The 57,671-nt window shown below is 73.6% G+C and carries 47 protein-coding genes and 1 pseudogene (1 of these 48 cut by a window edge); 30 read left to right on the top strand and 18 right to left on the bottom strand.

The annotated features are described in order from the left end of the window. Positions 1–230 precede the first annotated feature (230 nt). From OG505_RS10385 to OG505_RS10375, 3 genes are all read right to left on the bottom strand, one after another. Positions 231–1,505, bottom strand: a complete 1,275-nt coding sequence (locus OG505_RS10385) for a rod shape-determining protein MreC (protein ID WP_405432837.1) — start codon at positions 1,503–1,505, stop codon at positions 231–233. Then, positions 1,498–2,019 (bottom strand): SigE family RNA polymerase sigma factor, encoded by a 522-nt coding sequence (locus OG505_RS10380; protein WP_405432835.1) that lies wholly within the window; start codon positions 2,017–2,019, stop codon positions 1,498–1,500. Before OG505_RS10380 ends, OG505_RS10385 begins: the two co-directional genes overlap by 8 nt. Positions 2,020–2,164: 145 nt before the next feature. Next, the gene (locus OG505_RS10375; RefSeq protein WP_405432833.1) at positions 2,165–3,094 is read right to left on the bottom strand and encodes a tyrosine-type recombinase/integrase; all 930 of its coding nucleotides are present in this window, start codon (positions 3,092–3,094) and stop codon (positions 2,165–2,167) included. A gap of 150 nt (positions 3,095–3,244) precedes the next feature. Here OG505_RS10375 and OG505_RS10370 point away from each other — a divergent pair, with 150 nt between their 5' ends. Further along, on the top strand, positions 3,245–3,712 hold the full coding sequence (locus tag OG505_RS10370) for an HIT family protein (RefSeq protein ID WP_405432831.1): 468 nt from the start codon (positions 3,245–3,247) through the stop codon (positions 3,710–3,712). 18 nt (positions 3,713–3,730) lie between these two features. Here OG505_RS10370 and OG505_RS10365 read toward each other — a convergent pair whose 3' ends face one another. After that, complete coding sequence (locus OG505_RS10365) at positions 3,731–4,192, bottom strand: HNH endonuclease (RefSeq protein ID WP_405432829.1); 462 nt, start codon at positions 4,190–4,192, stop codon at positions 3,731–3,733. Between the two features lie 9 nt (positions 4,193–4,201). Beyond that, entirely contained in the window at positions 4,202–4,780 is a 579-nt protein-coding gene (locus OG505_RS10360; protein ID WP_405432828.1) for an NTP transferase domain-containing protein, read from the bottom strand. Between the two features lie 129 nt (positions 4,781–4,909). Between OG505_RS10360 and OG505_RS10355 the strand changes: the two genes are divergently transcribed. The 5 genes from OG505_RS10355 to OG505_RS10335 all read left to right on the top strand — a co-directional run bounded on the left by OG505_RS10355 (position 4,910) and on the right by OG505_RS10335 (position 10,392). Beyond that, complete coding sequence (locus OG505_RS10355; RefSeq protein ID WP_405432826.1) at positions 4,910–6,733, top strand: acyl-CoA dehydrogenase family protein; 1,824 nt, start codon at positions 4,910–4,912, stop codon at positions 6,731–6,733. After that, positions 6,733–7,824, top strand: coding sequence for a phosphate acyltransferase PlsX (locus OG505_RS10350; RefSeq protein ID WP_405432825.1), 1,092 nt, complete (start codon positions 6,733–6,735; stop codon positions 7,822–7,824). Before OG505_RS10355 ends, OG505_RS10350 begins: the two co-directional genes overlap by 1 nt. A 77-nt stretch (positions 7,825–7,901) precedes the next feature. Beyond that, a complete protein-coding gene (locus tag OG505_RS10345; RefSeq protein WP_405432823.1) occupies positions 7,902–8,861 on the top strand; it encodes an ATP-binding cassette domain-containing protein in 960 nt (319 codons plus the stop codon). Continuing rightward, complete coding sequence (locus tag OG505_RS10340) at positions 8,858–9,631, top strand: ABC transporter permease (RefSeq protein WP_405432821.1); 774 nt, start codon at positions 8,858–8,860, stop codon at positions 9,629–9,631. The genes OG505_RS10345 and OG505_RS10340 overlap by 4 nt, the downstream gene beginning before the upstream one ends. Next, positions 9,628–10,392 carry an ABC transporter permease gene (locus OG505_RS10335; protein ID WP_405432820.1) on the top strand — a complete coding sequence of 255 codons (765 nt, stop codon included), beginning with the start codon at positions 9,628–9,630 and terminating at the stop codon, positions 10,390–10,392. Before OG505_RS10340 ends, OG505_RS10335 begins: the two co-directional genes overlap by 4 nt. Positions 10,393–10,399: 7 nt before the next feature. Here the strand turns inward: OG505_RS10335 and OG505_RS10330 are convergent, their stop codons facing one another. Next, complete coding sequence (locus tag OG505_RS10330) at positions 10,400–11,239, bottom strand: thioesterase family protein (protein WP_405432818.1); 840 nt, start codon at positions 11,237–11,239, stop codon at positions 10,400–10,402. Positions 11,240–11,317: 78 nt separating this feature from the next. On the opposite strand from OG505_RS10330, the gene OG505_RS10325 reads away from it, so the two are divergent. Continuing rightward, on the top strand, positions 11,318–12,478 hold the full coding sequence (locus tag OG505_RS10325; protein WP_405432817.1) for an acyl-CoA dehydrogenase family protein: 1,161 nt from the start codon (positions 11,318–11,320) through the stop codon (positions 12,476–12,478). 32 nt (positions 12,479–12,510) lie between these two features. After that, complete coding sequence (locus OG505_RS10320) at positions 12,511–13,590, top strand: acyl-CoA dehydrogenase family protein (RefSeq protein ID WP_405432815.1); 1,080 nt, start codon at positions 12,511–12,513, stop codon at positions 13,588–13,590. Between the two features lie 87 nt (positions 13,591–13,677). Here the strand turns inward: OG505_RS10320 and OG505_RS10315 are convergent, their stop codons facing one another. Further along, entirely contained in the window at positions 13,678–14,073 is a 396-nt protein-coding gene (locus OG505_RS10315; RefSeq protein WP_405432814.1) for a VOC family protein, read from the bottom strand. Between the two features lie 79 nt (positions 14,074–14,152). Between OG505_RS10315 and OG505_RS10310 the strand changes: the two genes are divergently transcribed. Beyond that, on the top strand, positions 14,153–15,682 hold the full coding sequence (locus OG505_RS10310; protein WP_405432813.1) for a GMC family oxidoreductase: 1,530 nt from the start codon (positions 14,153–14,155) through the stop codon (positions 15,680–15,682). On the opposite strand, the gene OG505_RS10305 is transcribed toward OG505_RS10310, so the two are convergent. Continuing rightward, the gene (locus tag OG505_RS10305; protein WP_405432812.1) at positions 15,679–16,956 is read right to left on the bottom strand and encodes a condensation domain-containing protein; all 1,278 of its coding nucleotides are present in this window, start codon (positions 16,954–16,956) and stop codon (positions 15,679–15,681) included. The two genes, OG505_RS10310 and OG505_RS10305, sit on opposite strands and share 4 nt — an antisense overlap. Positions 16,957–17,034: 78 nt before the next feature. Here OG505_RS10305 and OG505_RS10300 point away from each other — a divergent pair, with 78 nt between their 5' ends. From OG505_RS10300 to OG505_RS10260, 9 genes are read left to right on the top strand one after another with little or no spacing between them, the layout of a single operon-like run. Then, positions 17,035–18,003 carry a ferritin-like domain-containing protein gene (locus OG505_RS10300; RefSeq protein WP_405432811.1) on the top strand — a complete coding sequence of 323 codons (969 nt, stop codon included), beginning with the start codon at positions 17,035–17,037 and terminating at the stop codon, positions 18,001–18,003. Between the two features lie 16 nt (positions 18,004–18,019). Continuing rightward, the gene (locus OG505_RS10295; RefSeq protein ID WP_405432809.1) at positions 18,020–24,445 is read left to right on the top strand and encodes an amino acid adenylation domain-containing protein; all 6,426 of its coding nucleotides are present in this window, start codon (positions 18,020–18,022) and stop codon (positions 24,443–24,445) included. Beyond that, a complete protein-coding gene (locus OG505_RS10290) occupies positions 24,442–29,469 on the top strand; it encodes an amino acid adenylation domain-containing protein (RefSeq protein ID WP_405432807.1) in 5,028 nt (1,675 codons plus the stop codon). The genes OG505_RS10295 and OG505_RS10290 overlap by 4 nt, the downstream gene beginning before the upstream one ends. 1 nt (position 29,470) lies before the next feature. After that, positions 29,471–30,580 carry an NAD(P)H-binding protein gene (locus OG505_RS10285; RefSeq protein WP_405432805.1) on the top strand — a complete coding sequence of 370 codons (1,110 nt, stop codon included), beginning with the start codon at positions 29,471–29,473 and terminating at the stop codon, positions 30,578–30,580. Further along, positions 30,577–31,758, top strand: a complete 1,182-nt coding sequence (locus OG505_RS10280) for a Gfo/Idh/MocA family oxidoreductase (protein ID WP_405432804.1) — start codon at positions 30,577–30,579, stop codon at positions 31,756–31,758. The genes OG505_RS10285 and OG505_RS10280 overlap by 4 nt, the downstream gene beginning before the upstream one ends. Then, the gene (locus tag OG505_RS10275; RefSeq protein ID WP_405432802.1) at positions 31,755–32,531 is read left to right on the top strand and encodes a thioesterase II family protein; all 777 of its coding nucleotides are present in this window, start codon (positions 31,755–31,757) and stop codon (positions 32,529–32,531) included. Before OG505_RS10280 ends, OG505_RS10275 begins: the two co-directional genes overlap by 4 nt. Next, positions 32,528–33,358, top strand: coding sequence for an FAD binding domain-containing protein (locus tag OG505_RS10270; protein ID WP_405432800.1), 831 nt, complete (start codon positions 32,528–32,530; stop codon positions 33,356–33,358). Before OG505_RS10275 ends, OG505_RS10270 begins: the two co-directional genes overlap by 4 nt. After that, complete coding sequence (locus OG505_RS10265; RefSeq protein WP_405432798.1) at positions 33,355–33,858, top strand: (2Fe-2S)-binding protein; 504 nt, start codon at positions 33,355–33,357, stop codon at positions 33,856–33,858. Before OG505_RS10270 ends, OG505_RS10265 begins: the two co-directional genes overlap by 4 nt. A 28-nt stretch (positions 33,859–33,886) precedes the next feature. Beyond that, positions 33,887–35,578 (top strand): carbamoyltransferase, encoded by a 1,692-nt coding sequence (locus tag OG505_RS10260; protein WP_405432797.1) that lies wholly within the window; start codon positions 33,887–33,889, stop codon positions 35,576–35,578. Positions 35,579–35,703: 125 nt separating this feature from the next. Here the strand turns inward: OG505_RS10260 and OG505_RS10255 are convergent, their stop codons facing one another. Beyond that, entirely contained in the window at positions 35,704–36,183 is a 480-nt protein-coding gene (locus OG505_RS10255) for a VOC family protein (protein WP_405432795.1), read from the bottom strand. 11 nt (positions 36,184–36,194) lie between these two features. Continuing rightward, positions 36,195–37,277: a methyltransferase gene (locus tag OG505_RS10250; RefSeq protein ID WP_405432793.1), complete on the bottom strand. Its 1,083-nt coding sequence runs from the start codon at positions 37,275–37,277 to the stop codon at positions 36,195–36,197. A 59-nt stretch (positions 37,278–37,336) separates the two neighbouring features. On the opposite strand from OG505_RS10250, the gene OG505_RS10245 reads away from it, so the two are divergent. After that, positions 37,337–38,734: an LLM class flavin-dependent oxidoreductase gene (locus tag OG505_RS10245; protein ID WP_405432791.1), complete on the top strand. Its 1,398-nt coding sequence runs from the start codon at positions 37,337–37,339 to the stop codon at positions 38,732–38,734. 101 nt (positions 38,735–38,835) lie between these two features. Here OG505_RS10245 and OG505_RS10240 read toward each other — a convergent pair whose 3' ends face one another. Continuing rightward, positions 38,836–39,987, bottom strand: a complete 1,152-nt coding sequence (locus tag OG505_RS10240; protein WP_405432790.1) for an acyl-CoA dehydrogenase family protein — start codon at positions 39,985–39,987, stop codon at positions 38,836–38,838. A gap of 91 nt (positions 39,988–40,078) precedes the next feature. On the opposite strand from OG505_RS10240, the gene OG505_RS10235 reads away from it, so the two are divergent. Genes OG505_RS10235 through OG505_RS10225 form a run of 3 tightly spaced genes read left to right on the top strand, consistent with a single transcriptional unit; the run spans position 40,079 to position 43,269 of the window. Beyond that, positions 40,079–41,806 (top strand): AMP-binding protein, encoded by a 1,728-nt coding sequence (locus OG505_RS10235; RefSeq protein ID WP_405432788.1) that lies wholly within the window; start codon positions 40,079–40,081, stop codon positions 41,804–41,806. 24 nt (positions 41,807–41,830) lie between these two features. After that, the gene (locus OG505_RS10230) at positions 41,831–42,136 is read left to right on the top strand and encodes an acyl carrier protein (protein WP_007460186.1); all 306 of its coding nucleotides are present in this window, start codon (positions 41,831–41,833) and stop codon (positions 42,134–42,136) included. Beyond that, the gene (locus OG505_RS10225) at positions 42,133–43,269 is read left to right on the top strand and encodes a class I SAM-dependent methyltransferase (RefSeq protein ID WP_405432787.1); all 1,137 of its coding nucleotides are present in this window, start codon (positions 42,133–42,135) and stop codon (positions 43,267–43,269) included. Before OG505_RS10230 ends, OG505_RS10225 begins: the two co-directional genes overlap by 4 nt. Positions 43,270–43,314: 45 nt before the next feature. Here the strand turns inward: OG505_RS10225 and OG505_RS10220 are convergent, their stop codons facing one another. After that, positions 43,315–44,907 (bottom strand): (2,3-dihydroxybenzoyl)adenylate synthase, encoded by a 1,593-nt coding sequence (locus tag OG505_RS10220; protein WP_405432785.1) that lies wholly within the window; start codon positions 44,905–44,907, stop codon positions 43,315–43,317. Between the two features lie 95 nt (positions 44,908–45,002). Between OG505_RS10220 and OG505_RS10215 the strand changes: the two genes are divergently transcribed. Genes OG505_RS10215 through OG505_RS10205 form a run of 3 tightly spaced genes read left to right on the top strand, consistent with a single transcriptional unit; the run spans position 45,003 to position 47,273 of the window. Next, positions 45,003–46,040: a methyltransferase gene (locus tag OG505_RS10215; RefSeq protein ID WP_405432784.1), complete on the top strand. Its 1,038-nt coding sequence runs from the start codon at positions 45,003–45,005 to the stop codon at positions 46,038–46,040. 9 nt (positions 46,041–46,049) lie between these two features. Next, a complete protein-coding gene (locus OG505_RS10210) occupies positions 46,050–47,075 on the top strand; it encodes a methyltransferase (protein ID WP_405432783.1) in 1,026 nt (341 codons plus the stop codon). Between the two features lie 3 nt (positions 47,076–47,078). Continuing rightward, positions 47,079–47,273, top strand: coding sequence for a ferredoxin (locus tag OG505_RS10205; RefSeq protein ID WP_393051341.1), 195 nt, complete (start codon positions 47,079–47,081; stop codon positions 47,271–47,273). Between the two features lie 36 nt (positions 47,274–47,309). On the opposite strand, the gene OG505_RS10200 is transcribed toward OG505_RS10205, so the two are convergent. After that, positions 47,310–47,783 carry a hypothetical protein gene (locus tag OG505_RS10200; protein WP_405432781.1) on the bottom strand — a complete coding sequence of 158 codons (474 nt, stop codon included), beginning with the start codon at positions 47,781–47,783 and terminating at the stop codon, positions 47,310–47,312. A 413-nt stretch (positions 47,784–48,196) separates the two neighbouring features. Here OG505_RS10200 and OG505_RS10195 point away from each other — a divergent pair. Beyond that, positions 48,197–48,541: pseudogene (locus tag OG505_RS10195) on the top strand (transposase); the annotation flags it as partial. A 9-nt stretch (positions 48,542–48,550) separates the two neighbouring features. On the opposite strand, the gene OG505_RS10190 reads toward OG505_RS10195, so the two are convergent. After that, positions 48,551–48,946, bottom strand: coding sequence for a winged helix-turn-helix transcriptional regulator (locus OG505_RS10190; RefSeq protein WP_405434446.1), 396 nt, complete (start codon positions 48,944–48,946; stop codon positions 48,551–48,553). Between the two features lie 74 nt (positions 48,947–49,020). Between OG505_RS10190 and OG505_RS10185 the strand changes: the two genes are divergently transcribed. Further along, positions 49,021–49,902: an NAD(P)-dependent oxidoreductase gene (locus OG505_RS10185; protein ID WP_405432779.1), complete on the top strand. Its 882-nt coding sequence runs from the start codon at positions 49,021–49,023 to the stop codon at positions 49,900–49,902. Positions 49,903–50,002: 100 nt separating this feature from the next. Here OG505_RS10185 and OG505_RS10180 read toward each other — a convergent pair whose 3' ends face one another. The 4 genes from OG505_RS10180 to OG505_RS10165 all read right to left on the bottom strand — a co-directional run bounded on the left by OG505_RS10180 (position 50,003) and on the right by OG505_RS10165 (position 54,932). Beyond that, positions 50,003–50,146: a hypothetical protein gene (locus OG505_RS10180; protein WP_405432778.1), complete on the bottom strand. Its 144-nt coding sequence runs from the start codon at positions 50,144–50,146 to the stop codon at positions 50,003–50,005. An 88-nt stretch (positions 50,147–50,234) separates the two neighbouring features. Then, complete coding sequence (locus OG505_RS10175; protein WP_405432776.1) at positions 50,235–52,481, bottom strand: xanthine dehydrogenase family protein molybdopterin-binding subunit; 2,247 nt, start codon at positions 52,479–52,481, stop codon at positions 50,235–50,237. Positions 52,482–52,515: 34 nt separating this feature from the next. Further along, entirely contained in the window at positions 52,516–53,724 is a 1,209-nt protein-coding gene (locus OG505_RS10170) for a cytochrome P450 (RefSeq protein WP_405432774.1), read from the bottom strand. Next, positions 53,721–54,932: a cytochrome P450 gene (locus OG505_RS10165; RefSeq protein ID WP_405432773.1), complete on the bottom strand. Its 1,212-nt coding sequence runs from the start codon at positions 54,930–54,932 to the stop codon at positions 53,721–53,723. Before OG505_RS10165 ends, OG505_RS10170 begins: the two co-directional genes overlap by 4 nt. Before the next feature lie 78 nt (positions 54,933–55,010). Between OG505_RS10165 and OG505_RS10160 the strand changes: the two genes are divergently transcribed. The 3 genes in view from OG505_RS10160 to OG505_RS10150 are tightly spaced (at most 41 nt apart) and all read left to right on the top strand, a layout consistent with a single transcriptional unit that may run on beyond the window. Next, positions 55,011–56,285, top strand: a complete 1,275-nt coding sequence (locus OG505_RS10160; protein ID WP_405432772.1) for a cytochrome P450 — start codon at positions 55,011–55,013, stop codon at positions 56,283–56,285. Positions 56,286–56,326: 41 nt separating this feature from the next. Beyond that, on the top strand, positions 56,327–57,466 hold the full coding sequence (locus OG505_RS10155) for a steroid 3-ketoacyl-CoA thiolase (RefSeq protein ID WP_405432771.1): 1,140 nt from the start codon (positions 56,327–56,329) through the stop codon (positions 57,464–57,466). Between the two features lie 5 nt (positions 57,467–57,471). Then, positions 57,472–57,671 carry the 5' portion of a CaiB/BaiF CoA transferase family protein gene (locus OG505_RS10150; RefSeq protein WP_405432769.1) on the top strand. 1,054 nt of this gene lie beyond the right edge of the window, so only the first 200 of its 1,254 coding nucleotides appear in the window; it begins with the start codon at positions 57,472–57,474; its stop codon lies off the right edge, out of view.

The following is a 57,671-nucleotide window of genomic DNA, read 5'->3' as shown; positions in this document are numbered from 1 at the left end:
ACAGCGGGTGGGACCATCACCGTTCCCACTGACGGTGTAACGCGTACCTGGTGTTGGTCGAACGTTCCGACGAACACCACTATGCACTTCTACTATTACTCTACGGGCAACTCCGGCGGTGACATCGCAAAGGCTTCCGGCAGCGGCTACGTTCACTACTGACCTGCAGATCTGTTGAGGATGCGCGGAGGCGAGTCGCCTCCGCGCATCCTTGCGTCGGCGGGCCGCCGTCAGGGGGCGGATGGCGTCATGATCGACAATCTAGTCAGGCTGGCGAGGTCGGCTGTTGGCGTAAGTTCCACCGTGGTCGCGCCTGCCGTCTTGTCCGCAGACGCTCGCCCGATCGTGACAGCGCCAACCTGATTGCTGTGCTGGGACGGATCCGGCATCAAGACACGGTTGGCCTGATAAACCTCACCGTCTGAGGGAACGCCTTCCATGACCAGCTTTTCGCCGGCGCCGCGCACGGAACCCGGAACATTACTGATATTCGTGTAGACCTGGCCGGCGAATCCGGTGTTGGTGATGAGGTCGACAGTAGCCTCGCCGCGGACGGTATCGACTGCCGCTACGCGTCCGACCAAACCTTCGGCGACGACGGCCAGTTGCCCTCGCCGGACCCCCTGATCCTTTGGGAACGCCACGTTTATCTGTTGGCCGTTCCTGCTTAGTACCTCAGCGGGTACGGCTCGCGCGTCGCCGTCCACACCGTCCTCACCAGGTACCTCGAACACCCTCGCGAGGCTGGCGAACGGTCGGTTCGGCTTGATGAACCCGGCGATCGTCGTTGTCTGCGCGGTCGCAGCGAGCGGGAATCGCTTCACCACGAGGCGACTGGTGGGGCCGTCCGGTTCTTGTGTCATTTCATCATCGACCGCGGTGCTCGAGATCCGCACTGCTGTCACGCCTGGCATGGCGAGGGCAATGGCATAGGTGCCCCAGGAGTCATTACTGACCTCGCCGGCGGCGCCGGACAACCGTGGACTGACCAGACTTATCACCTGAGTCTTCACCGGGTCGGGCGCCGGCCGATCAACCCGCATCCGTAAGGCGTCCGCCGCACTGGAATCACCGGTGAAGAACGCCAAGCGCGCGTCGCCCTGCTTGTCGTATCCCTGAAGGACGACCACCGTTGAGCGCAGGCGTGGGTGGCGCGTCGCGACCAGGGCTCGAACATCAGTGTGCGGGCCTGCCGATTCGGCACGATCCCAGACGCTGGTGGCCTCACCTACCAGGCCAGCGTCCACGTCTCCCACCGGGGACCAGCCCAGAAACGGGCCATCCGGCGGCGGAGCAGCGAGTTGCGGTGTGGGCCCGAATCCGACAACCCGAAACATCGTGACCAGCACCGCCATGCACACTGCAGCCGCGGCTCCAGCGGCGATACGCCGCCGCCCGCGACGCCGGTCTGCCCGCCGCATGACCTTGCCTTCATAACCCTCAGTCGGCGCCACCGACCCGGCCAGATCCACCAGACCGTCACGCAACTCGGTCGTGTTACGCATAGCGCACCTCTTGATCAGCAACAGCGTCGGCCTCAACCAACTGCTTACGCAGAGTGTGCAGACCCCTCGACGAAAGACTCTTGACCGTGCCCACCGAGCAACCCAGTACGTGTGCGGTGTCCCGCTCGGACAGGTCCTCGTAGAAACGCAGTACGACGGCGGCACGCTGTCGTGCTGGCAGCCCGTCCAACGCCCGGCGGAGCAAGTCCCGCTGTTCCACCCCCACGTACTCGTCGCGTGCCTGAGTCTCCACCAGCCGACCCAGAGGCTGTTCCCACCAGGATCGGCGCCGCCTCCAGGTCACGAAGGTGTTGACTAGGATGCGCCGAACGTAGTGGTCGACGCCTTCTGAACGTTGCAGTCGAGGCCACGCCACAACCGTCTTGGCCAGCGTCGTCTGGACCAGATCCTCGGCTTTCCCTCGATCTCCGCACAGCAAGAAGGCGGTCCCGAGCAGCGATCCGTAACGCGCCCGCACAAAGGCTGTCACCTCCTCATCCTCGCGATCATGCATCAGCCATCCGCACCCTCAGCTTCAATCTCACGGCCACTACTTACGCCCTCGACCCCAGCAAACGTTGCCGTGACTCCGAAACCTTCGACCGGCCAGGTCCGCCGGATCCTCGACGTCTGAGCCCTTCTTCGGTGCTGCGGCCGGGTTACCGGCGGCGGATGGCCGGGTCGCGGCGCTGCTGCCAGCGGCGCAGCGCCTCTGGGGACACCCGGGCGTAGCGGGCCAGGGACGCCACCGAGGTGTGCCCGGAGAACGACAGCAGCGTGGAGGTGTTCGCCCCGTCCTCTGCGGCGTGAGTCAACGCGGAGTGCCGCAGCTGATGCAGCGTGGCCCCGCCGGTGATCTCGGTGAAGCGTTCGGCGGCGCGGCGGTAGGACAGGCGGGCCTGCCCGGTCGGCTCGTACACGTCGGCCGGGGCCAGGGGCACGCGGGCGCGGCGGTCGGTGAGGAACGCCGGACCGCCGGTCCGCCCTTTGAGCAGGCGTGGCAGGAGCCGGGCGGTCCCGGTCTGCCACACGATCACGTCGACGGCGTTGCCCTTGCGGCGCACCTTCGCGCACCGGTTGCGCAGGTCCAGGTCCTCCACGTCGAGCGCGAGGACCTCGCCGGCGCGGGCGGCGCTCTCGTAGAGCAGCCGCCACAGCGTCCGCTCCCGCAGCGGCAGGTCCTCCCGGGCCAGCAGCGCGGTGATCTCCGCCCGGCCCAGCGCCCGGGTCCGGTCCGGTGCCCGGCCGCGCCGGCGCAACGCCCGGCTCGGATCGCCGGCGAGCCAGTCCTGTTCCCGCCAGTAGCCGATCGCCGAGCGCAGGGTGTCCAGGTTGCGGTTGAACGTGGCCGGCGCCCGCTCACCCCACCGTCCCGTGAACCAGGCGACCAGCTCCGTTGCGGCGGCCGGGGTGTCGAGCGTTGCGAGGGGGGTGGCCGGGCCCAGGTGCTCGCGCACCTGCCGCAGCGTCGAGGCGTAGACCCGACGGGTGCCGGCGGTCTCCGGATGATCGAGGGTCGCCAGGAAGCCGTCGATCGCCTCGACCACCGACGGCCCCGCCACCGGGCGCAGCCGACGCACCGTGCCCACCCGAACCACCTCCCGCCCTATCGCAGAAAAGCACGGCCAGTCGGCACCGCACCGGTTGCGGTCGGATCCAGGTCACCGCTCCCGGTCCGGCACTCTATCGCAGAAAATCACTAGCTTTCTGCGATAGAACAGGCCCACCCGTTAAAGATCTTGCTTAACGGGACTTCTCCGAGCGTTGGTCCTCAAGGGCCGAACCGGCGGATCGACGTCCTGCCGATCCGTGAACTCGTCGCCGCTGACGAGCACTGGCGGGTCGCCCACGCGTTCGACTCGACCTTGCCCGGCTGGCTGGTGCTCGTCCCGCGCCGGCACGTCACGTCGATCGCCGAACTGTCCGACACCGAAGCGGCCAGCCTCGGCACGTGGCAGGTCCGGCTGTCGCGCGCCCTGCACGCCGTGACGGGATGCGCGAAGACCTACGTCATCCAGCTCGCCGAGAAGGAAGGCTTCGCCCACGTGCACTTTCACGTGGTGCCACGGATGCCCGACCTCCCGGACGATCGCCGCGGCCCTGCGGTCTTCGGCTACCTGAACGCCGTCGAGGGTGAACGCCTTGACGAGGCGCAGCAGGATGACATCGCCGCCGCGCTTCGCGCACAGCTCGACCCGGCCGGATGAGGAGCGGGTGACGAAGCCCTATCTCGGGACGTACGCCGAGCGGGCCTGAGCCACCTCGGCGGCCTGGCGCTCGCGCCAGCGACGCTGGCTGTCCCGGTTGCAGGCACGGCACGTGCGGCGGTACCGGCCCGTCGACTCGTCGAGTTCGCGCTCGTGCCCGTTGCGGCAGGTCGACGTCTGCGCTCTCGTGCGGCAGTTGTCCGCGTGGCTGACCTGCCGCAGATGGGTGGGCTCGACGCAGTCCCTCGCTGGGCAGAGGTGGTCGACCTCCAGGTGCGGGTCGTAGCCGCCGACGAAGACGGCGTACGCCGCGATGTGCGCCCACGCGCGGCCCGCCACCTTCTGGTAGACGCCGCGCCGTGAGCCGTAGCCGCGGATGATCAGACAGCCGTCGGCCTGCCGGACCGACCGCTGCAGCAGATACTCACGCAGACTGTCTTCGGTGAAGTGTCGGGACAGACCCTTGACCCCGCTGAGCACGCCGTCACCCTATCCGGGGAGGCGGGCCGCCTGCTCGGGCACGTCCACGTCGGTGCCGTCGGCGACATCGGCGCAGGGGATCAGCCGTACCGCCTCGCCCCGGGCCCGCAGGTAGTCCCGCGCGCCCCGATCTCCGGTGGCCGCCTCGGCCGCGCCGGCCCAGTGCTGTCGGCCGAGCAGCACCGGATGCCCGCGCCGACCGTCCGCATAGGTGGCCACGGCGAGGGAGCCGACGGTGGCGTCGCGGGCGACGCGGCGCACCGCCTCGGGGGTGAGGCCGGGCATGTCGACCAGGGTGACCACGACGGCCACGGCCGGGCTGGCCGTCAGGGCGGCGAGCCCGGTCCGCAGGGACGAGCCCATGCCCGTCGCCCAGTCGTCGTTGAGCACCACGCTGGGCAGTCGCGCCCGGGAGCGCACCTGGTCGGCCTGCGCGCCGAGCACCACCACGACCGGTTGGCAGCCGGCAGCCGTGAGGATCGCCGCCGCGTGGTCCACCAGCAGTCGCCCACGATAGGGCAGGAGGGCCTTCGGCATGCCGAGTCGACGCCCGGCGCCGGCCGCGAGGAGCAGTCCCGCCGTCACCATGGGCCGAGCGTAGTCAGCCGCGCGCCCGTCGGCGTCGCATCGGGATGAGCCTCAGGGGGTGAACCGGTCGGCCGGGACCGCTAGCATGCATCTCGTATCTGCTGTCACGTATTTACGGTGAGGTGCCGGATGACACCGGACGAGACGTCGGCGTGGCAACGACTCTGCCCCCTGCCGATGGCCCAGCTCGACCCGCTGCCGGCCATCGCCCGGCACCTGGATCACCCCGACACCGCACGCCGGCTCGCGGCGGCCGACGCGGGGCGCACACCACCGGACGACGTCCTCGGCGACCTGCGGGAGATCGGCGTCGCCGCCGTGTACGACCCCGCCAGCGCCACCGCCGTGCACGTCAACGCCCTCAACGCGCAGGCCGCCCGGCACAGCGGGAGCCTCGCCATCACCCTCGGGGTCAACGCGCTGGCCCTGCTGCCGCTCTGCATCGCCGGCACGCGCGAGCAGCGCGACCGGGCCGGCGCGGTGCTGCGCGGCGGAGGCGCCGCCGCCATGCTGCTCACTGAGCTGGAGCACGGCAGCAACCTGGCCCGCACCGGCACCCGCGCCGACGCGGTCGACGGCGGGTACCGGCTGACCGGCGAGAAGCAACTCATCAACGGCGGTACCCGGCACGACGTGCTCATCACCCTGGCCCGGCTCGCCGACACCGACCGCTTCGGCCTGTTCCTCGCCGAGCGCGACGACACGGTGACGGCCCTGCCCCGATGGCGGACGCTGCCCGCCGTCGCCGCCGACATCTCCGGCGTACGGTTCGCCGGCACCCCGGCCCAGCCGATCGGCACGCCCGGCGACGGGCTGACCATTCTGCAACTGACCCTGGCGCTGTCGCGCGGCGGCATCGGCTCACTCGCCTCCGGCGCCGCCAGCGGCGCGCTCGCCCAGGCCGTGCGGTACGCCCGCGAGCGCGACGTCTACGGCGAACCGATCGTGCGCCTCGGCGCGATCGCCGAACACCTCGTCCGGGCGGCGGCCCTCGACGTGCTGGTCGCGGCGACCGCCGTGAAGGCCACCTTCCTCATCAACGCGCTCGGTCCGGCCGCCGCGTACGCCGCCGCCGTGGCCAAGTACGCCTGCTGCGAGCTGGCCGAGCAGGCCGTCACCGAGGGCCGCGCGGTACTGGGCTCGCGGGCCCTCGTCGAGGAGTTCGGGTACGCCGCGCGGGTCCGCGACGTGCTGCTCTACGGCGTGTTCGACGGCACCCGCCACATCCTGCTGGACCAGTTGCAGTGGCGGTTGGAACGCTTCGCCGCCGGCTCCGACCGCTCCGGCGACGGCTATCCGGTGCTGGCTGACGCGTACTCCCGGACACCGCAACCGCTGGTGCGGGCCGCGCGGCTGCGGCTGCGGCCGTACGCCCCGGGCCCGGCGGCCCGCGCCGCGACGCTCGCCGCGCACACCGGTCGTGCGGCGGTGGCCGCGCTCGGCGCGCTGGTCACCCGCCTGGTCGACCTGGTCGGGCAGGCCCGCCGCGACGGGCGGTGGGCCGCCGACCAGGCCTGGCGGTATGCCGCCGCCGGCGTCCTCGCCGAGGCCGAGGCGCTGCTCGCCGCGGTCGAGCTGATCGACGCCGAGTGTCGTGCCGTCGCCGGCCTGCCCGGGCGGGCCGCCGCCCGGGACGAGGCGGCGCTGGGCTACGCGCTGGGCTGGCGCGGCGCCGAACTCGCCACCCGGGTCGAGGTGCTCGCCGCCGACCTGTGCGCCGATCGCCCCGCCGACACGGCACACGGTCACCGGGATCTGGTCGTCGCGTTCGCGGGCGAGCTGGCGCCGGCCCGTACCGCGCTGCGCCGCTGGCTGACGTCGCCCCCCGCCGAACCGGCCGGGTGGACGGCAACGGACGCGCTCGCAGGAGCATCGACATCGGACGGACCCGACGGCGACGGCGGGACCGGCAGATCCGCCACGGCGGGCCGGCTCGGCGTCGGGACGCGGTGATGGCGCGTCAGGGTGGGTCACCGGACCGGCGGATGCGGGTGGCGGGACAGGAAGCGTCACCGGAGCGGCGGCTGCGGGTGGCGGTCGACGTCGCCGGCGCGGATCTCGGGCCGGAGCCCGTCGTCGCCGGCGCGCTGGCCGCGGCCGCCACGGTGGACATCGCGCTGGTCGGCCCGCAGGCGCTCATCCGCCCGCTGCTGCCCGGCGGTGTCGCGCCGGTGGGCGTACGACTGGTGCACGCCCCGGACGTGGTCGGCATGGGCGAGGATCCGGTGGCCGCGACGTACGCCAAGCGGCGCTCCTCGCTCCTGGTCGCCGCCGGGGAGGTGGCGGCGGGCCGGGCGGACGCCATGGTGACCCCGGGCAACACCGGCGCGGCGGTGCTCGCGGCCGCCGTCCGGCTGGGTCGGGTGCCGGGGGTGAGCAACCCGGCCCTGGCGACGGTGCTGCCGGTGCCGGGCGCCGGTCCGACCGTGCTGTTGGACATCGGCGCGACGGCGGCGGCCGTACCGGAGTGGCTGGTCGAGTTCGCGGTGCTGGGCGCGGAGTACGCGCGGGGGCGGTTGGGGCTGGCGCGGCCGCGGATCGGCCTGCTGTCCAACGGGCACGAGGCGGTCAAGGGCGGGCCGGTCCGCCGCGACGCGCACCTGCTGCTGGCCACGATGCCCGGGTACAGCGGTCAGATCGAGGCGTACGACGTGCTCGGAGGCCGCATCGACGTGGCGGTGACCGACGGGTTCACCGGCGACGTGGCGTTGAAGATGTACGAGCGGACGTTGGACGCCACCGTCGGCTTGGCGCTGGACGCGGTGCGGGCGTTCTCGCCCATCGGGGCGTTGGCGCGCGACCGGCGGCGGCGGGTGACCCGGGCGGTGCGCGACGGGCTCGCGGCCGAGCCGGGTGGAGCGCTGCTCGGGGTACGCGGTGTGTGCGTGATCTGCCACGGAACGGCCACCGCCGTCGACGTCGAGTCGAGCGTGCGCATCGCCGGGGAGTGCGTCCGCTCGGGTGTGGTCGAGCGGATCGCCGTCGCCTTCGCGGCCTCGTCGCGCCAGCGACTACGCACCCGGCGCAGCCCGGTCGACGGATGAGTTATCCATTCTCGTATCTGGCTTTACACAGACAAGCGTTGATATGGTTCCGGCATTCCTGGCATGAGGGTGGTGCGATGTCACAACAGTTGATCCAGGTCAGCGATCTGCGCCGGTCGTTCGGCGCGACGACGGCGGTCGACGGGGTGAGCTTCGAGGTGGCCGCGGGCGAGGTGGTCGGCCTGCTCGGACCCAACGGCGCGGGCAAGACCACCACGATCCACTGTCTCACCACGCTGCTGAAGCCGGACTCCGGCACCGCCCGCGTCGCCGGCTTCGACGTCGTCGATCAGGGCGCCGAGGTGCGCCGCAGCATCGCGGTCACCGGCCAGTTCGCGGCCCTCGACGAGCTGCTGACCGGCCGGGAGAACCTGGTGCTGTTCGGCCGGTTGCTCGGGCTGGGCCGGCAGGCGGCTGCCACCCGCGCAAACGAGCTGGTCGACCGCTTCGACCTGGGCGAGGTGGCGGGCAAGGCGGTGCGCACCTACTCCGGTGGCCTGCGCCGCCGCCTCGACCTGGCCGCGAGCCTGGTGGTCGACCGGCCCGTGCTGATCCTCGACGAGCCGACCACCGGCCTGGACCCGCGCAGCCGGCGGGCCCTGTGGGAGGTCGTCCGGGAGCTGCGCGACGACGGCACGGCCGTGCTGCTCACCACGCAGTACCTGGAGGAGGCCGACCAGTTGGCCGGGCGGGTCCTGCTCATCGACCACGGCCGGGTCGCCGCCGAGGGCGCCCCCGATGAGCTCAAGCGCCAGCTCGGCGGCGCGGTCTGCGAGGTGCGCATCGAGGACCCGCGGGCCCGGGCGGTCGCGGCCTCGCAGCTGAGGGCGGCGTTCGAGGGGCTGACCGAGGACGAGGACGTGCTGCGGCTGGCCGCCGGCTCCGGCACTCTGACCGAGGTGGTGCGGCGGCTGGAGTCGGCGGGTGTTCAGGCCGACGACGTCACCGTGCGGCGGCCCACCCTGGACGAGGTGTTCCTGTCCCTGACCGGGTCCGACGACACCGAGAAGGCGGACGCGGCGGGGGCCGGCCGGTGAGCACCGCGACGGCGGTGCCGGCCAGCGGGCTGCGGCAGTTCGCCGTCCTGGCCGCCCGCAACCTGCGGCAGGCTCGCGCGGGCCGGTCGGTCGGCCTGACCGTCGTGTTCCCGCTGACGTTCTTCGCCGGTTTCATGGTGGTCTTCCAGCGGCTGATGTCCGACTACGGGATCGCCTACGAGCAGTTCCTTCCGCCCGCGATCGTCGTGCAGACCACCGCCCTGGTCGCCATGTCGGCCTGCTACATGATCGCCGGCGACGCCCGCAGCGGCCTGACCGCCCGGTACCGGACGTTGCCGATGAACGCGGTCGTGGTGCCGTTGGCCCGGCTCGTGGTGGACGCGGCCCGCGCCGCCGTCGCGGTGGCGGTGATCCTCGTCGCCGCGGTGCTCGTCGGTTTCCGGTTCACCGCCGGGGTGGCCCGCGCCGCGGGCTTCGTCCTGCTGGCGGTCGGCTTCGCGGTGGTGCTCGCGGCGGGCTGCGTGGCCCTGGGGCTGGGCGCCCGCGACCCGGAGCAGGTGTACTCGGCGCTGACCCTGCCGTACCTGGTGCTCACCACGGTCTCCACCGCCTTCGTCCCGGTCGACGCGTTTCCGGGCTGGCTGCAACCGGTGGTCCAGGTGTCGCCGTTCTCCGCCCAGGTCGACGCGTTGCGCGCGCTGTCCACCGAGGGCGCCGACGAGAGGGTGTGGCCGGCGCTGGTCTGGTTGCTGGTCCTGGGGCTGCTGTTCGGCGCGGCCGCGGCACGTTCGTTTCGGAGGAGCCGATGAGCACCGTCACGCAGGCCTCGCTGTTCGCCGGGCGTAATCTTCGCCGGTTCTTCCGGGCGCCGCCCGCGCTGGTCTACGCGTTCGCGTTCCCGGTGCTGCTCCTGCTCACCCAGTACGCGGTGTTCGGCCGGATCGTCGGCGACGGCGACCGGCAGCACTACCTGGAGCGGTTGGGCCCGCTGGTGGTGCTGTCCACCGCCGCGTTCGGGTCGCCGTCGAGCGCCGTCGGGTTCCTGCGGGACCTGCGCGGCGGGCTGGTCGACCGGCTGCGCACCATGCCGGTGGCGCCGGGGGCGCTGCTGGCCGGTCGGGTCGTCGGTGACGTGCTGCGCATCGTCGGCATCGGAGCCCTCACCACGGGCGTGGCGATGCTGCTGGGGTTCCGGTTCCGTCAGGGGCCGCTGGCCGTCGTCGGCTTCTTCGCGGTGATCGCGCTGTTCGGTGTGCTGTGGGCGGCGATCGCGTTGTGGCGGGGCTCCGGTCCCGGTGACGAGGAGTCGCTGCCGCCGTCGCTGACCGGTCCGGCGACCCTGCTGTTCATCTTCTCCTCGGGGTTCGTGCCGGTGTCGGCGTTCCCCTCGGTGGTGCAGCCCGTGGTGCGGGTCAACCCGTTCTCGGTCGCCACCGAGGCGCTGGTCGGTCTGTCCAGCGGCGGGCCGGTGCTGTGGCCGGTGCTGCAGACCCTCGCGTGGGTGCTCGGGTTGGGCGGGGTCTGCCTGCTGGTGGCGGTGCGCCGGTTCGGCCGCCGCGCCGACGGCTGAGCCCTCGTCAGACGGGGCTGGCCATCCGGTACAGCATCTGCTGCCCGCCGGTGGCCAGCAACAGCCCGCTGTCGGACCAGACGCGGGCGCGGGCGCCGAGCACCCCGCCGGTGGCGGCGGCGGCCTCGCCCTCCACCAGCAGCCAGCCCGCGCCGTCGTCGCCGCCCTGGAACCCCACGTACAGGTCCATGCTCGGGGCCATGAACGTGGTCCGCTCGAACGCCTGCACCACCGCCGGGAACTGCACCACGTCGACGGCGAAGACGAGGCGGGCCGCCGCCAGCCAGGGGTCCGCGTCGGCCGGCAGTTCCTCGTGCAGCCGCAGCCAGCCCCGGATGGTGGGCACGCCGTCGCGTTGCGGCTGCCAGCCTCCGGCGGGCCAGCCGGCCAGGCGTACCTCGTAGCACCGCTCCCAGATCGGCAGCACCGGCAGGCCGTCGCGGCGCATCAGCTCGACCAGGGTGGGCAGCTCGTCGGGCTTGGGCAGGTCAGGTGGTGGCATCCAGCGCCGTTCGGGGCCGAGCAGGCCGGCGGCGATGGTCCAGACGTACGCGGCGAGCAGGATCCGGCCGCGCTGGCGCAGGGTGACGTGCAGGGCGGCGGCGCGTCGGGTGCCGTGCACGCGGGCGACCTCGACGTCGACGTCGCCGTAGCGCGCCGGCGCGAGGAACTGGCAGCTGAGGCTCACCGGCAGCATGGCGCCGGCCTCCTCGCCCGCCGCGCGCAGCGCGATCGCGGCCAGGTAACCGCCGTTGGGCCCCCACACCGACCAGTCCTCGGACAGGTAAGCCCGGTACTGGCCGGGCGCGGTCTGTCGGACCGCGGCGTCGTCCGCGAGACTGGCCATCAAGGACCCCTTCCGGCGTCGGGACGCGTGAAAACAAGATACTGCAGATCAAAAGCAGATACGAGTACGATGCGGCGCATGGATCTGCGTGACAGCGCCGAGGAGGCCGAGTTCCGGGCGGGCCTGCGGGCCTGGTTGGCGGGCGCGGTGCCGGTGACCGCCGGCCCGGACGGGGCGCCGCCGCAGGGTCGGTGGGGCGACATCGAGGCGGTGCGGTCGTTCACCCGCGGGCTGCACGCCGCCGGGTACGCGGGCCTGACCTGGCCGGCCGAGCACGGCGGGCGCGGGTTGCCCCCGGCCTACCAGGCGATCTACCTGGAGGAGACGGCCCGGGCCGAGGCCGCCGAGCACATCGGAGTCATCGGCCTGGGCATGGTCGGGCCGACCATCATCGCCTGCGGGTCGCCCGAGCAGCGCGCCTGGTACCTGCCGCGCATCCTCACCGGGGACATCATCTTCTGTCAGGGCTTCTCCGAGCCGGAGGCCGGCAGCGACCTGTCCGCCGTGCGGACCGCCGCGCGCCGAGACGGCGACGAGTTGGTGGTGACCGGGCGCAAGGTGTGGTCGTCGTACGCGCACCTCGCCGACCACTGCCTGCTGCTGGCGCGCACCGCCCCCGAAGAGCGCCGCCACCGCGGGCTGACCTGCCTGCTGGTGGACCTGCGCTCGGCCGGTGTCACGGTGCGCCCGATCCGCCAGCTGACCGGCGAGGCCGAGTTCGCCGAGATTGAGTTCGACGAGGTGCGGGTGCCGCTCGACGCGGTGGTCGGTGCGGTCGACGACGGGTGGCGGGTCGCGATGACCACCCTCGCCCACGAGCGGGGCACCTTCGGGTTCACCCTGACCGCCCGGCTGGACGTGGCGTTCCGCCGGCTGGTGGCGACCGCGAAGGCCCGCGGCCGCGACACCGACCCGGTCGTACGCGACCAGATCGCCGCCCGCTACGTCGAGTTGGAGGGTCTGCGCTGGACCAACCGGCGTGCTCTGGCCGCGCTGGCGCGTACCGGGGTGCCCGGCCCGGAGACGTCGGTGATCAAACTGCGCTGGTCGCAGGCGCACCAGCGGCTCACCACCCTCGCCGTGCAGTTGCTCGGCGACGACGCCGAACCGGACGGGTGGGACCGCTACTGGCGGCACCAGATGCTGCGCAGCCGCGCCAACACCATCGAGGGCGGCACCTCCGAGGTGCTGCGCAACCTGGTCGCCGAGCGCGTACTGGGCCTGCCCCGGTCGTACTGACCGCCGACCCGCCCACGACGAGGGGAGACCTGATGGACTTCGCACTGACCGGTGAGCAGGAGGCGCTGCGGGACACCGCGGCGAAGTACCTCGCCGACGACCGGGCCACCGACGACGGCCAGGCGTGGGCCGAGGTCACCGACCTGGGCTGGCTCGACGCGGAGCTGGGCACCGTCGAGCTGGCGCTGCTCGCCGAATGCTTGGGCTGGGCGCGCAGCCGGTCACCCTGGTGGGCCACCGTGGGCCTGGCCGGCCCGGCGTTGCGGGCGGCGGGCCGGCCGGTCGCCGCTCCCGCGACGCTGGCCTGGGCGTGGACGAACGGCCCCGGCACCCTCGCCGAGGCGGTTGCCGCCGCCCGTGGGAGGGCGTCCACCGACGCTCGCTCGTCCACGGACACCCCGGGAGTCGGCTGCGCGGTCGCCGCCGACGGGACGCTGACCGGCCGGGCGATCCGCGTGCCACACGCGCTCGAGGTGGTGGACCTGGTGGTGGCCGCGACCGGGCCGTACGGGGTGGAGCTGCGCCTGGTCGACGCGTCGGCGGTGCGGGCGACGCCGGCCGGGGCCGGCGGGCAGGCGCTCGATGAGAGCCGCACCGTCTCGACGGTGGAGCTGACCGGCGTACCCTCGACGCTCCTCGTGGCCGCGGACGCCGCCGCCGACGTGCTCGCGCTGGCCCGGCAGCGGACCCTGGCCCTGCTCGCCGCGGAGGCCGTCGGCGTGGCGGCGAGGGCGCTGACCTGGGCCAGCGGGTACGCCGCCACCCGCACCCAGTTCGGAGCGCCGATCGGCGCCAACCAGGCGGTCGCGCACCCCCTCGCGGAGTGCTACGGCCACATCGAGACGGCCCGGTCCCTGGCCTACCGGGCCGCGTGGGCGGTCGACGCCGAGCCGGGCCGGGTCGCCGACCAGGCGGTGCTCACGGCCGGCGTGGCCGCCCGCGAGGCCGCGATGACCGCCTGCGAGGTAGCCATCCAGACCTACGGCGGCAGCGGCTTCACGTGGGAGCAGCCGCTGCACCATTGGTATCGCCGGGCGTGGTGGCTGGCGACCTTCGACGGCACGGTCGCCGACAACCGGGCCGAGCTGGCCGGCCTGCTGTTGGACGACTGACTTCGCCGCGAGGGCGCGGGGGCTGCGCCGAGGGCTGATCCACCGCGCGCGGAAGCCGCCCGCGCACCGTGGATCAGCAGTCGGTGGTCAGGACGAGCCGGGCCGGTAGGAGCCGAAGCTCCACAGGTTGCCCTCGGCGTCGCGGACCGAATAGCCCTGGCCGCCGTAGTCCTCGTCGCGGAGCTTCTGCACGACCTCGGCGCCGGCGGCGACGACCCGTTCGTAGTGCGCCGCCACGTCGTCGAGCACCACATAGGTCGCGGCGGGCCCGGTGTCCAGAACGAGTCGGCCGTCGCTGCCGTCCGTCTGGGAGGCGAGCATGACCATGCCGTTGCCCCAGGTCAGTTGCGCGTGACTGATGGAGTCGTCCGGGCCGGGGACGACCAGCTCCGCGCGGAAACCGACGACGTCGACCAGCCACCCGATGGCGGCCGGCGCGTCGCGGTAGCGCAGGGTGGGCATGACTTCCGGGCCTCTGCTCATACCCGAGAGTCTAATGAAGAATCGCGGATAGCACATGTGATGCGTCCTGGCATGTCGTGTGTTCGGCTACGCTGAGCCCATGCTTCGCTACGATTTCGTGGTCGTCGGCGCGGGCGCGGCCGGCGCGGTGCTCGCGGCCCGCCTGAGCGAGGATCCGGCCCGTTCCGTGTTGCTGCTGGAGGCCGGCCCCGACCTCGTCGGTGCCGCGGTGCCCGAGGCGTTGCGCACCGGCTCGGTGGAGGCCGAGGACGGCTTCGACTGGGCCCTGCGGGCGACCGTCGTCGCCGGGCGGGAGGCGCCGCTGCGGCGCGGCCGGGTGGTCGGCGGCTCGACGCAGATCAACGACCGGGGCGCGATGCGGGCCCCGGCCGCCGACTTCGTCTCCTGGGGCGCCCGTGGCCTGCCGGAGTGGGACTGGCCGGCGGTGCTCCCGGCGTTTCGCCGGTTGGAGGCCGACCAGCAGTTCGGCGACCGTGACCACCACGGCGGCGACGGGCCCGTCCTGATCACCCGGTGGCCGCGCGGTGAGCTGACGCCGGCGATGGACGGCTTCCTGCAGGCCACGCTCGGCCTGGGCCACGACTATCAGGAGGACATGAACGCCCCCGACGCCGTCGGCATCGGGATGTACCCGCAGAACCGGCGCGACCGGCTGCGAATGTCCACCGCCCGCACCCACCTCGATCCGGCCCGGTCGCGGTCCAATCTGGTCGTTCGCGGCGACGCCGAGGTCGAGCGCGTGCTGCTCGACGACGGGCGGGCGGTGGGTGTGCAGGTCGCGGGGGAGCGGATCGACGCCGGGGAGGTCATCCTCTGCGCCGGCTCGCCGTACAGCCCGGCTCTGCTGCTGCGCTCGGGGATCGGCCCCGCCGACGAGCTGCGCGCGGCCGGCATCACGCCGCTGGTCGATCTGCCCGGCGTGGGCGCGGACGTGATCGACCAGCCCGGCGCGATCATCCTGGTCGTTCCCGAGCCGGAGACGATCGGCGGGGACTGGCCGCGTACGCAGCTCATCGCCCGGCTCGCAGGCATCCCGGGTCACGAGGCCGACCAGGCGTTCTATCTGAGCCTGTTCACCGGCATGAGCACGTCGCGGGGCGCCGGCGCGGGTCTGGACCGGATCATCGGCGTCGACCAGGTCAACACCGTGATGATCGGCGACATGGCGATGGCCTCGCGCGGACGGATCTCGGTGCGTGACGCCGACGGGGCGAGCCCACCCGTGGTCGACCTCGGGTTCTACACCGCCGAGGGTGACCTGGCCCGGATGCGCGACGCGTACCGGCACGCGTGGGAGATCGCCAACCAGGCGGCCTTCACCAAGACGGTCGCCCGGTTCGCGCTCGTCGACGACGCGGTCGTGGGCGACGACGAGCAGCTCGACCACCTGCTGCGCGCTACCACGTACAGCCGGTTGAACCTGGTCGGCGGCGCGCGGATGGGCGCGGCGGACGACCCGGGCGCGGTCGTCGACGGGCGGTGCCGGGTGCGCGGCGTGGCCAACCTGCGGGTCGTCGACGCCAGCATCGTTCCGGTGCCGCTGCGCGCGCCGGCCGCGTTGACCAGCATCATGATCGGCGAACGTGGGGCCGAGCTGATCGCGGGCTAGCGGCGCAGCAGCGCCGACAGCGCGACGGCGGGGTTGCCCACCACCGCCCGCGCCACGGCGACGTAGCCGTCGAGCAGGCGTACGGCGTCGCACGGGGCGAGCCGTGGCGTGTGGAACAGCACCACGCGCAGGCCGTCGCCGCGCGGGGCGAGCGCCAGCTCGGTGCCGAAGCGGCTTCCGATCGCCTCGGGAACGAGCAACTCGAACTCGGTGTCGCCGACGCGTACGCGGTGTGACAGCTCGGCCATCATCTGGAACACCACGTCGTCGACCCGGCCGCCCAGGTTGGCGCTGCCGGTGGCGACGGCCTGGTAGGGCTGCTCCTGGTTGGCGAAGGCGGCGGCGGTCGTCGCGTGGGTCGCCTGGAGCAGGGCCGCGAAGGTGGCGAACGGCGGCAGCCGGGTGCGCAGCACCACCATGTTGGCGCAGAACCCGACGGTGCGTTGGCTCTCTGGCTGGGCCCGGTTGGCGAACAGCGAGGCGACGGCGAGGTCACCCTGCCCAGTGACCCGGTGCAGGACGGCGTAGTAGACGGCCAGGGCCACGGTGAACAGCGTCGTGCGGTGTCGCCGGGCCAGGGCGCGCAGCCCGTCGGCGACGTCGGCGTCGAGGTCCCGGGCCAGCACGCCCGGGGTGGCGTCCGGGGGCGGCTCGCGGTACGGCAGGCGCGGCAACCGCAGCCCGGTCAACTGAGCGCGCCAGAACTCGCGTTGCCGGTCCAGCTCCGTGCCGGCCAGCCGATCCTCCTGCCAGGTGACGAACTGCGGGTACTGCCAGCGCACCGGGGGCAGCTCGGCCCGCGCGTCGACGTAGAGGGTGCGCAGCTCCTCGAAGAGCAGCCCGCACGACCACGCGTCGGTGACCAGATGGTGCATGGTGAAGCACACGATCACCTCGTGGTCGCCGACCCGCCAGGCGGTGGCCCGGGTCGGCCACCGGGTGACGTCCACCCGGGTCGCCAGCTCGGTGGCGACGGCGACGTCGGCGGCGGCGCGCGGATCCGGCTCGCCGCGCAGGTCGACCACCCGCAGCTCGACGGGTCGCGGATCGTGCACGAGCTGGGACAGCCGTGGTCCGCGACCCACGACAGTGGTCCGCAGCGCCTCGTGCCGCGCGGTAAGCGCCGTGAGCGCCCGCTCCAGCGCGGTCAGGTCGACCGCGCCGCTGAGGCGGCACAGCAGCGGGCAGTTCAACGCCCCGTGGTCCGCCCGGTAGTGCTCGATGATGCCGAGCAGCCGCTGTCCCACGGACGCCGGTACGGGTCGGGGGGCCACGCCACGACGGTACCGCTCGTCGTTGTATCTGTCATCAAGGGTCTGGCATCTTGTGTTCTCTCTCGGTACCTTGGGCGCATGTCTGGTCTGTCGGTGACCACCCCCGTGCGTGCGCAACTGACGTGGCACTACGAGTCCGAGATGCCCCGGGTCCTGTCCCTGTACGAACGGGCCAAGAGCGCACAGTGGAACGCCAGCACCGATGTCGACTGGTCGATCGAGGTGCCGTTCGGTGAGCCGCTGCCCGACGACTCCGCGTTCGCCATGGCGTCGTTCGAGGCGTCCCCGCTGGCGCGGCGCGGCCGTGGAATGTGGGACACGTTCCGGTGGGAACTCCAGTCGTGGATGGTGAGCCAGTTCCTGCACGGTGAGCAGGGTGCGCTGGTGGTCGCCGCGCGCCTGGTCGAGGTGGTGCCCGACCTCGACAGCAAGTACTACGCCGCGAGCCAGGCCGCCGACGAGGCCCGGCACGTCGAGGTGTTCTCCCGCTACCTGCGCGAGAAGGTGCCGCATCCGTACCCGATCAACCCGGCGCTGTCCGAGCTGATCGAGGACCTGCTCTCCGACTCCCGGTGGGACATCACCGCGCTGGGCATGCAGATCGTGGTCGAGGCCCTGGCGATGGCCGCGTTCCGGCTCGCCAACAGCACCTTCCACGACCGCCTCATCTGCGACATCACCCGCCTCGTGGCCCGCGACGAGGCCCGGCACGTGTCGTTCGGGGTGCTGTCGCTGGAGGGCATCTACCGCGAGATGACCAGCGCCGAACTGGCCGACCGCGAGGAGATGGTGCTCGACTCGGCGAGCCTCATGCGCCGCCGGTTCCTGCTCGAGGACGTCTGGGACCGCATCGAGGTCGACCGGGGCGAGGGCGTCGACTTCGCCGCACACAACGAGCTGATGATCAAGTATCGGCAGGCCATCTTCGCCCGCGTGGTCACCGCGCTGGCCAACATCGGCCTGCTGACTCCCCGCGTCCGCGAGGGCCTGGAGCGGCTGGACCTCATCGGGTTCGCCGACCGCTCGATCCGCGTTCCCCGCGCCTGAGATGTCGGGAGGAGACATGCCAGTGCCGACTACGCTGACCCTCGACGGCATGTGCGACGACGTCGCGTCGCTGCTCGACGAGCCGGTGTCACCCGACGAGGATCTGCTGGAGCGTGGCCTCGACTCGATCGGGCTGATGCGGCTCGCCGCCCGCTGGGCCGGCGCGGGTCTCACCTTCGCCCAGCTCATCGAGGTGCGCACCGTCCGGCAGTGGCACGCGCTGGCCCACCCGGCGTCGCCCGCCGACGAGCCGGGCGCCATCGCCGCCGCCGACGAGGTGACGATCGACCCGGACGAGCCGTTCGCCCTGGCGACCATGCAGCACGCGTACTGGGTCGGGCGGGCCGGGGAGCAGGCCCTCGGCGGTGTGGGGGCGCACTTCTACAACGAGTTCGACGGCCGGCAGGTCGACCCGGACCGGCTGGACCGAGCCGTCCGAGCCCTGGTGCGACGCCACGACATGCTGCGCGCCCGCTTCCTCGACGACGGCCGGCAGCAGATCACCCCGGACGGCGCCTGGCCCGGCCTGACCGTGCACGACCTGCGGGACCTGCCGGCGCACGAGCGGGACCAGCGGCTCGCCGACCTGCGCGCCACCCTCTCGCACCGCACCCTGCGGGTGGACCGGGGCGAGGTGTTCGACGTCCAGCTCAGCCTGCTGCCCGACGGGGCGAGTCGGGTGCACGTGGAGATCGAGATGCTGGTCGCCGACGCGCACAGCTTCCGGGTGCTCCTCGGCGACCTCGCCCATCTCTACCGCCGGCCCGACGAGCCGCTGCCGCTCATCGGCTACAGCTATCCCCAGTACCTGGCCACCCACGAGCGGCGTCGAGCCGACGCCCGCGAGGCCGCGGCCGGCTACTGGCGCCAGCGGGTGCCCGACCTGCCCGGCGGGCCCGACCTGCCGGTGGCCGTGGCCCCGGAGCGGGTCAGCGGGCACCGGGTGGTCCGCCATCACCACTGGCTCTCCGGCGCCGACCGGGACCGGCTCGCCGCTCGCGCGCGCGAGCACGGCGTCACCCTGTCGATGGTGTTCCTGACGGCCTTCGCCGAGATCCTGGCCGCCTGGAGCAGTCGGCAACGCTTCCTGCTCAACCTGCCGCTGTACGACCGGACGCCGTACCACCCGGACGTGCCGTCGCTCAGTGGGGACTTCACCAACCTGCTGCTGCTGGAGGTCGACGCCACCGACGAGGTGCCGTTCGTCGACCGGGCCCGCCGCCTGGGCGAGCAGTTCGCCCGGGACGTGGCGCACAGCGCGTACTCCGGAGTGGACGTGCTGCGCGACCTGGCCCGCGCCCGCTCCGACCGGGCCGTGCTCGCCCCGGTGGTGTTCACCAGCGCGCTCAGCCTCGGCGACCTGTTCGGCGCCGACGTGCGGGAGTGCTTCGGCGACCCGGTGTGGACGTCGTCGCAGACCCCGCAGGTGTGGCTGGACAACCAGGTCACCGAGCGCGAGGGGGGCCTGTACCTCAACTGGGACGTGGTGGCGGAGCTGTTTCCGCCGGGGGTGTCGGAGGCGATGTTCGCCGCGTACGTCCGGCTGTTGGCCGGCCTGATCGACGGCGACTGGGTCGCGTCGCCGGGCGACCTGTTGCCGCCGGAGCAGCGGGCGGTCCGTGAGCGGGTGAACGCGACCGACGCGCCGATCACGCCCGGTCTGCTGCATGACGGGTTCTTCGACGCCGCGGCCCGCGAGCCGGGTCGGGTGGCGTTGTGCGGTGACGGGGTGGCGGTGTCCTACGGGGAGCTGGCCGCTCGGGCGTTGACGCTGGCGGGGACGCTGGCGCGGGCCGGTGTCGCGCCGGGTGACGCGGTCGGGGTGTGCCTGCCCAAGAGTGTCGATCAAGTCGTCGCGGTGCTGGGCGTGCTCGCCGCCGGTGGCGTGTACGTGCCGGTCGGCATCGACCAACCCGCCGCCCGGCGGGGCCGGATCTGGCAGCGGGCCGGCGTCAGGACGGTCGTCGGCGCGGACGGGCTCGACCCGGCCGGTGACGGCGGCCCGGCCCTGCACGGGTGCGTTCCCAAAGACGCGGCGTCGGTGGCGTACGTCATCTTCACCTCCGGCTCCACGGGCGAACCCAAGGGCGTCGAGGTGCCGCACTCCGCCGCCGGCACCACCATCGAGGCCATCCGCCAGCGGTTCGACATCAGCGCGGACGACCGGGTCCTCGCCGTGTCGGCGCTGGACTTCGACCTGTCCGTGTTCGACATCTTCGCCCTGCTCGGCGTCGGCGGGGCGGTGGTGCTGATCGGCGAGGAGCAGCGACGCGACGCGAACGCCTGGCGTCGGCTCGTCGACGCGCACCGGGTCACCGTCTGGCAGTCGGTCCCCGCGTTGCTGGACATGCTGCTGACCGCCGCCGAGGCCGACGGCGGGCTGGACCACCTCCGGCTCGCCCTGCTCGGCGGCGACTGGGTCGGCCTGGATCTGCGCGACCGCCTGGTGGCGCTGCGCCCGGACGCCCGGCTCGTCGCCCTGGGCGGCACCACCGAGACCGCCATCCACTCGACCGTCCTCGAGGTCGGCGAGGTGCCGGCGCACTGGCGGTCCATCCCGTACGGGGTTCCGCTGCCCAACCAGCGCTGTCGCGTCGTGGACGGGCGGGGGCGGGACTGCCCCGACTGGGTGGTGGGGGAGTTGTGGATCGGTGGGGCCGGGGTGGCGGCCGGCTACCGGGGCGATCCGGAGCGCACCGCCCAGCGGTTCGTGACGTATGACGGGATGCGCTGGTATCGCACGGGTGACCTGGGCCGGTACTGGCCGGACGGGACGCTGGAATTCCTGGGCCGGGCGGACTTCCAGGTCAAGATCCGCGGGCATCGCATCGAGTTGGGTGAGGTCGAGGCCGCGCTGACCGACTGTCCCGGGGTGCGCGAGGCCGTGGTGGTGGCCGTGGGCGCCAGCACCCGCCGGCTCGCCGCCGCCGTCGTCCCCGAGGCGTCCGACGTGGACCCGGAGACCGTACGGGCGTTCGTCGTCGACCGGCTGCCGGCGTACATGGTGCCCGAGCACGTCGCCGTGCTCGACGCGCTGCCCCTGAGCGGCAACGGCAAGATCGACCGGCCGGCGTTGGCACGACGGCTCGCCGAGGGCGCCGGCCGGTCCACCGAGGTCGAGCCACCCGTCGGGCCGGTCGAGACGGCGCTGGCCACCCTCTGGGCCGAGCTGCTCGGCGTGCCGACCGTCGGCCGCGCCGACAGCTTCTTCACCCTCGGCGGGGACAGCCTGCTCGCCACCCGCCTGCTCGGGCGGATGCGCTCGGCCGGGCTGGCCGGCGGACAACTGCGCCGCCTCTTCGCCGAGCCGACCCTCGCCGGGTTCGCCGCCGGCGTACGCCTCGACACCGGCGCCGCGCTGACCGGGACCTTCGTGGCCGACCCGGCGCACCGCCACGAGCCGTTCCCGGCGACCGACGTGCAGCGGGCGTACTGGATGGGTCGCAGCGGCGACTTCGCCCTCGGTGAGGTCGGCTCGCACTGGTACTGGGAGTTCGACGGCGAGGACGTGGACCTCGACCGGCTCACCGCGGCCTGGAACCGCCTCGTTCGCCGGCACGAGATGCTGCGGGCCGTCTTCGACGCCGACGGACGCCAACGCGTCCAACCCGAGGTGCCCGAGGTGACCATCGAAGTCGGCGAGGGCGAGGCGGCGCTCACCGACCTGCGCGAACGGCTGTCGCACCGGATCGCCGACCCGACCCGCTGGCCGCTGGTGGCCATCGAGGCCGTCCGGTACGGCGAGCGCCGCGTCCGGCTGGCGTTCAGCTTCGACTACATCGTGCTCGACGCGCTCAGCATCGTGACCGTCTTCGCCGAGCTGTCCGCCCTCTACGTCGACCTCGACGCGCCGCTGCGCCCGATCGGCGTGTCGTTTCGCGACTACGTCCTCACCGCCCGGCCCGACGAGGCGACCGTCGAGGCCGACCAGCGCTACTGGTCGGCGCAGGCAGCGGAGCTGCCCCCCGCGCCGCGGTTGCCGCTCGCCGTCGACCCGGACCGGGTCCGCGCCCCCCGCTTCGTCCGCCACGCGGCACGGCTCGGCCCCGCCGAGTGGACCGCCCTGGTCCACGCCGCCCGCGCTCACGGGGTCAGCCCGGCCGCCGTGCTCGCCACCGCGTACGCCGAGGTGCTGTCGGCGTTCAGCGCGCGGCCGGACCTCACCCTCAACCTGACCCTCTTCGACCGCCGCGAGGTGCACCCCGACATCGACCACGTGCTCGGCGACTTCACCTCGCTGCTGCTCGTCCCGCACCGTCCCGGCGCGGCCGACGACTTCCTGACCGTGGTACGCCGCCTTCAGGAGCGCATGTGGGACGGCATGGAGCACAACGCCGTCTCCGCCATCTGGGTGCTGCGGGAGATCGCGCGGCGCACCGGCGCCCCCGCCGCCATGCCGGTCGTCTTCACCAGCGCGCTGGGCATCAGCGATGAACTGGTGAGCATGGCCCTGCCGTTCGGCGAGCAGATCTGGGGCGCCTCGCAGACCCCGCAGGTGTGGCTGGACAACCAGGTCATGGAACGCGGCGGTGGCCTGAGCATCAACTGGGACGTGGTGGCCGAGCTGTTCCCGCCCGACGTGGTGGAGACGATGTTCGCCGCGTACGTCGAGCTGCTGACCACCCTCGCGGCCGGGGACTGGGCGCGGCCCGTGCCGGTCGGGCTTCCCGCCGGCCAGCGGGCGGTCCGTGAGCGGGTGAACGCGACAGACGCGCCGATCACGCCCGGTCTGCTGCACGACGGGTTCTTCGACGCCGCGGTCCGGGAGCCGGGTCGGGTGGCGTTGTGCGGTGACGGTGTGGCGGTGTCCTACGGGGAGCTGGCCGCTCGGGCGTTGACGCTGGCCGGGGCGCTGGCGCGGGCCGGTGTCGCGTCGGGTGACGCGGTCGGGGTGTGCCTGCCCAAGGGCGTCGACCAGGTCGTCGCGGTGCTGGGCGTGCTCGCCGCCGGCGGCGTGTACGTGCCGGTCGGCGTGGACCAGCCGGTGGTCCGCCGGGAGCGGATCCTCACCCGCGCCGACGTGAAGACGGTCGTCGGCGCGGACGGGCTCGACCCGGCCGGCGACGGCGGCCCCGCCCTGCACGGCTGCGTCCCGGTGGAGCCGGCGTCGCTGGCGTACGTCATCTTCACCTCCGGCTCGACCGGCGAGCCCAAGGGCGTCGAGGTGCCCCACGCGGCGGCCGGGAACACCATCGCGGCGGTCAACGACCGGCTGCGCCTCGGCCCGGACGACCGGGTCCTCGCCGTGTCGGCGCTGGACTTCGACCTGTCGGTGTACGACATCTTCGCGCTGCTCGGCGTCGGCGGGGCCGTGGTGCTCGTCGAGGAGGGGCAGCGACGCGACGCCCGCGCCTGGCTGCGGCTCGTGCGCGAGCACGACGTCACCATCTGGAACACCGTGCCCGCCCTGCTGGACATGCTGCTCACCGCGGCCGGCGACGAACCGCTCGGCGCGTTGCGGCACGCTCTGGTCTCCGGGGACTGGGTCGGCCTGGACCTGCGGGACCGGCTGGTCGCCCGCCGACCGGACGCCCGGCTGACCGCCCTCGGCGGCGCCACCGAGGCGGGCATCTGGTCCAACGCGTTCGAGGTGGACGAGGTGCCGGCGCACTGGCGGTCCATCCCGTACGGCTTCCCGCTGCCCAACCAGCGCTACCGCGTCGTGGACGGGCGGGGGCGGGACTGCCCCGACTGGGTGGTGGGGGAGTTGTGGATCGGTGGGGCCGGGGTGGCGGCCGGCTACCGGGGCGATCCGGAGCGCACCGCGCAGCGGTTCGTGACGTATGACGGGATGCGCTGGTATCGCACGGGTGACCTGGGCCGGTACTGGCCGGACGGGACGCTGGAATTCCTGGGCCGGGCGGACTTCCAGGTCAAGATCCGCGGGCATCGCATCGAGTTGGGTGAGGTCGAGGCCGCGCTGACCGACTGCCCCGGGGTGCGCGAAGCCGTCGTGGTGGCCGTGGGCGCCAGCACCCGCCGGCTCGCCGCCGCCGTCGTCCCCGAACCGGGCGTCACCCTCGACCCGGCCGCCACCAGCGCGTTCGTCGTCGACCGGCTGCCCGCGTACATGGTGCCCGAGCACGTCGCCGTGCTCGACGCGCTGCCGTTGAGCGGCAACGGCAAGATCGACCGGACGGCGGTGGCCACCCTGCTCGCCGGCGGCGACAGCGGACCGGCCGACGAGCCACCCCACGCCGGCCTGGAGAGCGACCTCGGCGCGCTCTGGGCCGAGCTGCTGAACTGTCCCGTTCCCGGCCGCACCCGCACCTTCTTCAGCCTCGGCGGGGACAGCCTGCTCGCCACCCGCCTGCTGGCCGCGCTGCGCGAACGCTACGGCGTCGACCTGCCGATGCGGGGGCTGCTCGACCGACCAACCATCGCGGACCTGGCCACCGCCGTGCAGCACGCCGCCGGCACGTACGAGGAAGGGGCCATATGAACGGGCAGGACCTCATCGCCGAGCTGGCAAAGTTCGGTGTGCAGCTCTGGGAGGAAGACGGCCAGCTCCGCTTCCGGGCCCCCACCGGCGTCCTCACCGACCAGCGCCGCGCCGCGCTCCGCCAGCACAAGGAGCAGGTGCTGGCCGTGCTGCGCGACGCCGCCGCGCCCAGCGCGGTGCCGCACCCCGAGCAGCGGTACGAGCCGTTCCCGCTCACCGACGTGCAGAGCGCGTACCTGCTCGGGCGGGGCGACTCGTTCGCCTACGGCGGGGTCGGCTGCCACGGCTACGGCGAGCTGACGTTTCCCGAGCTGGACGTGGACCGGCTGGAACGCGCCTGGCACGAGGTCGTCGCCCGGCACGACATGCTGCGGGCCGTCGTCAACCGCGACGGCTTCCAGCAGGTACGACCCGACGTGCCGGCGTACCGCGTCGAGGTGCGCGACGCCGACGCGGCCGGCTTCGCCGACGCGGTGGCCGCCAACCGGGCGGAGCTGGACCACCGCCGCTACGACCCGCAACAGTGGCCGCTGTTCGCGGTGCGGGTCACCCGCGGCCCGCACCGCAGCGTCCTGCACTTCTCGATCGACTTTTTGATCTGCGACTTCGTCAGCATCAACATCCTGCTCGACGAGCTGGGCCGCCGCTACGCCGGTGACCCGCCCACCGACGAGCTGACCCTGACGTTCCGCGACCACCTGCTGGCCACCGAACCGCTGCGCGGCGGACCCCGCCACGACGCCGACCGGGACTGGTGGCTGGCCCGGCTCGACGACCTGCCCCCGGCGCCGGAGCTGCCGCTGCGCGGTGACGCCACGGCCGCGCCGCCCCGCTTTCGTCGCCTCGACCTGCGGCTCGACCCGACCGAGTGGGCCGGGTTACGCCAGCGCGCCGGGCAGCACGGCATCAGCCCGTCGGGCGCGGTGCTCGCCGCGTACGTCGAGGTGCTCGCCGCGTGGAGCGTGCACCCGCGCTTCACCGTCGACGTCACCCTGCTCAACCGGACGCCGACGCACCCGCAGGTGGACCGGATCGTCGGCGACTTCACCTCGGTCAGTCTGCTCGCCGTGGAGCAGAGCCCGGACGCGCCGGTGCAGGAGCGGGCCAAGCGCATCCAGGCGCAGCTCTGGTCCGACCTGGACCACCGTCGGTTCTCCGGCGTCGACGTCGTTCGGGAGCTGGCCCGCCGTCGGGGCGCCGACGCCGCGCTGATGCCCATCGTCTTCACCAGCGCCATCGGGCTGGGCGGCGACACCGGCGTGGAGGGCTTCGGCGAGCTGGGCTACGGCATCAGCCAGACCCCGCAGGTCTGGATCGACTGCCAGAACATCGAACGCTCCGGCGGGCTGGCCACAAACTGGGACGTCCGCGAGGGCGTCTTCCCCGACGGTGTGGTCGACGAGATGTTCGCCGCGTACGCCGCGTTGCTGCGCCGGCTGGCGGCCACCGACGAGGCGTGGGAGGAGCTGGCCCCGGTGGCGTTGCCCGAGGCGAGCGCCCGCCGCCGCGCCGAGGTCAACGACACCGCCGCGCCGCTGCCCGAGGGGCTGCTGCACGAGGGGGTGCTCGCCCAGGCGCTGCGAACCCCGGACCGGGTGGCCGTGGTGGCCGCCGACGGCACCCTCACCTACCGGCAGCTCACCGGCCGTGCCACGGCGGTGGCCGCGCGGCTGGCCGAGGCCGGCTGCCGACCCGGGGACCTGGTCGCGGTGGTCGCCGACAAGGGCTGGCGGCAGGTGGTCGCGGTGTTCGGCGTCCTGCTGGCCGGTGGGGCGTACGTGCCGGTCGACACGAACCAGCCGCCCGTGCGCCGTGACCTGATCCTCGACGGCGCGGGGATCCGGCACGTCCTCACCGGGGCCGACCGGGTGGACGGCCGCTGGCCGGCGGGGATCACGCCGATCGCGGTGGACGACCTGGACGGGCCGGCGCCGACGGCCCTGCCGGCCCGCAGGGTCGGCCCGGACGACCGCGCGTACGTCATCCACACCTCCGGCTCGACCGGCACCCCGAAGGGCGTGGTGATCACCCACCGGGCGGCCCTGAACACCGTGGCGGACATCAACACCCGGTTCGACCTGACGCCCGACGACCGGGTCCTCGGCCTGGCCAGTCTGGGCTTCGACCTGTCGGTCTACGACCTGTTCGGCCCGCCGGCGGTCGGCGCGGCGCTGGTGCTGCCCGCGCCGCAGCGCCGGGGCGACCCGACCCACTGGGCGGAGCTGGTGGCCGAGAACGAGGTCACCATCTGGAACTCGGTGCCGGCGCAGTTGCAGATGCTCGCCGACTATCTCGCGGCCGCGCCGATGGTCCGGGTCCCCTCGCTGCGGCTGGCCCTGCTCAGCGGCGACTGGATCCCGGTCACCCTGCCGGACCAGATCCGGGACCTCGTCCCCGGTCTGGCGGTGGTCAGCCTCGGCGGCGCGACCGAGGCCGCCATCTGGTCGATCATCCACCCGATCGGGCGGGTCGACCCATCGTGGCGCAGCATCCCGTACGGGGTGCCGCTGACCAACCAGACCTGGCACGTCCGCGACGCCGCGCTGCGGCCTCGCCCGGACTGGGTCGCCGGGGAGCTGTACATCGGCGGGGCCGGGCTGGCGCTGGGCTACCTCGGCGACGAGGCGCGCACCGCCGAGCGGTTCGTCACCGACCCGTCCAGCGGCGAGCGGTTGTACCGCACCGGTGACCTGGGCCGCTACCTGCCCGACGGCACGATCGAGTTCCTCGGCCGGGAGGACTTCCAGGTCAAGATCCGCGGCCACCGGATCGAGCTGGCCGAGGTCGAGTCGGCGCTGCTGGCGCACCCGGGCGTGGGCGGGGCGATCGCGGTGGTCGACGGCGACCGTCCACTGGAGCGGCGGCTGGCCGCCGTCGTGCAGCCCGCCGCCGTCGAGCCCGGCCCCGGGCAGCCGGTCGACTCGGCCGGGCCCACCGCGGCCGGGGCCGCGCTCGTCGCCGGCACCGACCTGGGCGCGTACCAGGCGTACCTGCACGAGCTGGACCAGCTCGGCCTCGCCGCCATGCTGGACACCCTGCGCGCCGCCGGTCTCGCGCTCGACGACCGCCCGCACAGCCTGGCCGAGGTGTACGCCGCCACCCGCGTCGCACCCCGGCACCGCCGGCTGCTGCGCCGCTGGCTGCGGGCGCTGACCGACAGCGGGGTGCTGCGCCACGACGACGACGGCTACCGGCTGGTCAGCGGGCCGCCGCCGGCCGCTCGGGCCTGGGACGCGGCGGCCGAGCGGGCGGCGGCGGTCGGGGAATCTCCCGAGCTGGTCCGCTACTTCCAGGCCAGCGCCGCGGCGCTGCCGGCGCTGCTGCGCGGCGACGAGGACCCCCTCGCGCTGCTCTTCCCCGGTGGTGAGCTGGCGGTGTCGGACAACCTCTACGCCGACGCCCTGTTCAACAGGTGGGCCAACGCGGTCGCGGCGGCGACAGTCCGGTCGCTGGCCGAGCGATTGGACGGGCCGGTGCGGATCGTCGAGGTCGGCGCCGGGTCCGGCGGTACGACCGCGGCGGTGCTCGACGCACTGGACGGTCTCGACGTCGACTACCTCTACACCGACCTGTCGGCGTTCTTCCTCGGCGCCGGCCGGCAACGCTTCGCCGACCGCCCCGGGCTGCGTTTCGCGCAGCTCGACCTCGACGCCGACCTGGCCGGGCAGGGGATGGCGCCGAACAGCGCCGACATCGTGATCGCCGGCGACGTCCTGCACGCCACCCGGGACGTGCCGGCCACCCTCGCGCGGCTGCGCGGCCTGCTCGCCCCAGGCGGGCACCTCGTGCTGCTGGAGATGACCCGGGAGCACTACCAGATCATGACGTCGCTGGAACTGCTGGTGCGGCTCGACGACGACCTGGGCGACTTCGCCGACCTGCGCCACGGCACCGACCGCACGTTCCTCACCGGCGACGAGTGGCGCGGTCTGCTCGCCGCCGCCGGGGCGTCGCCCGTGCTCGACCTGCCGGCGGCCGCCGACCCGATGGCCGGGCTCGGCATGCGGATCATCGCCGCGCGGGTGAAGGCCGACCGGCGGCGGGTGGTGCCCGACGAGCTGCGGGAGCACCTGGCCGACCGGCTGCCCGACTACATGATCCCGAGCCTGGTGCAGGTGGTCGACGAGCTGCCCCGCACCGCCAACGGCAAGCTGGACCGGGCGGCCGTACGCGGGCTGGTGGCGGCCACGACGGCCGGTCCCGAGGCGACCGCCGCGGCCCCGCTGACCGAGTTGGAGGAGCAGATCGCGGCCGTCTGGGCCGACGTGCTGCGGGTGGAACGGGTCGGGCGGGACGCGGACTTCTTCGCCCTCGGCGGTGACTCGCTGCTCGCCGCGAAACTCGCCGGTCAGCTCGCCGAGCGGGTGCCGGCCGCCGCCGACGTGTTCTTCGACGAGTTGCTGCGCCGGATCCTGGAGCACCCGACCGTCGCGGACCTGGCCGATCACCTGGCCGCCGTCGGCGGCGTCCGGCCCGACGAGGAGCCGGCCGTCAGCGACACCGGCGAGGTGGTGACACTGGCGGGTGCGGGCCCGCCGCGCTACGTGCTGGTGCACGACGGCAGCGGCAGCCTCGACGGGTACGCCGGGCTGGCCGAGCGGCTGGCCGCCACCGGGGCCGTGTGCGGGATCGTCGACGGTGGCCTGCACCGCTACGCGGGTCTCGACCCGGCGCCGCTGGTGCAACGCCTCGCCGCCGACTACACGACCGCGCTGGCCGAGCACGTGTCGGCCGGGGAGCTGGTGCTGGTGGGCCGGGGTGCGGCCGGGGTGCTGGCGTTGGAGCTGGCCCGGCAGCTCACCGAGTCCGGGGTGGACGTCGCCACTCTGGTGATCGCCGACCCGGTCGACGGCGACGGCTACGGCAGCTCCCCGTACGCGGGCGACGTCACGTTGCTGTGCGCGGCGGAGCCGGACCCGACGAGCGTCGACTGGTGGCGTGACGTGTGCCTGGGCGAGCTGACCGTGCGACAGGTGCCGGACGAACCGGGCGAGTGGGCCGGTCCGATCGCCGGGGACGGCTGACGTGGCCGCGACCGTCGCCCTGGTGGGGGCCACCGGCGGGGTGGGCCGGCACGCCCTGGCACACCTGCTGGCCTGGGGCGTGGACGTCGTACGCGCCGGCGCTCGCGACCCGGGCCGACTCGACGGCGACAACCCGCGCATCCAGGTGCGGGCGGTGGACGTCACCGACCCGGCGAGCCTGGACGCGTTCTGCGCCGGCTGCCACACCGTCGTCAACTGCGCCGGGCCGGCGGCCACGATCGGCGACACGGTGGCCCGCGCGGCGGCCCGCTGCGGCGCCGGCTACGTCGACGCGGCCGGCGACGACCCGCTGCACGCGGCGGTGTCCGCCCTGCCCGGGACCGCCGACCGGGTCGCGGTGCTCTCCGCCGGGTTGATGCCCGGCCTGTCCGGGCTGCTGCCCGCCCACCTGGCCGCGCTGACGCCGGGGGCGCGGCGGATGACCGGGTACGTCGGTGGCCGCGACGGGTTCACGCCCGGCGCCGCCCTGGACTTCCTCGCCGCCGGCACCGCCGAGTACGGGGAGCCGTCGGCCGCGTGGCGCGACGGCGCTCGACGCAGCCGCGCCCTCACCGCCCGGGCGGATGTGCCGGTGCCGTTCTTCGACGAGCCGGTGCTGGTGCAGCCGTACCTGAGCACCGAGACCGAGCGGGTCGCCCGCCGGCTCGGCCTGACCGACGTCGACTGGTGGTCGGCGTTCGCCGGCCGTCGGCTGCCGGCGGCGCTCGCCGCGGGCGCCCGCCGGGCGCGCGACGGCGCGACGGCGGCGCAGCTCGTCGACGCGGCCGCCGAGCTGTGCCGGGCGGCCGAACTGGACACCTTCGGTCGGCCCCGCTACCAGCTGCTGGTCGTCGAGCTGGCCGGCCCGGCGGGCACCCGGGTGCTGGCCTGCCGGGGGACCGGCGCGAACGCGCTCACCGGCGCGGCGGTCGCCCTCGGCGCGCTGGCGGTCGCCGCCGGCGACGTGCCACCGGGCGTGCACCACCTGGCCGAGGCGGTGGACCCGGCCTGGGCGGTGGAACGGCTGCGCACGAGTCCGGCGGTCACGTCGCTGCGCGTGCAGGACGGCCCGCTGGGGTCGTACGACCTGATCGAGGAGGGGGTGGCGTGAAACCGAGAGTGCTGGTCGCCGGCACCAAGTTCGGCCAGGTGTACCTGCAGGCGTTCCGGCAGCCGGACTTCCCGTTCGAGCTGGCCGGGATCCTCGCCGGAGGCAGCGCCCGGTCGGTGGCCTGCGCCCGGCACTACGAGGTGCCGCTGTGGACCGACGTCGCCCAGGTGCCCGAGGACGTGACGCTGGCCTGCGTGGTCATCCGTGGTGGCCTGCTGGGCGGGCCGGGCGGCGAGGTGGCCCGGGCGCTGATGCGGCGGGGCCTGCACGTGTTGCAGGAGCATCCGCTGCACCACGACGAGCTGGTCGAGTGCCTGCGTACCGCCGGCCGGGCCGGGGTCGTCTACCACCTGAACTCGTTCTACGTGCACACCGCGCCGGTGCGCCGGTTCCTCGCCGCCGCCCGGGCGCTGCTGGCCCGGCAGCCGGCCCGGTACGTCGACGCGGCCTGCGGCTTCCAGGTCGCGTACGCCCTGCTGGACATCCTCGGTCAGGCCCTCGGTGGCGTCCGACCGTGGGGCCTGGGCCCGGCGGTCGACCTGCCCGAGCAGGTACGCCGGCTGTCCCGGGTGGACGTGCCGTTCCGCAGCCTCGACGGGGTGCTCGCCGGTGTGCCGCTGACCCTGCGGGTGCAGAACCAGATGGACCCGGCGGACCCGGACAACTACGCGCACCTGCTGCACCGGGTGACCATCGGCACCGAGGCCGGCAACCTGACCCTGGTCGGCACGCACGGGCCCACGGTGTGGAGCCCTCGGCCGGACTTCCCGCAGCAGGTGCAGGACCGGGGGGTGGGCCGGCCGCACTTCGCCGACGCCGACGCCGACGAGCCGGACCATCTGGACGTGCCGAGCGCGCAGCCGCTGGCCGACGCGGTCGCGCCCAGCTACCGCCGGGTGTTCGAGGAGGTCTGGCCGGCCGGCGTCGGGTACGCGTTGGGCAACCTGCACGCCGCGGCGCTGGGCGGGAGGAAGCTGGCCCGCCACGGCCAGTACCACCTGAGCCTGTGCCAGCTGTGGCAGGACGTCACGGCCCGGCTGGGGCCACCCGAGCTGGTGCACTCCGTACCGCCGCGGATGTTCGTGGCGTCCGACGTGGCCGAGCTGGCCGACGCCGCGGCCGGGGCGGTCGACCCGCCGGTCGGCGCGCGGCCGCAGCGGATCGGCGCGCGCCCGTGACCCCCGTCGCGCGGACGTGGCTGCGCTGCTTCCGGCCGCTGCGCTGGCCCGGGCTGCGTCTGGTCTGCTTCCCGCATGCCGGCGGCAACGCCGCGTTCTACCGGTCGTGGTCGGCGCAGGTGCCCGACGACGTCGAGGTGCACGGCGTGCAGTATCCGGGCCGGATGGACCGGTCGGCCGAGCCGTTCGCGGCTGACCTGCCGAGCCTGGCCGAGGGTGTCGCGCAGGCGGTGCGGGCGCTGCCGGCCGACGCGCCGGTCGTCCTGTTCGGGCACAGCCTCGGCGCGTCGGTGGCGTACGAGACGGCCCGCCGGTTGGACGGGCCCGGCAGCGTGCTGCGGTCGCTTGTCGTGTCCGGTCGCCCCGGGCCGGGTCGGCTGCGCGCCACCAGCGTGCACCTGGCCGACGACGACACGCTGTGGGCGGAGACCGGCCGCCTCGGCGGCACCGGCCGCGAGGCTCTCGACCACGAGGGGGTACGCGCCATCGCGCTGCCGGTGCTGCGCGCCGACTACCGGATCGCCGAGACGTACCGCCCCCGGCCACCCGTGCCGCTGCGCGCGCCGCTGCTGGCCTGCGTCGGCGCGGACGACCCCGAGGTCACCGCCGACGAGGCCGGCGACTGGGCGACGCGCACCCGGGGCGGGTTTACCCTGCACACCTTCCCCGGCGGCCACTTCTACCTGCTGGCACGCCGCAACCAGCTCATCGACACCATCCTGCGGGCCACACACCGCAGCCCGGTGCCCACCTGGTCGGCGGCCGGCCCGTGATCCCGGCGAGCGTGCACTACCACCGGGCCCGGGACCTCACCGAGGCGCTGGAGCTGCGCCAGGCGTACGGCGACCAGCTGCGGCCGCTGGCCGGCGGGCAGTCGCTGCTGCCGGCGCTCAAGCTGCGCCGTGACCGCGTCGACACCCTGCTGGACCTCGGCCGGGTCACCGAACTGTCGTACGTGGCGTACCGCGACGACCACCTGGCCGTCGGCGCGCTGACCCGCTACCACCGGCTGCTCGACGATCCGCTGGTCGACCGGCACGCCCCGCTGCTGGCGGTCGCGGCCGCGGCGGTCGGTGACCCGCAGGTGCGACACCTGGGCACCGTGGGTGGCGCGCTCGCGCAGGCCGACCCGGCCGCGGACGTGCCGCTGGCCCTGGTCGCGCTGGACGCCGTGGTGGTGCTGCGCAGCGCGACCAGCGTCCGGCAGGTGCCCGTCGCCGAGCTGGCCGTCGCGCCGGGTGTCACGGTGTGCCGGCCCGACGAACTCGTCACCGAGGTCCGGGTGCCGCTGCCCGGCCCGGCACGGTGGCGCTACCAGACGTTCGCCCGGCCCGCGTTGGAGTGGTCCCTGGTGGCCGTCGCCGTCGCCGACTCCCGGGTGGCGCTGGCCGGGATGGGTCCGACCATCCGGCGGGCGTACGGGGTCGAGTCCGCTCTCGCGCAGGGCGCCGGTGTCGCGGTCACGGCGGCGCGGGCCGACGAGGGGTGCGACCCGCCCGACGACGGGCGGGCCTCGGTCGCGTACCGGCGGCACCTCAGCCGGGTGCTGGTGGCCCGCGCCCTGACCGATTCCGGCGCCACGATGGAGGAACCACGATGAGCATCGACGCCCGGCCCGGTACGACCACCGTCGCCGTCAGCGCCACCGTCAACGGCCGCCCGCAGAGCCGCCGGGTGCCGGCGCGCACCCTGCTGGTCCACCTGCTGCGCGAGGAGTTGGGGCTGACCGCCGCGACGGTGGGCTGCGACACCTCCTCCTGCGGCACCTGCACCGTGCTGTTCGACGGGCGGTCGGTCAAGTCGTGCACCCTGCTGGCCGCGCAGGCCGACGGCGCCGACATCCGCACCGCCGAGGGGCTTGCCGACGGCGACCGGTTGCACCCGGTGCAGGAGGCGTTCGGTGAGCACCACGCCCTGCAGTGCGGCTTCTGCACCCCGGGGATGGTCCTCGCGGTGGTGAGCCTGCTGAAGGAGAACCCGGGGCCGCTCACCGAGCACGACGTGCGGCACGCCCTCAAGGGCAACCTGTGCCGCTGCACCGGCTACCACAACATCGTCCGTGCCGTGCTCGCCCTCGACGGGGCCCGACAGGCCGGATGACCGCCAGACACCGGAAGGGAGGCCGACCATGTCGGCGCGTTACGTACTCGGGGTGAACATCGGCTTCCACGACTCCAGCGCCGCGCTGGTCCGCGACGGCGCGCTCTGCGCTCTGGTCGAGCAGGAGCGGGTCAGCCGCCGCAAGCACGCGGTGGGCCAGCCACCCGCCGAGGCGGTCGCCGCGTGCCTGGCGATGGCGGGTATCGGCCCGCAGGAGGTGGACACCGTCGCCATCGGCTGGGACTTTCGGGACATCCCGCTGGGCCGCAACCGTCGGTTCACCACCGAGGGGCTGCGGGCGATGCTCTTCCCCGACGACGAGGACCTGACCATGCCGGCGGTCCGCTGGGTGCCGCACCACGTCGCGCACGCGGCCAGCGCGGCGTACAGCTGCGACTGCGACGAGGCGGCTGTCCTGGTCCTCGACGGCGCCGGCGAGACGCAGTCGACCTCGTTCGGCAGGTACGCCGACGGCGAGATCGAGATCCTGCGGGAGTGGCCCGTGGAGCAGTCGCTGGGCTTCTACTACAACGCCGCCGCCGAGTGGGCCGGGCTGGGCTACTGGGGCACCGGCAAGCTGATGGGCCTGGCCGCCTACGGCAGACCCGGTCCCGGAGCGCCGGTGCGAGCAGTTCCCGGCGGGTACGAGCTGGTCCGTGGCACGCCCACCGCCGAGGTCCCCACCCGCCGCGCCGCGACACTCGGCCCGCTGATGGCCTACTACCCGGCCGTCGCCGAGTCGCTCAAACCCGAGTTCGGCAAGCTGTTCCCGTACGCGCCGCGCACCGGCGAGGAACCCATCGCGTACGCGGACTTCGCCGCGACGATCCAGCAGGGGCTGGAGGAGACGGTGCTGTCCCTGGCGGCCGACCTGCGTCGGCGGGTCGACACCCCGGTGCTGGCGCTCGCCGGCGGGGTGGCGATGAACTGCACCATGATCGGCGTGCTGGTCCGCAGTGGACTCTTCGACCGGGTCTACGTCCCGCCGGTGCCCACCGACGCGGGGGTGTCCCTGGGGGCGGCGCTGGTCGCGGCGCGGGAGTGCGGGGAGTTCACGCCCACCCGCCTCGACCACGCGTACTGGGGTCAGCCGATCACCACGGAGGCCGGCGAGGCGGCCGCCGCGCGCGCCGGCATGGCGCACCGCCGCCTCGGCGACGGCGACCTGGCCGGCTGCGTCGCCGGGGAACTCGCCCGCGGCCGGATCGTGGGCTGGGCGCGCGGGCGGGGTGAGATCGGGCAGCGGGCGCTCGGCGCGCGCAGTCTGCTGGCCGATCCGCGCTCGCGGCGCAACCTGGAACGGCTCAACGTGCTCAAGGGCCGGGAGATGTGGCGTCCGGTGGCGCCCAGCATCCTCGCCGAGCGCGTGTCGGAGCTGATCGAGGGACCGGTCGGGGAACCGTCGAGGTTCATGCTGGCCGCTGCGTCGCTGCGCCCGGACGCCCGGCTGCGGGTTCCGGCGGTGACCCACGTGGACGGCTCCGCCCGCCCGCAGACCGTGCACCGCGACACCAACCCCGGCTACTGGGCGCTGATCGAGCAGTTCCGGCAGCTCACCGGCGTGCCCGCGGTGGTCAACACGTCGTTCAACCTGGCCGGTGACCCGATCGTGAACTCGGCCGCCGACGCCGTCGACACCTTCGTACGAGCCAAGGAGATCGACCTGCTGGTGCTCGGCGACGCGGTGGTTGCCCGCAGCGAGGCGGACCTGCCGGCCTGACGGCCGCCCGCCCCGTCGCCCTACCTCCCCGCGATCTTGCACTTTCGGTCGCCGAGATGCGTCGAATGCCCCTGATGTCGGGGCAGCAAGTGCAAGATCGCGGGGAGGAGGAGGGGCCGAGGGCTTCAGGGGCGGGTTGTTTGGCGGTCTTGGCGCCATACCTGGCGGAGCCGGTCGACGAAGAAGTCCCGGTTCACCCAGTAGAACTCCAGCCAGATGTTGTCCGGGTCGCGCAGCCAGATCTGCGACCCCGCCTCGTGCTTGGAGGTGGTGATGCCGGAGTGCGTCACGCCGATAGCGTCCAGGTGCGCCACCCACTCGTCCAGGTCGGCGCGCTCGGGCACGTGGTAGGCCAGGTGGTGTAATCCCGGGCGGCGCTCGTCGAAGCGGTCGACGTCGACGCCGTCGGGCGGGGCCTCGACGCAGCCGAGCACCACCGACGCGAACGACGCCCTGTGCAGCAGGGTGCGGAAGCGGAAGCCGGACTCGGGTGGCGTGACGTCGTTGACCACCACCATCTCGAACACCGAGCAGTAGAACGCGGTGCTGCGTTCCAGGTCGACGACTGTGAGGTTGATGTGGTTGCGACCGTCCAGGCGTGGCATCGCCGGCCCCCTCAGGCCGTCCGGCCGGCCGCCGCGACGGCCGGTCTGCCGGTGCCCCGGTCAGGGTCGGGCGCGGGCGCCGCCGGCACGGCCTCCAGGACCGACATCGACGAGGTCGGGGTGATTCGCGACAGCCGGAATCCGGCGTCGTCGAGCAGCGCGCGGAACTCCGGCTCGGTCCGGGTCCGCCCGCCGAACAGCGCGAGCGCCTTGACGTCCATCACCTTGCCGGTGTCGTCGTGGTTGCCGTAGCGGCTCACCGACTCGACGATGACCAGGCGGCTGTCGGGCCGGGCGGCGGCGCGGACGTTACGCAGGATCACGGCGGCCTGCTCGTCCGGCCAGTCGTGGATGATCGTCTTGAGCAGGTACACGTCGGCGCCCTCGGGCAGCGGGTCGAAGAAGCTGCCGCCGCGGACCTCGCACCGGTCGGCGACACCCGCGCGGGCCAGCACGGCCGGCGCCTCGGTGACCACGTGCGGCAGGTCGAGCAGGATCGCGCGCAGCTCGCGGTGGCGGGCGAGCAGGCCGGCGACGAAGGTGCCGTGTCCGCTGCCCACGTCCACCAGCGTCCGGGCCGTGCCCAGATCCAGCGCCGGTGCCACGGTGCGCAGCACGAACGGGTTGACGCTCTCGGCCGACCGCTCGAACCGGACGCACTCGTAGGGGTGGTCGGCGAAGTGGTCGTAGTAGCGCGTGCCGCCGTGCACGTGCCCGAACGCGGTCTCGCCGGTGCGCAGGCTGTGCGTCAGCCGCGCCCACGAGTAGATGTCCGGCGGCATGAGGGGGAAGCACTCGCGTACCGAGAAGGGGTGGTCGCTGCGCAGCGGTTCGGCCAGTGGGGTGAGCCCGAACACCTCGGGCGTGACCTCGGTGAAGATGCCCCGGCCGGCCAGCGCGCGCAGGCCACGGGTCAACGCGCCGGGGTCGGCGCCGACGCGCCGGGCCAGCACGTCCACCGGCAACGGACCCTCGATGAGCTGGTCGGCGACCGCGAGGTCACACATGACCCGGATGGTGAACGGAACGATGTAGTCGGCCAGTTCGGTGAGGCGGGTGACCGACGCGAGGTCGATGCGAGGCGGCACGGACATGTCCGTACGGTATCCGGTCGAGCGTTGCGATACCAGATAGCATACGAGACACTTGATACGTGCATCTGAACCTGTTCACCCAGTGCTCGCCATCGCCGCAGTTCAAGGGGTTCTGGCGGCACCCCGCCGACCGCAGCGCCACCGGCTACCGCGATCTCGGCTACTGGGTCGAGCTGGGTCGCCGGCTGGAGGCCGCCTGCCTGGACGCGCTCTTCTTCGCCGACGTGCACGGCACCTACGACGTCTACCAGGGCTCCTGGCGAGCGGCCGTACGGCACGCGGTGCAGATCCCGTCGATCGACCCGCTGCTCGTGCTGCCGGCGATCGCGGCCACCACCTCCCGGCTGGGCCTCGCCGTCACCTACTCGACGACGTATCACACCCCGTACGAGTGCGCCCGGGTGTTCAGCTCGCTGGACCACCTCACCGGCGGACGGGTCGCCTGGAACATCGTCACCTCGTATCTGCGGTCCGCGTCCGCTAACGGGCTCGGCTCCTACCTGGACCACGACGAGCGCTACGACCGGGCCGACGAGTACGTCGAGGTGGCCCGGCGGCTGTGGGAGGAGAGCTGGGACGACGACGCGGTGTTGCGCGACGTCGCGGCGAACGTCTTCACCGACCCGGACCGGGTGCGCGAGATCGGCCACGAGGGACGCTGGTTCTCCGTGCGGGGCCCGCACCAGTGCGAACCGTCGCCGCAGCGCACCCCGGTGCTGTATCAGGCCGGGGCGTCCGGGCGGGGGATGACGTTCGCGGCCCGGCACGCCGAGGTGGTGTTCCTGACCATGGCGGACCCGGCCAGCGGCGCGTCGCAGGTGGCCCGACTGCGCGCCGAGGTGGCCGCGCACGGGCGCGACCCGCGCTCGGTGAAGGCGTTGCAGGGCAGCATGGTGATGGTCGCGCCGACCCGGGCGGAGGCCCGCCGCCGTGCCGAGGAGTACGTGGCGCTGTGGAGCGGCGAGGGTCAGCTCGCCAAGTGGTGCGGCTGGATGGACGTGGACCTCGCGGCGTACCCCGACGAGACGCCGGTGGCGGAGATCGCCGGGCAGGGCAGCCAGAGTTTCGTGGGTTTCCTGCGCCGGCTCGGGCCCGAGCGCACCTGGACGGTCGGCGACGTGCGCTATCTGGTGGCGACCGCCCGCCGGCCCCGCACCGGAGCGCCGGTGACCCTCTTCGGCACGGTCGAGCAGGTCGCCGACCGGATGGAGGAGTGGTGCGCGGTGGCCGATGTGGACGGTTTCAACCTGATCCCCTGCCCGACGACCCAGGGCATCGACGACATCTGTGACCTGCTGGTGCCGGAGTTGCAGCGTCGTGGCCTGTTCCGCACCGCGTACGACCCGGCGGAGCGGACCCTGCGGGAGCGCTACTTCGGCGCGGGCGCGCCCGCGCCGGCCCGGGTGCCGGCCCGGGACACGCAGGTGCCGGCCGAACCCGCACCGGCGCGCGGCTGACCCGCGGCCGGCGCGGACGCCGCGGAGCCCACGGCCGACGCGGACGGCGCCGAGCGGACGGCGCCGAGCGCACGGCCGGCTCAGTCGCCGACGCCGTGCGGTCAGAACATCGTGGTGTCGACGTCCGCGCCGGCCAGCAGCGCGCCGACCGTGGCGTAGCTGTCGCGGCTGTTGACGAAGTGCTGCGTCGCGGTGTTGATGTCGCGCAGCCGCCGTTGCAGCGGCGACGAGTCGAACACCGTCGACGCGCCGGCCAGCGCGTACGCCGTCTGCACGGCCTGTAGCGCAGTGGCCGTGACCTGCGTCGCGGTGGCCCGCAGGCAGGCGCGGTCCAGCGCGCTGAGCACCTCGCCGCGCCGCGCGGTCTCCCAGGCGGTGGCGGCCTCGCGGTGCAGCAGCGCCCGGGCCGCGCGCAGGGCCACGTGGGCCTCGCCGAGCCGGTCGTGGAACACCGGGGAGTCCGCCAGCGAGCGGGTGCTGAACGTCCGCCGGCGGCCGGCGGCGGCGAGTGCCGCCGCGTCGTGCACGGCCCCCTGCGCGATGCCGAGGTCGACGGCGGCGATGAGCAGCCCGGCCTGGGCGATGCGAAAGACCGTGCGGCGCACGTCGTCGCCGTCGCCGACCAGACTGAAGCCGCGGTGCTCGGGGCAGGTCCGGCTGGCCGCCCGCACGTCCTGACTGGCCGTGCCGCGCAGGCCCAGCACCTGCCACGTGTCGACCTGCTCCAGCTCGCCGGCGGGGAAGAGCACCATCCGGGTCAGCGGGGCCCCGTTGGGCAGGGTGCGGGGGGTCCTGCCGTCGAGCACGATGCAGTTCAGGTAGATCCAGCTCGCCTGCGGGCTGCCGGTCACGAACGGCCACTGGCCGTTGACCCGCCAGCCGCCCGCGCCGTCCGGGGCGGCCCGGCCCTTCGGCGCGACCGCGCCGGCGCCCAGCACGTCCGGGCCGTGGGCGTAGATCTCGTCCCGGGCGGCCTCGGGAAAGCAGGCGAACAGCAGGTGCGCCAGGCCGACCTGGCCGATCAGCCAGCCGGTGGAGGCGTCCGCCGTGGAGAGCTGCTCGATGACGCGCAGCGCCGCACCCAGCGGCAGGTCCGCGCCACCGTACGCGGCCGGCACCAGCATCCGCAGGCAGCCCGCGGCGCTCAGCTCGGCCAGAACGTCCTCGGGGACCCGGCCCGCCCGGTCAATCTCGGCCGCCCGCTCGGCGAGCGCGGGGAGCAGTCCGTCGACGCGGGGAAGCGTACTGGTCACGGTTGGACTCTATCGCCTTCCTCGTATCTTGTTTAGCCTTGTATCTGCTATCAATCTCGGATAGACGTACTGGGGAGGAGGTGACGGGCCGATGACCGAACGCGCCGCCGCGGAATCACCGCTGCTGAGCTGGCTGAAGCATCCCCGCCACGACCGGGGCGTGCACTTCGCCGCCACCGGCGACGACTGGACCTTCCTGTCGTACGCCGAGCTGGCCGACCGGACCCGGGTGATCCTGGCCGGCCTGCGGGCGGTCGGGGTGGTTCCCGGTGACGTGGTGTCCATCGTCGAGCCCGCCGGCCCCGACTTCGTGGCCACGCTGTTCGCCGCGATGGCCGCCGGGGCGGCGCCCTCACCGATCGCCCCGCCGCTGAACTTTCAGGACCGCGCGGTCTACGGCGAGCACGTGTCGGGTCTCCTGCGCGCCGCCGCGCCACGGGTCGTGGTGTGCGCGTCCACCCTCACCGCCGCGATCGCGCCGCTGGCCGCTGCCGCCGGGGTCCCGCGCGTGCTGAGCGCCGGCGAGCTGGCCGACGCCGCCGGCGGCTCCCGCGCAGCGGTCGCGGCGCCCGGCCCGCTCGCGCTGTTGCAGTTCACGTCCGGCTCCAGCGGCCTCGCCCGCGGCGTGCAGGTGCCGCACGCCGCGCTGGCCGCCAACGTCGCGGCGATCCGGCGGTGGCTGGCGATGACCCCCGACGACCCGACCGCGTCCTGGCTGCCGGTGCACCACGACATGGGCCTCATCGGCTGCCTCGTCACCCCGGTGGTCAACACCAGCGACCTGTGGCTGATGCCGCCGGAGGAGTTCGTCCGCAACCCCGGGCGCTACCTGCGCTGCTTCGGGGCGCGCGGCGCACGGCTGACGTCGATGCCGAACTTCGGGCTGGAGTACATCGCCCGCCGCGTACGCCCGGAGGCGTTGACCGGGCTGGACTTCTCCGCCTGGCGCGCGGTCATCGTCGGCGCCGAACGCGTCGACGCCGAGGCGCTGCGCCGCTTCTGCGCGCTGCTCGGCCCGTACGGCTTCGACCCCCGCGCGCTGCTGCCCGCGTACGGGCTGGCGGAGGCGACCCTGGCCGTCACCGGGCTGCCGCTCGACGAGCTGTACCACGCCGTCGAGCTGCGGCCCGACCGGCTGCGGCTGGGCGCGCGGGCCGTCCCGGACCCGGCCGAGGACGTCGACGGGGGCGTCGAGGCGTACCCGGTGGTGGGCTGCGGCCGGCCGCTGAGCGGGGTGCGGGTGCGGATCGTGGACGAGGCCGGCACGCCCCTGCCGGACGGGGTGGTCGGCGAGATCGAGGTGCACGGCCCGTCCGTCGCGAAGGGGTACGTCAACGCCAACGACTCGGCGTCGCAGACCGCGCTGGGCGGTGGGGTGCTGCGCACCGCCGACGCCGGGTTCCTGCACGACGGGCAGTTGCACGTGCTGGGCCGGCTCGGCGACAGCATGAAGGTACGCGGCCGGGCGGTCTTCGCCGAGGACCTCGAATGGGCCATCTGCCGCCCGGGCGTGCCGGCGCAGCGAATGGCCGCGCTGCTGGGCCACCGGGGCGGGACCGCGACCGTCGTGGCCGTGTTCGAGCAGGCCCAGCCGGAGTGGCTGGCCCAGGCGGAGCGGGAGCTGCGCCGCCGGGCGGAGGGCGCGCAGGTCGTCATCGTGGACGCCCCACGCGGCACCATCGCCCGCACCTCCAGTGGCAAACCCAAGCGACGCCAGCTGTGGCAGGCGTTCGTCGATGACCGGCTGCCCGGCACCGTGGTCACCACGGGAGCGGTCGGTCAGCGGGACCAGACCGAGCAGACGACGACGGCGTCCTGAGGGACGTTCGGACAGGAGGCGGGAATGACCGACGCGACCAGGTCGACGACAGCCGAGGTGCGGACCGAGGCGGAGGTGCGGGACTCGGTGACGGCGATCGTCACCGAACTGGCGCCCAACCCGGAGCAGACCGAGGGGGCGGGTGACTCGCGGCTGGTCGAGGACCTCGGCTTTCACTCCCTCGCGCTGCTGGAGTTGGCCTTCACCCTCGAGGACGAGTTCGAGCTGCCGCCGATCGACGAGACGACGGCCCGCAAGATCGTCACGATCGACGCGGTGGTGGAGCACGTGAAGGACATCCTGCGCTCGCGCGGCGAGCTGGCCAGTTGACCGGCCGCCCGGGGAACGCGCCGGGCGCGACGACACTGCGCGGCCCGACGCCCGGCGAGTCGGACCAGCGGGCCCGGGCGTTGTCGCTGCGGCTGTTCCTGGCCATGCTGCACACCCAGGAGCTGCTGGCCGGCTACCTCGGCGCCCGCCTGGGGCTGTACGAGGCGCTCGACCGTGGCCCGGCCGACGTGGCCGAGCTGTGCGCGCGTACCGGGCTCGACCCCCGGTACGCGCGCGAGTGGCTGGAACAGCAGGCCGTCGCCGGGTTCATCGAGGTGGACGACGTGACGGCCGCCCCCGAGCGGCGGGTCTACCGGCTGCCGCCGGGGCACGCCGAGGTGCTGCTCGCCTCGGACAGCCCGCTGTCGCTGGTGTCGCTGACCATGCTGCCGCTGGGCGGGGTGGCCGGCGCGTTGCCGGCGCTGCTGGAGGCGTACCGCACCGGCGCCGGGGTGCCCGACGAGGTGTACGGCGACGACTGGCGGCACGGGCACTCGGGCGCCAACCGGGCGCTGTTCACGTACTCCCTGCCCGGCTGGCTCTCCTCGGCGCTGCCGCACATCCACCAGCGGCTCGCCGCCGCGCCGAGCCGGATCGCCGACATCGGCTGCGGCGCGGGCTGGGCGGCGATCGCGCTGGCCGGGGCGTACCCCCTCGCCGAGGTCGACGGCTACGACCTGGACGCGCCGACGGTGGCCGCGGCGCAGGCGAACGCCGCTGCCGCCGGCGTGGCCGACCGGGTGCGGTTTCACCGGCGCGACGCCGTGGACCCGGAGCTGGCGGGCCGGTACGACCTGGTCTGCGTCTTCGACGCGCTGCACGAGATGAGCCAGCCGGTGTCGGTGCTGCGGGCGTGCCGGCGGCTGCGCGCCGACGGCGGCGCGGTGCTGGTGCTCGACGCCAAGGTGGCGCACCGGTTCGTCGCACCCGGCGACGAGATCGAGCGTTTCCAGTACGCCACCAGCGTGCTGCACTGCCTGCCGGCCGGTCTGGCCGGCCCCGACTCGACGGCCAGCGGCACGGTCCTGCGCCCCGCGCAGGTCCGCCGGTTCGCCACCGAGGCCGGCTTCGCCGACGTGCAGATCGTGCCGGTGGACGACCGGTTCCACCGGCTGTACCACCTGACCGGCTGAAAGGGGGAGCGGGGGACGGCGGCGACGCTGTCCCCCGCTCCCGGGTCAGCCCGTCAGCTCGGCGCCGAGCGCCCGCTTGTCCACCTTGCCCACCGGAGTGTGCGGCAGCGCCGTGCGCAGCTCCAACCGGTCCGGCAGCTTGTACGCGGCCAGCCCTCGCCCGGTGAGGAAGTCGCGCAACTGCCCCAGGGTGGGGGCGTCGGCGCGGGGCACCACCACCGCGCAGGTCTTCTCGCCCAGGACCCGGTCGGGGACGGCGAGCACGGCGACCTCGCGGACCGCCGGGTGGGCGAGCAGGTGCTCCTCGACCTCGCCGGCCGGGACCTTCTCGCCGCCCCGGTTGACGACCTCCTTGATCCGGCCGACCACGACCAGCTCACCCGTCGGCGTCCAGCGGACCAGGTCGCCGGTGCGCAGGTAGCCGTCCGGGGTGAAGGTGTGCGCGTTGTACTCCGGCACCTGGTAGTAGCCGCGCAGGGTGGTCGGGCCGCGCACGATCAACTCACCCACCTCGCCGGGCGCGACCTGCCGGCCGGCGTCGTCGACCACCTGGAACTCGTCAGCGTCGGACAGCGGCCGGCCCTGGGTGTGCGCGGCCAGCTCCGGCGGGTCGTCCGGGCGGGTGCAGCAGATCGGGCCCTCGGCCATGCCGAAGAAGTGCGCCAGTCGGATCCCCAGCTCCCGGGTCACCCGCTCGGCGACCGTCGGGCTGAGGTTGGCGCCACCGACCTCGACCACCAGGCCGTTCAGGTCGGCGCCGAGCACCGGCGCGAGGTCGGCCCACAGCGGCAAAAAGGGCGGCATCAGCGTGGTCAGGGTGACCCGCTCGCGAGCGATCAGCCGGAACGCCTCGTCGGGGCTGGGACTGCCGGCCAGCACGGCGGTGGCGCCGACCCGCAGCGCACCGAGGACGCCGGGGCAGCCGAGCGCCGCGTTGTGGGCGACCGGCAGCGCGGCGAGGTAGACCCCGTCCGGCCCGAAACCCATCGCCGCAGCGGTCGCCCGCAGCTGGTATGCGTAGTCGTCGTGGGTGCGGGGGATCAGCTTCGGCAGGCCGGTCGAGCCGCCGGAGAGCAGGAAGAACGCGACGTCCGACGGGTCCGGTGCGGGCAGCGGCACCGGTTCGGCGTCCACGTCGGACAGGGCGGTAAACTCGCCGGGGTCGCCGACGACGAACACCTCCCGCAGCGACGGCGTCTCGGCCCGTACGTCGGCGGCGAGCTTGCGCAGGTCGTACCCCTGGACCGCCTCGACGGTCACGTACGCGACCGCCTCGGTGTGCGCGCACAGGTGGCCGATCTCCGCACGCCGGTGCGCCGGCAGGGCCAGGACGGGCAGCGCGCCCAGGCGGAACAGCGCCAGGCACAGCACCACGAACTCGACGCTGTTGGGCAGTTGGACCACCACCCGGTCGTGCCGGCCGATGCCGTGGGCGCGCAGCCCGGCGGCCATCCGGTCGGCCCGGCGGTCGAGGTCGCCGTAGCTCACCCGCTGCCCGTCGGTGACCAGCGCGGCGCGTTCCGGGTCGGTCCGGGCCCACTCCCGGCCCAGGTCAGCGAGGGATTCGCCGCGCCAGTAGCCCTGCGCGCGGTAACGCTCGGCCAGCTCCGGCGGCCAGCTCACACATCCGTCCAGCATCCTTGTGCCTCCCGTGAACGACGGTGACAGCGACCCGCTCACAAGCTAGTGTGCAGATACACGAGATACAAGACACGTGATAGTGGAGGCGGTTGATGCTGGCGGCGCGGCCCCGTACCGACCTCGGTGCGCTGACCCGGCTCACCGAACTCGCCGACTACATCGTGCCGTTCACCATCCGGGTGATCGCCCAGCTCGGTGTCGCCGATCAGCTCGTCGACGGGCCGCGGCCGGTGACCGAGCTGGCCGAGGCCACCGGCGCGCACGCCCCGTCGCTGCTGCGCGCCCTGCGGGCGCTCGCCGGCAAGGGCATCTTCACCGAGGTCGAATCCGAGGTGTTCGGCCTGACCAAGCTCGCCGAGCCGCTGCGCACCGACCACCCGCTGTCGCTGCGCGACGCGTACCCCCTGATGGCCGCGGACGTGCGCGCCTGGGCCGGGCTCACCCGGTGCCTGCGCACCGGGGAGGCCGCCTTCCCCCGAGTCCACGACGCCGACTACTGGTCCTACCTGGCCGGGCACCCCGCCGACAGTCTCGCCGTCGACCGCTGGATGTCGAGCCTGACCCGGCTGCACCTGCGCACCGTGCTGGCGGCGTGGCCGTGGGCGCAGGCCGGCCACGTCGTCGACGTCGGCGGCGGCGACGGCGCGTTCCTGGCCGGCCTGCTCAGCCGCTGCCCGCACCTGCACGGCACCCTGCTCGACCTGCCCCACGTGGTGGCCGCCGCGCCGGCCCTGCTTGCCCGGGCCGGGGTGGCCGACCGGTGCCGCATCGTGGCCGGCAGCTTCTTCGACCCGCTGCCGGCCGGCGCCGACCTGTACGTGCTCAAGACGATCCTGCCCGGCTGGGAGGACGCCGACGCCACAGCCATCCTGCGCCGCATCGCCGCGGCGATGGGCCCGCAGAGCAGGCTGTTGCTGCTGGAAGCGATCATCCCCACCGGCGACGTGTTCGACGTCGCCAAGCTCGTCGACCTGCACACCCTGGTGCTCACCGGCGGTCGGCACCGCACCCGCGACGACCTCGTCGACCTGTTGGCCGGCGCCGGCCTGCGGCTGGACCGGGTCGTCGCCACGCCCACCCTCACCGTGATCGCCGCCGGTCCCGCCGGGCCGCAGCTGACATCCCCCTAGGAGGTATCGATGGCCCCGAGCCGACCCCGGATCGACATCGAGTCGGTGTTCCGACTGACCGAGCTGGCCGACTACATCGTGCCGTTCACCGTGCGCGCGGTAGCCGAGCTGGGCGTCGCCGATCAGCTCGTCGACGGGCCGCGGCCGGTGACCGAGCTGGCCGAGGCCACCGGCGCGCACGCCCCGTCGCTGCTGCGCGCCCTGCGGGCGCTCGCCGGCAAGGGCATCTTCACCGAGGTCGAGCCCGAGGTGTTCGGCCTGACCAAGCTCGCCGAGCCGCTGCGCACCGACCACCCGCTGTCGCTGCGCGACGCGTACCCGCTGCTCGAACCCGACATCGAGGCGTGGGCCCACTTCGACCACAGCATCCGCACCGGGCAGGCGTCGTTCGACCAGGTCCATCCCGAGGGCTACTGGCCGTACATGGCCGCCCATCCACACGACAGCGCCCGCTTCGACGCCTCCCAGCAGGCGGCCACAAGGCTGGAGCTGCGGGCCGCGCTGCCCGCGTACCCGTGGGGCGAGTTGACCACCGTGGTCGACGTCGGCGGCGGCAACGGCGCCTTCCTCGGCGGCATCATGGCCCGCTTCCCGCAGTTGCAGGGCACCCTGTTCGACCTGCCGCACGTGGTCGCCGAGGCCGAACCGGTGCTGCAGAAGCTCGGCGTGGCCCAGCGGTGCACGGTGACCGGCGGCAGCTTCTTCGAGACCATCCCGGCCGGCGCGGACGCGTACCTGCTCAAGCGGATCCTCTACGGCTGGGACGACGACAACGCCGTACGGCTGCTGACGGCAGTGCGGGCGGCGATGCGGCCCGACAGCCGGCTGCTGGTGCTGGAACCGGTGGTCGAGGCCGGCGACCGCTTCGACGTGGGCCGCCTCTACGACCTGCTCCTGCTGGCCATGGTCGGCGGCGGCGCCCGCTCCCGCGAGCACATCGAACGGCTGCTGGACGCCGCCGACCTGCGGCTGGCGCGCAGCGTGCCCACCATGATGTTCCCCATCCTCGAGATCGTCGCGAAGACGGAGGCGTGAGCGATGCGACTGGTCGTGGACTTCTCCCGCTGCGAGAGCAACGCGGTCTGCGTGGGTCAGGCCCCGGAGGTGTTCGACGTCGGTGAGGACGACCGGCTGCACATCACCGAGCAGCCGCTGGAAGGCTCGTTGGGCGCCCGGGTGCGCGAGGCCGCCCGCCGCTGCCCGAAGCAGGCCCTGTCCGTGGTGGACGACTGACGCCCGCTCCCCGATCGACGGGGAGCGGGTGCCCGGCTATTCGTAGTACTCGACGTACGCGACCAGCGAACACCGGTCCTCGGAGCCGTACCCAGGACGGGCCATGCCGAGGCACACCCAGACCTCGGCCTGGTCCACGTCCCCGGCGGGCCACCCGTAGTTCGGGATCTCGGCCCCGGTCGAGGTGGAGGTGTCGTCCGCGACGAACGGCCCGCTGGTCGCCCAGTAGCCGTACCAGGTGTCGTAGTACCTGAACCAGGCGCGGGCGGCGTACCCGTCGGCCTTCTGGTCCTTGACGTAGTTGTACCTGCTGGTGTCCAGAGTGGCGCGATAGTTGTTGATGCAGACCCGCGCACTGGCGGTGGCGCCGACGCCTCCGGTGGGGCTGTACACGGTCGCGCTGCCGGTGCTGCACCGGTTCGCGGCCTGGGCCGGGGCCGGGGCGACGAGCGTCACCGTGGCCAAGGTGAGGACGCCGACGAGGATTCTGAGCAGTCTCGAATACCGCACGGGTTTCCTTCCGGGAGAGGTGACGGCCCGCCCACCCAGGACGGACCACGTACCGCGATCCCCGCTCGACCGCGAGGGACCCGCGGGATCTGCGCCGACGGTATGGGCGCGTTGTGGCTGTTCACCAGCGTTCCGGTGCGTCCCGGACAGCATGCTTCTGTCCGGGCTGCTCGCGGGCGTTGTTCGGCCCTGGCCCGAACATCCGGGCCGACGCCGCACGGCCGTGCCATCACCTCCGCGCAGGAGAGCGCCGACGAGTTCCGTAGGGCGTTGGGGTGAGCGACCTGCTCGCCCAGGTCGTGGCGCAACTTCGGTCCACGATGAACGTCATCGCCACTGGCTCGGCACCGCGATCGGCGGCAGCCGCCGCCGGGCCGCCGACCGGGGAAGAACTCCTGGCGGACAGCGATCGACGAATTCGGGTCCCCCGCACCAATCAGGGCCGGCCCCGCACCAGGCCGGACAAGGTCCGCGCCGACAAAGCCTACGGCTCTCGTGCCAGCCGCTCCTACTTGCGCAGACGCCGGATCGACTGCACCATCCCTGAGAAGGCCGACCAGGTCCGCAACCGCAAGAAGCGCGGATCCCACGGCGGACGACCACCGAAGTTCGACAAGAACGACTACAAAGAGCGCCATGCCGTGGAGTGCGGCATCAACCGGCTGAAACGCCACCGGGCGGTGGCCACTCGATACGACGAACTCGCCGTCCGCTACGAAGCCACCGTGCTGGTCGCGGCCATCAACGAGTGGCTGTGACCAGCACGTTCACAACAAACCCTGGTCCGCCTTCTCCTCCAGCCCTCGAGCGGTCGGCCGCTGGCGTCCCCAGGCGGCCAGCGGCTGGAGTGCGTCGTTGAGGCGCCTGCCGTCCTCGGTCAGCGAGTACTCGACGCGGGGCGGTACTTCGTCGTAAGAGACGCGGTGTACGACGCCGTCCGCTTCCATCTCGCGTAGGTGAGAGGCCAGCACCTTCTCGGTGATCCCCGGAAGCAGCCGACGCAGCTCGCCGAATCGGCGGTAGGGGTGCTCGTGGAGCGCCCAGAGGATCAAGACCTTCCACTTGCCGCCGATCACCTCCATCGCGGTGTCGATCCCGCAGGCGTGTCCGTCTGGTGCGCCCGGCCGGTTAAGCGTCGTCATGCCCCACCCTCTGACCTGCATGCTCACCCCAGGGTAACCACTCACTCCGAAGTGCGTACTTGATCACCTTCGGGCCCGCGACCAGCCTAATCGGCATGGCACAGAACCCTGTTGATAAGACCTCCGTGACGCTGCTGGGCCTCGGCGCAATGGGCACCGCGCTGGCCCGTACCTGGCTCGCCGCCGGCCACCCACTCACCGTCTGGAACCGCACCTCGGCTCGCGCCGCAGCGCTCGCCGCCGATGGTGCGAGGGTCGCGCACAGCGCCGCTGAGGCAGTCGCAGCGAACACCCTGGTCGTCGTGTGTCTGTTGGACGACGCCTCGATCGACGAGGTGCTGGCTGGCACCGACCTGACCGGCAGGGACCTGGTCAACCTGACCACCAGCACCCCTGCCCAGGCCCGCGCCCGCGCAGAGTGGGCCCGCGAGCGCGGCGCCCGCCACCTGGACGGCGGGATCATGGCGGTCCCACCGATGATCGGCGTCCCGGAAGCCGGTGGCTACGTCTTCTACAGCGGCTCGCGGGAGCTGTTCGAGCAGCACCAGGAGACCCTGCGCGTCCCGGCCGGCACCACCTACGTCGGCGAGGATGCGGGCTTCGCGGCCCTGCACGACGTGGCCCTGCTCAGCGCCATGTACGGGATGTTCGCCGGGGCCGCGCACGCCTTCGCTCTGATTCGCAAGGAGGACATCGACCCCGCGTCGCTCGCCCCGCTGCTCGCCGACTGGCTCGTCGCGATGGCCCCGGCAGTTCACCAGACCGCCGACCAGCTGCGGAACGGCGACTACACCAAGGGCGTCGTCTCCAACCTCGCCATGCAGGTGGCCGGCACGCCGACCTTCCTGAGCACCGCCGAGCAGCAGGGCGTCAGCCCGGAACTACTCAGCCCCTACTTCGAGCTGATGCGCCGCCGCCTGGCCGAGAGCAGCGGCGAGGAGGACCTGACGGGCGTGATCGACCTGCTTGTGCACTGACCAGCCACTCGCCGCCAGAGAAGCGACCGTGCTGGTCACAGCTCTCAACGAGACGCTGTGACCAGCACTTTCGCAACAGTCCCCAGCTAGTGGAGCCCGGCTACCCGCCGAGCATCGGGCCGCCCACCTCATCGACGCCGCCCGCGCCCACCTCGACGCCGGCGACCCCGCCGCTGCCGGGCGCGCGCTGGCCGACGCCGACACCATTGCCCCCGCCGAAGTCCGCTACCGCCCTGGCGCCCATACCCTCGTCACCGAGATCGCCCACCACGGCCCGGCAGCGGCCGACGTGGCCCGCCTGGCCACCCACATCGGGCTCACCCGGTGACCGATCAGCGCTCGATCGCTTCCTGGATGGCCGTCCAGACCCGCTCGGCGGTCACCGGCATGTCGATGTGCCGCACGCCCAGGTGGCGGACGGCGTCGACCACGGCGTTCTGCACCGCCGGCGGGAACCCGACCGCCCCCGACTCGCCCAGGCCCTTGGCGCCCAGCGCGTTCACCGGCGTGGGGGTCTGCGTCGCCACCGTCTCGAAGGACGGCAGCTCGGCCGCGCCGATCATGGCGTACCGGTGCAGGTCACCGTGCAGGGGCGTGCCGTCAGCGGCGAAGCGGACCTCCTCCACCAGCGCCTGACCGGCGCCCTGCGCCAGGCCGCCGTGCACCTGCCCCTCGGCCAGCAGCGGGTTGAGCAGCACGCCCGCGTCGTCGACGGCCACCACCCGGCGCAGGGTCACCTGACCGGTCTCGGTGTCGACCTGCACCACCGCCAGGTGCGCGCCGAACGGGCAGGTCGCGGCGGACGGCTGAAAGGTCGCCTCCACGGACAGGTCGTTGGCGGCGGCCAGCTCGGTCCAGTAGACGATGTGCCCGGTGGCCGAGCGGAACCGTCCCGCGGTGTACTCCACCTCGTCGCGGGCCACGCCCAGGTGTCCGGCCGCCGCGTCCCGGCCCCGCTCCACCAGGGCCAGGGCCGCCTCGCGGACCGCCATGCCGCCGGTCTGCAACGACCGGGACCCTCCGGTGCCGCCGCCCGCGGGGATCGTCGCGGTGTCGGAGTGGTGTACGTCGACGCGGTCCAGCGCCACGGCGAGCACGTCGGCGGCGAGCATCGCCCACGCGGTGACGTGGCCCTGCCCGTGCGGGCAGGTGCCCGATCCGACGGTGAACCGGCCGGTGTCGTCGACGCGGATCGAGGCGTACTCGCTGCGGGTGTCCGCGCCGGTGATCTCCACGAAGGTGGACAGGCCGATGCCGAGCTGCTGGACGTCGCCGCGCTCACGGCGGGCCGCCTGCTCGGCGCGCAACGCCGGGTAGTCGGCCTCGGCGAGCACCCGCTCCAGCGCCGCCGGGTAGTCGCCAGTGTCGTAGCGGGCGCGGGTGATCGTCGTGACCGGAAAGCTCTCCGGCGGCAGCAGGTTGCGCCGGCGCACCTCGGCCGGGTCCAGGCCGATCTCCGCCGCGTACACGTCGACAATCCGCTCCAACGCGGCGACGGCCTCCGGCTGCCCGGCGCCCCGGTACGACACCACGGGCGTGGTCGTGGTGGTGACGCTGGACGAGCTGAACTTCGCCCGGCTGATCGCGTACGGGCCGGTGAGCATCGTCCGGGTCCAGAACGGCAGGATCGCGCCGATGCGCGGGTACGCCCCGGCGTCCTGCACGACCTCCAGCGAGTACGACACGATCCGCCCGTCACGGGTGCCGCCCAGCTCGGCGATCTGCTGCTGGGCCCGGCCGTGCCCGGCGGCGGTCATGCTCTCGCTGCGGGTCTCCGCCCAGCGCACCGGGCGGCCGAGCCGACGGCTGGCCCAGGCGACGAGGACGTCCTCCCGGCTGGCGAACGCCTTGGAGCCGAACGCCCCGCCGACGTCGCCGTTGACCACCTGGACCCGGTCCTGGGGCTCACCGAGGGCCGCCGCGAGCTGGCCGCGCCACAGGTGCACGGCCTGGCTGCCGGCGCGGTAGCGCAGCCCGTCCGGCCCCCACTCGGCCTGCCCGGCGCGCGCCTCCAGGGGGCAGGGGGCGACCCGGGGGTTGCGCATCCGCTGCCGGACGACCACCTCGGCGCCCTCGTGCAGTTCGGCGCGTCCGGCCGGGCGTCGGAAGCCCAGTTTGAGCACCATGTTCGTGCCGGCGTCAGGGTGCAGCACCAGCTCGTCGGCGAGTGCCTCCTCGGCGTCGATGAGTACCGGCAGGGGCGCGATGTCGGCCGCGACGAGGGCGGCGGCGTCGACCGCCTCGGCGCGGCTGGTCGCCAGCACCGCGGCGACGGGTTCGCCGACGAAGCGCACCACGTCGTCGGCGAGCACCGGTGTGGTCATCTTCTGGTTCAGCACCCCCGCCTCGGGCGGCAGGGGCGGCAGGTCCACGTCCGCCGCCGTGAACACCGCGACCACGCCGGGGGCCCGGCGGGCGGCGTCGGTGTCCACGCCCCGCAACCGGCCGTGGGCCACTGTCGAGCGGACGACGACCAGCTCCAGCGAGTCGGGCGCCCGCACGTCGTCGACGTACGTGCCGCCGGTGGTGAGCAGGGCGCGGTCCTCGGTTCGCCGGACCGGTCGGCCGATCAGTGACATCTGCGACTCCTGGTTGCTGCGGCCGGGCGCCCGCTCAGGCGGGGGTGACGGCGAGCGGGATCGACGCGTACGACCGGAAGAGGGCGCTGGGCTCGCGGACCGGCTCGGCGGCCAGGTCGATGTCGGTGAGCCGGTGCGCGAGCCGCTCGAAGACGACTGCTCCCTCGATGCGGGCCAGCGCGGCCCCGAGGCAGCCGCGCACGCCGCCGCCGAAGCCGACGTGCGGGTTGGGGTGACGGCCGATGTCGACGCGACCGGGGTCGGCGAAGACGTCCTCGTCGTGGTTGGCGCAGCCGAGCAGGAGGAAGACCGACCGGCCGGGTCGGATCACCCGGTCGCCGACCGGGATCGGTGCCAACGCCAGCCGCGCCGTGTACTGGATTGGGGCGTCGAACCGGACGAACTCCTCGGCCGCGGTGGCCGCCAGCGACGGGTCGGCGCGCAGCCGACGCCACTCGTCGGGCCGGTCGGCCAGGGCGATGCTGCCGGTGCAGACCATGTTCATGGTCGTCTCGTAGCCGGTGAAGCAGAGGAAGACGATGTTGTCGACGACCTCCTCGATCCCCTCGGCGGGGTCCGCCACGGCGAGCATCCGGTCGAGCAGGTCGCCGTCCGGATCGGCGTGCCGGTCGGCGAGCAGATCGCGGACGTAGCCGCGCAGCCAAGCGAGGGCCTCGTCGGCCGCCGCGCGGTCGGCCTCGGGCAGGAACGGCGTGAAGGCCCGGCCCAGCGCCGCCGAGCGGGGCCACACCTCGGCCCGGGTCCGCGCCGCCGGCAGGCCGATCAGTTCGCACACGACTGTCGCGGCGACCGGAAACGCCAGGTCGGCGACGGCGTCCAGGCGGCCGGCGTCCAGCGTCGGGGCGAGCAGCTCGTCGACCAGGTCGCCGACGCGGCTCGCGGTGCGCCGGGCCACGCCGGGGCTGAACGCGCGGACGATCTGCTGGTGCAGCCGGCTGTGGTCGTCCGGGTCGCGGGTGGGGATGATGCGGCGGAACACCTCGCGGGAGAGATCCTGTGCCATCCGGAACTGCGGGTCGTCCTCCGGGAAGGTGTTGCTCAGCCGGCGGTCGCGCAGCAGCGCGGCCACGTCCCGGTGCCGGGTCACACCCCAGCTCGCCGGCCCGAAGCGGCACAGCGGGCCGGCCGCGCGCATCCGGGCGTACGTCGGGTAGGGGTCGGCGACGACTTCGGGCGCGAGCGGGTCCATCCGCGCCGGCAGGACGCGGCCGGCGGGGCTCACGGCCGCACCGCCACGGGCACGCTGGCGTACGAGCGCAGCGTCCCGTCGGTCTGCCGGCGGGCCGGGCCGGCCGGGGTCAGCGTGCCGAAGGTGCGCAGCAGGGTCTCGAACGCGACCTGCGCCTCCACCCGGGCCAGGTAGCCGCCGAGGCAGTGGTGGATGCCGCCGCCGAAGGACAGGTGCGGGTTGTCCGCGCGGGTGATGTCGAGGCGGTCCGGCGCGGCGAACTGGTCGGGGTCGCGGTTGGCGCTGCCGATCAGCAGGATAAGCACCCGCCCGGCGCGGATGGTGCGGTCGCCGACGTCCAGATCCTCGCGGGCGAGGCGGGCGACGCCCTGGATCGGGGCGTCGTAGCGCAGGAACTCCTCCACCGCCCGGGGGGCCAGGCTCGGGTCCGACCGGAGCAGGGCGAGCTGGTCGGGGTGGTCGAGCAGGGCGGCCACCCCGGTGGCGATCAGGTTGGTGGTGGTCTCGAAGCCGGCGAAGAAGGCGAAGACCGCGTTGTCCACGATCTCGTCGTGGTCGAGCACGGCGCCGTCGTCGTCGGTCGCGGCCAGCATCCGGGACAGCAGGTCCTCGCCGGGTTCGGCGCGACGCCGCTGGAGGATCTCACCGAGGTAGCCGCGCAGCCACTCGACCGCCCGGTCGGCGGCCGGGCGGTCGTCGTCGGGCACGATCGCGGCGAACGCCTTGCTCAGGTCCAGCGCGTACGGGCGGATCCGCTCGTGGTCGGCCGGCGGGATGCCCATCAGGGCGCAGACCACCATCACTGGCAGGGGAAAAGCGAGATCCGAGACGGCGTCGAAACCTCCGGTGCGGGTCGCCGGGGTCAGCAGCTCGGTGACCATCTGTTCGATGCGGGGGCGCAGCCGGCGGACCAGGGCGGGGCTGAACGCCTTGGCCATCAGGTGCCGCAGCCGGCCGTGCTCGGGTGGGTCGCGGTAGAGGATGATGCTGCCGAAGAAGTCGCCGGCCGCGCCGTCGCCGGCCGACATCCGGTGGTAGGCGGCCGGGAACTCGCTGCCCAGGCGCGGGTCGCGGACCAGCCGGGCGACGTCGGCGTAGCGGGTGACACCCCAGCTGCCCGGGCCCATCCGGCACAGCGGGCCGGCCGCCCGCAGCGCCGCGTAGGTGGGGTAGGGGTCGGCCACCACGGCGGGATCACGGGCGTCGAATCTCGGCGGCATGCCGGTACGGGCCGAGGTCATGCCCGCCAGTATGCTCAACCAAAGATACGAGAAACAAGTACTTCCGAGATACGCGAAACACTATTAGGCTTCCGAGCCATGACCGAGACCGTGGTGAGCGCTGACCCCCGGATCATCGCGATGGAGTTGCTGATGAAGGCCCCGGCCACCGTCAGCAGCCCGTACCCGCACTACCACGCGCTGCGGACCGCGGCGCCCAGGTACCGGATGGAACAACCCGGTCAGGGTGTGGGTTGGGTGCTCACCGCGTACGACGACTGCCGGGCCGCGCTGCGCAACCCGTCACTGGACAAGTCCGCGCAACGCCCCCGGATGGGCGACTCCCGGGGCCGCGAGGGCGCCCGCACCCTGCTGTTCCTCGACGGGCCGGAGCACACCCGGCTGCGCGGACTGGTCAGCCGGGTCTTCACCCCGCGGCGCACCGAGACCCTGCGCCCCCGACTGACCGCCTTCGTCGACGGGCTGCTCGACGACATCACCGCCCGCATCGGCCCCGGCGGCGGCGAGGTCGACATCGTCGGCTCGTTCGGCTTCCCGCTGCCGGTCATGGTGATCGGTGAGCTGGTCGGCGTGCCGCCGCAGGACTGGCCGCTGCTGCGCCGGCTCACCCGCGCCGCGTCCGGCGGGCTGGAGATCTTCGCGCCGGAGGAGGTGCTCAAGGCCTCCGACCAGGCGCTCGGCGAGATGGAGGAGTACTTCGCCGACCTGGTCCGCAAGCGCCGCGAGGACCCCCTCGACGACCTCGCCTCCGCGCTCGGCCAGGTCGAGATCGACGGTGACCGGCTCTCGGTCGACGAGCTGATCCAGGTCATCGTGCTGCTCTTCGGCGCCGGCTTCCAGACCATGACCGACCTCATCGGCCTCGGCACACACGCGCTGTGCCGCAACCCCGACCAGCTGCAACGGCTGCGCGCCGAGCCCGAGCTGACCCGCTCGGCCGTCGAGGAGCTGCTGCGCTTCGACTCCCCGGTGCACGTGCTGGGGCGGGCCGCGTTCGAGGACACCACCTTCGTCGACGGCACCCCGCTCAAAAGCGGCGAACACGTCATCACCCTGATCGGCGCGGCCAACCGTGACCCGGCCCGCTACGCCGACCCGGACCGGCTCGACATCGCCCGTTTCGCCGGCGCCGAACCGCCGGAGACGCCGCTGTCGTTCGCCTGGGGCCCGCACCACTGCCTCGGCGCGCAGCTCGCCCGCGCCGAGGGGCAGATCGCCTTCCGCCGCCTGGTGGACCGGTTCGCGGTCATCGAGCTGGCCGACCCGGACGCCGACGAGATCGACCTCGAATGGCGGCACAGCAGCACCTTCCGGGGCCTGGAGGAGCTGCGCGTGCGGCTCGTACCGGCCTGAGCACCCGCGAACCACCACGCGCCGACCAGGAGGGGGAGTCCATGCCAGAGGCGGTGATCGTCGAGGCGGTGCGGACGCCGATCGGCCGGCGCGAGGGCGCGCTGTCCGGCCTCAAGGCCGTGCAGCTGCTGCGACACGTGCAGGTCGAGGTGCTGCGCCGCTCCGGCATCGCACCCGGCGAGGTGGAACAGATCATCGGCGGTTGCGTCACACAGGTCGGCGAGCAGAGCCTCAACGTCACCCGCAACGCCTGGCTCGACAGTGGACTCGACTACGAGGTCGCCGCGAGCACCGTCGACACCTCCTGCGGCTCCGCGCAGCAGGCCAACCACCTGATCGCGGCACTCATCACCGCCGGCGCGGTCGACGTGGGCATCGCCTGCGGCGTGGAATCGATGAGCCGGGTGCCCGTCGGCACCAACCTCTACCAGGGGCCCGGCCACTACAAGACACCCGACTACCCGTACGACGATCCGCCGAAGGCGCAGTTCGGCGGCGCCGAGCGGATCGCGGCCCGGCAGGGGCTGACCCGCGCGGACGCCGACGCCTACGGGCTGCGCTCGCAGCAGCGCGCGGCGCGGGCCCGCGCCGAGGGCCGCTTCGACCGGGAGATCACGTCCGTGCCACTGCCCGACGGCACGTCGGTCGACGCCGACGAGGGCATCCGCGACACCACGGCGGAAGGACTGGCCGCCCTGCGCCCGGTGCTCCCGGACGGCATCCACACCGCCGGCACCACCTCGCAGATCTCCGACGGCGCCGCGGCGATCCTGTGGATGTCGCGGGAGCGGGCCGACGCGCACGGCCTGCGACCCCGGGCCCGGCTGGCGCACCAGGTCGTCACCGGCGCCGACCCCTACTACCTGCTCGACGGCCCGACCGTGGCCACCCGCAAGCTGCTCAAGCGCGCCGGCATGACCCTCGACGACATCGACGTCGTGGAGGTCAACGAGGCGTTCGCCGCGGTCGTGCTGTCCTGGGCCGCGCACCACGACGCCGACCTGGACCGGGTCAACGTCAACGGCGGCGCGATCTCGCTCGGGCACCCGCTGGGCAGCAGCGGCACCCGGCTGCTGGTGACCGCCCTGCACGAGCTGGAACGCGCCGACGGCGAGGCCGCGCTCGTCACCATGTGCTGCGGTGGCTCGCTCGGCACGGCGTCGCTGCTGGTGCGGGAGTAGGCGCCATGGACACCGAGACGCGCACCGCGCCCGCCCGCGACGCCGCGGCCTTCTACGCCGACGCCCGCCACGACCTGACCGGGCCGTTGCACGGCGTACGGGTCCTGGACGTCACGAAGGTCTGGTCCGGCCCGATCGCGAGTTGCGTCCTGGCCGACCTCGGCGCGGACGTCCTGCGCGTGGAGATGCCCGGCAACCGGGAGGG

The sequence above is a fragment of the Micromonospora sp. NBC_00617 genome, from assembly GCF_045161355.1.
In the GTDB taxonomy this organism is placed as follows: domain Bacteria; phylum Actinomycetota; class Actinomycetes; order Mycobacteriales; family Micromonosporaceae; genus Micromonospora.
The sequence above is the reverse complement of the archived record's forward strand: the minus strand, read 5'-3'. Positions and strand labels throughout refer to the sequence as shown.

What these genes read in the sequence shown, in the direction of transcription:
- OG505_RS10385 (WP_405432837.1), bottom strand. Translation starts at nt 1,505, where the DNA reads ATGCGTAACACGACCGAGTTGCGTGACGGTCTGGTGGATCTGGCCGGG.
- OG505_RS10380 (WP_405432835.1), bottom strand. Translation starts at nt 2,019, where the DNA reads ATGCATGATCGCGAGGATGAGGAGGTGACAGCCTTTGTGCGGGCGCGT.
- OG505_RS10360 (WP_405432828.1), bottom strand. Translation starts at nt 4,780, where the DNA reads ATGGTGACGGCGGGACTGCTCCTCGCGGCCGGCGCCGGGCGTCGACTC.
- OG505_RS10355 (WP_405432826.1), top strand. Translation starts at nt 4,910, where the DNA reads ATGACACCGGACGAGACGTCGGCGTGGCAACGACTCTGCCCCCTGCCG.
- OG505_RS10350 (WP_405432825.1), top strand. Translation starts at nt 6,733, where the DNA reads ATGGCGCGTCAGGGTGGGTCACCGGACCGGCGGATGCGGGTGGCGGGA.
- OG505_RS10345 (WP_405432823.1), top strand. Translation starts at nt 7,902, where the DNA reads ATGTCACAACAGTTGATCCAGGTCAGCGATCTGCGCCGGTCGTTCGGC.
- OG505_RS10335 (WP_405432820.1), top strand. Translation starts at nt 9,628, where the DNA reads ATGAGCACCGTCACGCAGGCCTCGCTGTTCGCCGGGCGTAATCTTCGC.
- OG505_RS10330 (WP_405432818.1), bottom strand. Translation starts at nt 11,239, where the DNA reads ATGGCCAGTCTCGCGGACGACGCCGCGGTCCGACAGACCGCGCCCGGC.
- OG505_RS10325 (WP_405432817.1), top strand. Translation starts at nt 11,318, where the DNA reads ATGGATCTGCGTGACAGCGCCGAGGAGGCCGAGTTCCGGGCGGGCCTG.
- OG505_RS10320 (WP_405432815.1), top strand. Translation starts at nt 12,511, where the DNA reads ATGGACTTCGCACTGACCGGTGAGCAGGAGGCGCTGCGGGACACCGCG.
- OG505_RS10315 (WP_405432814.1), bottom strand. Translation starts at nt 14,073, where the DNA reads ATGAGCAGAGGCCCGGAAGTCATGCCCACCCTGCGCTACCGCGACGCG.
- OG505_RS10310 (WP_405432813.1), top strand. Translation starts at nt 14,153, where the DNA reads ATGCTTCGCTACGATTTCGTGGTCGTCGGCGCGGGCGCGGCCGGCGCG.
- OG505_RS10300 (WP_405432811.1), top strand. Translation starts at nt 17,035, where the DNA reads ATGTCTGGTCTGTCGGTGACCACCCCCGTGCGTGCGCAACTGACGTGG.
- OG505_RS10295 (WP_405432809.1), top strand. Translation starts at nt 18,020, where the DNA reads ATGCCAGTGCCGACTACGCTGACCCTCGACGGCATGTGCGACGACGTC.
- OG505_RS10290 (WP_405432807.1), top strand. Translation starts at nt 24,442, where the DNA reads ATGAACGGGCAGGACCTCATCGCCGAGCTGGCAAAGTTCGGTGTGCAG.
- OG505_RS10265 (WP_405432798.1), top strand. Translation starts at nt 33,355, where the DNA reads ATGAGCATCGACGCCCGGCCCGGTACGACCACCGTCGCCGTCAGCGCC.
- OG505_RS10260 (WP_405432797.1), top strand. Translation starts at nt 33,887, where the DNA reads ATGTCGGCGCGTTACGTACTCGGGGTGAACATCGGCTTCCACGACTCC.
- OG505_RS10255 (WP_405432795.1), bottom strand. Translation starts at nt 36,183, where the DNA reads ATGCCACGCCTGGACGGTCGCAACCACATCAACCTCACAGTCGTCGAC.
- OG505_RS10250 (WP_405432793.1), bottom strand. Translation starts at nt 37,277, where the DNA reads ATGTCCGTGCCGCCTCGCATCGACCTCGCGTCGGTCACCCGCCTCACC.
- OG505_RS10235 (WP_405432788.1), top strand. Translation starts at nt 40,079, where the DNA reads ATGACCGAACGCGCCGCCGCGGAATCACCGCTGCTGAGCTGGCTGAAG.
- OG505_RS10230 (WP_007460186.1), top strand. Translation starts at nt 41,831, where the DNA reads ATGACCGACGCGACCAGGTCGACGACAGCCGAGGTGCGGACCGAGGCG.
- OG505_RS10220 (WP_405432785.1), bottom strand. Translation starts at nt 44,907, where the DNA reads ATGCTGGACGGATGTGTGAGCTGGCCGCCGGAGCTGGCCGAGCGTTAC.
- OG505_RS10215 (WP_405432784.1), top strand. Translation starts at nt 45,003, where the DNA reads ATGCTGGCGGCGCGGCCCCGTACCGACCTCGGTGCGCTGACCCGGCTC.
- OG505_RS10210 (WP_405432783.1), top strand. Translation starts at nt 46,050, where the DNA reads ATGGCCCCGAGCCGACCCCGGATCGACATCGAGTCGGTGTTCCGACTG.
- OG505_RS10205 (WP_393051341.1), top strand. Translation starts at nt 47,079, where the DNA reads ATGCGACTGGTCGTGGACTTCTCCCGCTGCGAGAGCAACGCGGTCTGC.
- OG505_RS10190 (WP_405434446.1), bottom strand. Translation starts at nt 48,946, where the DNA reads ATGCAGGTCAGAGGGTGGGGCATGACGACGCTTAACCGGCCGGGCGCA.
- OG505_RS10185 (WP_405432779.1), top strand. Translation starts at nt 49,021, where the DNA reads ATGGCACAGAACCCTGTTGATAAGACCTCCGTGACGCTGCTGGGCCTC.
- OG505_RS10180 (WP_405432778.1), bottom strand. Translation starts at nt 50,146, where the DNA reads ATGGGCGCCAGGGCGGTAGCGGACTTCGGCGGGGGCAATGGTGTCGGC.
- OG505_RS10175 (WP_405432776.1), bottom strand. Translation starts at nt 52,481, where the DNA reads ATGTCACTGATCGGCCGACCGGTCCGGCGAACCGAGGACCGCGCCCTG.
- OG505_RS10165 (WP_405432773.1), bottom strand. Translation starts at nt 54,932, where the DNA reads ATGACCTCGGCCCGTACCGGCATGCCGCCGAGATTCGACGCCCGTGAT.
- OG505_RS10160 (WP_405432772.1), top strand. Translation starts at nt 55,011, where the DNA reads ATGACCGAGACCGTGGTGAGCGCTGACCCCCGGATCATCGCGATGGAG.
- OG505_RS10155 (WP_405432771.1), top strand. Translation starts at nt 56,327, where the DNA reads ATGCCAGAGGCGGTGATCGTCGAGGCGGTGCGGACGCCGATCGGCCGG.